Annotated in this window: 50 protein-coding genes and 1 tRNA gene (1 of these 51 running past the window's edge); 20 read left to right on the top strand and 31 right to left on the bottom strand. The window is 66.4% G+C overall.

All coding sequences use genetic code 11. The features are described 5' to 3' along the window. Window positions 1-2, top strand: a 2-nt sliver of a protein-coding gene (locus tag ABIB54_RS11450) for a hypothetical protein (protein ID WP_354575648.1). It extends 232 nt beyond the left edge of the window; only 2 of the gene's 234 nt are visible here; the start codon falls outside the window, past its left edge; the stop codon is cut by the window's left edge — 2 of its three bases fall inside, at window positions 1-2. Between the two features lie 267 nt (window positions 3-269). Here ABIB54_RS11450 and ABIB54_RS11445 read toward each other — a convergent pair whose 3' ends face one another. Further along, window positions 270-1,664, bottom strand: coding sequence for an HNH endonuclease signature motif containing protein (locus ABIB54_RS11445; protein ID WP_354575647.1), 1,395 nt, complete (start codon window positions 1,662-1,664; stop codon window positions 270-272). Between the two features lie 302 nt (window positions 1,665-1,966). Here ABIB54_RS11445 and ABIB54_RS11440 point away from each other — a divergent pair, with 302 nt between their 5' ends. From ABIB54_RS11440 to ABIB54_RS11430, 3 genes are all read left to right on the top strand, one after another. Beyond that, a complete protein-coding gene (locus tag ABIB54_RS11440) occupies window positions 1,967-4,090 on the top strand; it encodes a nuclease-related domain-containing DEAD/DEAH box helicase (protein ID WP_354575646.1) in 2,124 nt (707 codons plus the stop codon). Window positions 4,091-4,147: 57 nt separating this feature from the next. Then, window positions 4,148-5,032, top strand: coding sequence for an HNH endonuclease (locus ABIB54_RS11435; protein ID WP_354575645.1), 885 nt, complete (start codon window positions 4,148-4,150; stop codon window positions 5,030-5,032). A 71-nt stretch (window positions 5,033-5,103) separates the two neighbouring features. Further along, window positions 5,104-5,538, top strand: coding sequence for a VanZ family protein (locus ABIB54_RS11430; protein WP_354575644.1), 435 nt, complete (start codon window positions 5,104-5,106; stop codon window positions 5,536-5,538). 280 nt (window positions 5,539-5,818) lie between these two features. Here the strand turns inward: ABIB54_RS11430 and ABIB54_RS11425 are convergent, their stop codons facing one another. Together ABIB54_RS11425 and mfd are read right to left on the bottom strand one after the other, a co-directional pair. Beyond that, the gene (locus ABIB54_RS11425; RefSeq protein WP_354575643.1) at window positions 5,819-6,958 is read right to left on the bottom strand and encodes a DUF4192 domain-containing protein; all 1,140 of its coding nucleotides are present in this window, start codon (window positions 6,956-6,958) and stop codon (window positions 5,819-5,821) included. 580 nt (window positions 6,959-7,538) lie between these two features. Beyond that, window positions 7,539-11,150, bottom strand: coding sequence for a transcription-repair coupling factor (mfd, locus tag ABIB54_RS11420; RefSeq protein ID WP_354575642.1), 3,612 nt, complete (start codon window positions 11,148-11,150; stop codon window positions 7,539-7,541). A 691-nt stretch (window positions 11,151-11,841) separates the two neighbouring features. On the opposite strand from mfd, the gene ABIB54_RS11415 reads away from it, so the two are divergent. Continuing rightward, a complete protein-coding gene (locus ABIB54_RS11415) occupies window positions 11,842-12,666 on the top strand; it encodes a hypothetical protein (RefSeq protein WP_354575641.1) in 825 nt (274 codons plus the stop codon). Window positions 12,667-12,717: 51 nt separating this feature from the next. Here ABIB54_RS11415 and pth read toward each other — a convergent pair whose 3' ends face one another. The 8 genes from pth to ABIB54_RS11375 all read right to left on the bottom strand — a co-directional run bounded on the left by pth (window position 12,718) and on the right by ABIB54_RS11375 (window position 20,416). Beyond that, complete coding sequence (pth, locus tag ABIB54_RS11410) at window positions 12,718-13,311, bottom strand: aminoacyl-tRNA hydrolase (protein WP_185201418.1); 594 nt, start codon at window positions 13,309-13,311, stop codon at window positions 12,718-12,720. A 32-nt stretch (window positions 13,312-13,343) separates the two neighbouring features. Next, window positions 13,344-13,979, bottom strand: coding sequence for a 50S ribosomal protein L25/general stress protein Ctc (locus ABIB54_RS11405; protein WP_185201419.1), 636 nt, complete (start codon window positions 13,977-13,979; stop codon window positions 13,344-13,346). Between the two features lie 212 nt (window positions 13,980-14,191). Next, a complete protein-coding gene (locus ABIB54_RS11400) occupies window positions 14,192-14,704 on the bottom strand; it encodes a gluconokinase (protein WP_354575640.1) in 513 nt (170 codons plus the stop codon). 120 nt (window positions 14,705-14,824) lie between these two features. Continuing rightward, window positions 14,825-15,919: a substrate-binding domain-containing protein gene (locus tag ABIB54_RS11395; protein WP_185201421.1), complete on the bottom strand. Its 1,095-nt coding sequence runs from the start codon at window positions 15,917-15,919 to the stop codon at window positions 14,825-14,827. Between the two features lie 173 nt (window positions 15,920-16,092). Next, window positions 16,093-17,199 carry an ABC transporter permease gene (locus ABIB54_RS11390; RefSeq protein ID WP_354575639.1) on the bottom strand — a complete coding sequence of 369 codons (1,107 nt, stop codon included), beginning with the start codon at window positions 17,197-17,199 and terminating at the stop codon, window positions 16,093-16,095. Continuing rightward, window positions 17,196-18,698 carry a sugar ABC transporter ATP-binding protein gene (locus ABIB54_RS11385; RefSeq protein ID WP_354575638.1) on the bottom strand — a complete coding sequence of 501 codons (1,503 nt, stop codon included), beginning with the start codon at window positions 18,696-18,698 and terminating at the stop codon, window positions 17,196-17,198. The genes ABIB54_RS11390 and ABIB54_RS11385 overlap by 4 nt, the downstream gene beginning before the upstream one ends. Continuing rightward, window positions 18,695-19,486 carry an IclR family transcriptional regulator gene (locus ABIB54_RS11380; RefSeq protein ID WP_354575637.1) on the bottom strand — a complete coding sequence of 264 codons (792 nt, stop codon included), beginning with the start codon at window positions 19,484-19,486 and terminating at the stop codon, window positions 18,695-18,697. The genes ABIB54_RS11385 and ABIB54_RS11380 overlap by 4 nt, the downstream gene beginning before the upstream one ends. 6 nt (window positions 19,487-19,492) lie before the next feature. Continuing rightward, entirely contained in the window at window positions 19,493-20,416 is a 924-nt protein-coding gene (locus ABIB54_RS11375; RefSeq protein ID WP_354575636.1) for an SMP-30/gluconolactonase/LRE family protein, read from the bottom strand. 249 nt (window positions 20,417-20,665) lie between these two features. Between ABIB54_RS11375 and ABIB54_RS11370 the strand changes: the two genes are divergently transcribed. Both ABIB54_RS11370 and ABIB54_RS11365 read left to right on the top strand, forming a co-directional pair. Beyond that, window positions 20,666-21,604, top strand: a complete 939-nt coding sequence (locus tag ABIB54_RS11370; RefSeq protein ID WP_354575635.1) for a sugar phosphate isomerase/epimerase family protein — start codon at window positions 20,666-20,668, stop codon at window positions 21,602-21,604. Then, entirely contained in the window at window positions 21,604-22,521 is a 918-nt protein-coding gene (locus ABIB54_RS11365; protein ID WP_354575634.1) for a D-isomer specific 2-hydroxyacid dehydrogenase family protein, read from the top strand. The genes ABIB54_RS11370 and ABIB54_RS11365 overlap by 1 nt, the downstream gene beginning before the upstream one ends. A 34-nt stretch (window positions 22,522-22,555) precedes the next feature. Here ABIB54_RS11365 and ABIB54_RS11360 read toward each other — a convergent pair whose 3' ends face one another. From ABIB54_RS11360 to ABIB54_RS11350, 3 genes are read right to left on the bottom strand one after another with little or no spacing between them, the layout of a single operon-like run. Continuing rightward, window positions 22,556-23,602, bottom strand: a complete 1,047-nt coding sequence (locus ABIB54_RS11360; protein ID WP_354575633.1) for an L-idonate 5-dehydrogenase — start codon at window positions 23,600-23,602, stop codon at window positions 22,556-22,558. Between the two features lie 46 nt (window positions 23,603-23,648). Continuing rightward, window positions 23,649-24,416, bottom strand: coding sequence for an SDR family oxidoreductase (locus tag ABIB54_RS11355; protein ID WP_354575632.1), 768 nt, complete (start codon window positions 24,414-24,416; stop codon window positions 23,649-23,651). Then, a complete protein-coding gene (locus ABIB54_RS11350) occupies window positions 24,413-25,249 on the bottom strand; it encodes an IclR family transcriptional regulator (protein WP_354575631.1) in 837 nt (278 codons plus the stop codon). Before ABIB54_RS11350 ends, ABIB54_RS11355 begins: the two co-directional genes overlap by 4 nt. Window positions 25,250-25,351: 102 nt before the next feature. Here ABIB54_RS11350 and ABIB54_RS11345 point away from each other — a divergent pair, with 102 nt between their 5' ends. Both ABIB54_RS11345 and gnd read left to right on the top strand, forming a co-directional pair. Next, window positions 25,352-26,266, top strand: a complete 915-nt coding sequence (locus tag ABIB54_RS11345) for an NAD(P)-dependent oxidoreductase (RefSeq protein ID WP_354575630.1) — start codon at window positions 25,352-25,354, stop codon at window positions 26,264-26,266. A 46-nt stretch (window positions 26,267-26,312) separates the two neighbouring features. Next, a complete protein-coding gene (gnd, locus tag ABIB54_RS11340; RefSeq protein ID WP_354575629.1) occupies window positions 26,313-27,764 on the top strand; it encodes an NADP-dependent phosphogluconate dehydrogenase in 1,452 nt (483 codons plus the stop codon). Window positions 27,765-27,814: 50 nt separating this feature from the next. Here the strand turns inward: gnd and ABIB54_RS11335 are convergent, their stop codons facing one another. Beyond that, window positions 27,815-28,900 carry an alpha/beta hydrolase fold domain-containing protein gene (locus tag ABIB54_RS11335; protein ID WP_354575628.1) on the bottom strand — a complete coding sequence of 362 codons (1,086 nt, stop codon included), beginning with the start codon at window positions 28,898-28,900 and terminating at the stop codon, window positions 27,815-27,817. An 89-nt stretch (window positions 28,901-28,989) separates the two neighbouring features. Here ABIB54_RS11335 and ABIB54_RS11330 point away from each other — a divergent pair, with 89 nt between their 5' ends. Further along, window positions 28,990-29,361 carry a hypothetical protein gene (locus ABIB54_RS11330; protein ID WP_185201433.1) on the top strand — a complete coding sequence of 124 codons (372 nt, stop codon included), beginning with the start codon at window positions 28,990-28,992 and terminating at the stop codon, window positions 29,359-29,361. Here ABIB54_RS11330 and ABIB54_RS11325 read toward each other — a convergent pair. From ABIB54_RS11325 to ABIB54_RS11300, 6 genes are all read right to left on the bottom strand, one after another. Further along, window positions 29,358-29,780: an ACT domain-containing protein gene (locus ABIB54_RS11325; protein WP_354575627.1), complete on the bottom strand. Its 423-nt coding sequence runs from the start codon at window positions 29,778-29,780 to the stop codon at window positions 29,358-29,360. The genes ABIB54_RS11330 and ABIB54_RS11325 overlap by 4 nt on opposite strands. Before the next feature lie 60 nt (window positions 29,781-29,840). Further along, entirely contained in the window at window positions 29,841-31,547 is a 1,707-nt protein-coding gene (locus ABIB54_RS11320) for a long-chain-fatty-acid--CoA ligase (protein WP_354575626.1), read from the bottom strand. 58 nt (window positions 31,548-31,605) lie between these two features. Further along, window positions 31,606-32,583 (bottom strand): ribose-phosphate diphosphokinase, encoded by a 978-nt coding sequence (locus tag ABIB54_RS11315; protein WP_354575625.1) that lies wholly within the window; start codon window positions 32,581-32,583, stop codon window positions 31,606-31,608. Window positions 32,584-32,639: 56 nt separating this feature from the next. Continuing rightward, entirely contained in the window at window positions 32,640-34,064 is a 1,425-nt protein-coding gene (gene glmU / locus ABIB54_RS11310) for a bifunctional UDP-N-acetylglucosamine diphosphorylase/glucosamine-1-phosphate N-acetyltransferase GlmU (protein WP_354575624.1), read from the bottom strand. A 61-nt stretch (window positions 34,065-34,125) separates the two neighbouring features. After that, window positions 34,126-34,197, bottom strand: a tRNA-Gln gene (locus tag ABIB54_RS11305). Between the two features lie 261 nt (window positions 34,198-34,458). Continuing rightward, window positions 34,459-34,956 (bottom strand): ArsR/SmtB family transcription factor, encoded by a 498-nt coding sequence (locus tag ABIB54_RS11300; RefSeq protein ID WP_354575623.1) that lies wholly within the window; start codon window positions 34,954-34,956, stop codon window positions 34,459-34,461. Between the two features lie 63 nt (window positions 34,957-35,019). Between ABIB54_RS11300 and ABIB54_RS11295 the strand changes: the two genes are divergently transcribed. Both ABIB54_RS11295 and ABIB54_RS11290 read left to right on the top strand, forming a co-directional pair. After that, entirely contained in the window at window positions 35,020-36,282 is a 1,263-nt protein-coding gene (locus tag ABIB54_RS11295) for an MFS transporter (RefSeq protein ID WP_354575622.1), read from the top strand. A 54-nt stretch (window positions 36,283-36,336) separates the two neighbouring features. After that, window positions 36,337-36,828, top strand: a complete 492-nt coding sequence (locus ABIB54_RS11290) for a MarR family winged helix-turn-helix transcriptional regulator (protein ID WP_354575621.1) — start codon at window positions 36,337-36,339, stop codon at window positions 36,826-36,828. Here the strand turns inward: ABIB54_RS11290 and ABIB54_RS11285 are convergent. The 5 genes from ABIB54_RS11285 to ABIB54_RS11265 form a co-directional block, all read right to left on the bottom strand. Further along, a complete protein-coding gene (locus ABIB54_RS11285) occupies window positions 36,825-37,298 on the bottom strand; it encodes a hypothetical protein (RefSeq protein ID WP_354575620.1) in 474 nt (157 codons plus the stop codon). The two genes, ABIB54_RS11290 and ABIB54_RS11285, sit on opposite strands and share 4 nt — an antisense overlap. A 149-nt stretch (window positions 37,299-37,447) precedes the next feature. Further along, window positions 37,448-38,131, bottom strand: coding sequence for a TMEM175 family protein (locus tag ABIB54_RS11280; RefSeq protein ID WP_354575619.1), 684 nt, complete (start codon window positions 38,129-38,131; stop codon window positions 37,448-37,450). Window positions 38,132-38,224: 93 nt separating this feature from the next. Then, entirely contained in the window at window positions 38,225-39,166 is a 942-nt protein-coding gene (locus ABIB54_RS11275; protein ID WP_354575618.1) for an NAD-dependent epimerase/dehydratase family protein, read from the bottom strand. Between the two features lie 176 nt (window positions 39,167-39,342). Continuing rightward, window positions 39,343-41,199: an ABC-F family ATP-binding cassette domain-containing protein gene (locus ABIB54_RS11270; RefSeq protein WP_354575617.1), complete on the bottom strand. Its 1,857-nt coding sequence runs from the start codon at window positions 41,197-41,199 to the stop codon at window positions 39,343-39,345. A 424-nt stretch (window positions 41,200-41,623) separates the two neighbouring features. Then, window positions 41,624-42,544 carry a putative endonuclease domain-containing protein gene (locus tag ABIB54_RS11265; RefSeq protein ID WP_354575616.1) on the bottom strand — a complete coding sequence of 307 codons (921 nt, stop codon included), beginning with the start codon at window positions 42,542-42,544 and terminating at the stop codon, window positions 41,624-41,626. Between the two features lie 495 nt (window positions 42,545-43,039). On the opposite strand from ABIB54_RS11265, the gene ABIB54_RS11260 reads away from it, so the two are divergent. Next, window positions 43,040-43,894, top strand: a complete 855-nt coding sequence (locus ABIB54_RS11260; RefSeq protein ID WP_354575615.1) for an MTAP family purine nucleoside phosphorylase — start codon at window positions 43,040-43,042, stop codon at window positions 43,892-43,894. Then, a complete protein-coding gene (locus tag ABIB54_RS11255) occupies window positions 43,891-44,946 on the top strand; it encodes an NAD-dependent epimerase/dehydratase family protein (protein WP_354575614.1) in 1,056 nt (351 codons plus the stop codon). The genes ABIB54_RS11260 and ABIB54_RS11255 overlap by 4 nt, the downstream gene beginning before the upstream one ends. Here the strand turns inward: ABIB54_RS11255 and ABIB54_RS11250 are convergent. Genes ABIB54_RS11250 through ABIB54_RS11240 form a run of 3 tightly spaced genes read right to left on the bottom strand, consistent with a single transcriptional unit; the run spans window position 44,939 to window position 48,491 of the window. Further along, window positions 44,939-46,543: a molybdopterin-dependent oxidoreductase gene (locus tag ABIB54_RS11250; RefSeq protein ID WP_354575613.1), complete on the bottom strand. Its 1,605-nt coding sequence runs from the start codon at window positions 46,541-46,543 to the stop codon at window positions 44,939-44,941. The two genes, ABIB54_RS11255 and ABIB54_RS11250, sit on opposite strands and share 8 nt — an antisense overlap. Then, window positions 46,540-47,727, bottom strand: coding sequence for a sensor histidine kinase (locus ABIB54_RS11245; protein ID WP_354575612.1), 1,188 nt, complete (start codon window positions 47,725-47,727; stop codon window positions 46,540-46,542). The genes ABIB54_RS11250 and ABIB54_RS11245 overlap by 4 nt, the downstream gene beginning before the upstream one ends. Then, complete coding sequence (locus ABIB54_RS11240) at window positions 47,724-48,491, bottom strand: response regulator (RefSeq protein ID WP_502917120.1); 768 nt, start codon at window positions 48,489-48,491, stop codon at window positions 47,724-47,726. The genes ABIB54_RS11245 and ABIB54_RS11240 overlap by 4 nt, the downstream gene beginning before the upstream one ends. 122 nt (window positions 48,492-48,613) lie before the next feature. Between ABIB54_RS11240 and ABIB54_RS11235 the strand changes: the two genes are divergently transcribed. From ABIB54_RS11235 to ABIB54_RS11225, 3 genes are read left to right on the top strand one after another with little or no spacing between them, the layout of a single operon-like run. Beyond that, window positions 48,614-49,282: a glycosyltransferase family 2 protein gene (locus ABIB54_RS11235; protein WP_354575611.1), complete on the top strand. Its 669-nt coding sequence runs from the start codon at window positions 48,614-48,616 to the stop codon at window positions 49,280-49,282. Further along, a complete protein-coding gene (locus ABIB54_RS11230; RefSeq protein WP_354575610.1) occupies window positions 49,279-49,923 on the top strand; it encodes a TIGR04282 family arsenosugar biosynthesis glycosyltransferase in 645 nt (214 codons plus the stop codon). Before ABIB54_RS11235 ends, ABIB54_RS11230 begins: the two co-directional genes overlap by 4 nt. Beyond that, window positions 49,920-50,597 carry a class I SAM-dependent methyltransferase gene (locus tag ABIB54_RS11225; protein WP_354575609.1) on the top strand — a complete coding sequence of 226 codons (678 nt, stop codon included), beginning with the start codon at window positions 49,920-49,922 and terminating at the stop codon, window positions 50,595-50,597. The genes ABIB54_RS11230 and ABIB54_RS11225 overlap by 4 nt, the downstream gene beginning before the upstream one ends. Here ABIB54_RS11225 and ABIB54_RS11220 read toward each other — a convergent pair. Both ABIB54_RS11220 and ABIB54_RS11215 read right to left on the bottom strand, forming a co-directional pair. Beyond that, window positions 50,543-51,022: a hypothetical protein gene (locus ABIB54_RS11220; RefSeq protein WP_354575608.1), complete on the bottom strand. Its 480-nt coding sequence runs from the start codon at window positions 51,020-51,022 to the stop codon at window positions 50,543-50,545. The genes ABIB54_RS11225 and ABIB54_RS11220 overlap by 55 nt on opposite strands. Next, window positions 51,022-52,326: a molybdopterin-dependent oxidoreductase gene (locus tag ABIB54_RS11215; protein WP_354575607.1), complete on the bottom strand. Its 1,305-nt coding sequence runs from the start codon at window positions 52,324-52,326 to the stop codon at window positions 51,022-51,024. Before ABIB54_RS11215 ends, ABIB54_RS11220 begins: the two co-directional genes overlap by 1 nt. Window positions 52,327-52,441: 115 nt before the next feature. On the opposite strand from ABIB54_RS11215, the gene ABIB54_RS11210 reads away from it, so the two are divergent. From ABIB54_RS11210 to ABIB54_RS11200, 3 genes are all read left to right on the top strand, one after another. Next, the gene (locus tag ABIB54_RS11210; protein ID WP_354575606.1) at window positions 52,442-53,869 is read left to right on the top strand and encodes a glycosyltransferase family 87 protein; all 1,428 of its coding nucleotides are present in this window, start codon (window positions 52,442-52,444) and stop codon (window positions 53,867-53,869) included. Window positions 53,870-54,127: 258 nt separating this feature from the next. Then, complete coding sequence (locus ABIB54_RS11205) at window positions 54,128-54,802, top strand: hypothetical protein (protein ID WP_354575605.1); 675 nt, start codon at window positions 54,128-54,130, stop codon at window positions 54,800-54,802. A gap of 109 nt (window positions 54,803-54,911) precedes the next feature. Continuing rightward, entirely contained in the window at window positions 54,912-56,468 is a 1,557-nt protein-coding gene (locus tag ABIB54_RS11200) for a glycosyltransferase family 39 protein (RefSeq protein WP_354575604.1), read from the top strand. The last annotated feature ends 96 nt before the right edge of the window (window positions 56,469-56,564 follow it).

Below are 56,564 nucleotides of genomic sequence, written 5' to 3'. Positions count from 1 at the left end.
GAGCGGGAGGATTCGGCTCGTGCTGGGTCCCCACGACCTCACCCCTGTGCCTGGCGAGGTTCCGGAGTTCGATACCCGCGTTCCGTACTGGTTCGGCAGTGCCGACCAGGGTCGTGTCGAATACCTGACCCTCGTCAGCAAGCAGGGCGAGAGGATGCACGTGGCGGTGCGCACCCGCGGTGAGCACCGGCGCTGCGCAGAAATAGAGCGGCGGGGCGACTCGTGTAGCAAGGGTGGTGAGTTCGAGAGTGCGGGCGGGTCTCGCACCATCACTCCCGCCGCACGGTCGGCACCGGTGGGCGTCCACCGCGGCGTGGCCGGTGGCGGACATCCACCGATGATGGCGGTGTGAACCACGGCACGTTGTCGATCACCTCGATGCCCCAGCCGTCACGATGAACCGTGTGGTGGTGCTTGATGCAGAGCAGGATCCCGTTGGCCAGATCGGTCGCCCCGTCGTGCGACCACCAGCGCAGGTGATGAGCCTCGGTATGGCTCGGCGGACGTGCGCAGCCGGCCACGGCGCATCCGCCGTCGCGTTCGGCGAGCGCCAGTCGCTGGGCCTTGCTGAACAGTCGGCGCGATACCCCGAAGTCGAGCACCTCGCCCATCCCGTTGAGCACTGCCGGGATGAGGTGCGCGTCGGCCGCGAGGTGACGGGCCGTGCGGGCGGAGATCGGTTGCTCGATTCCGTCGATCTGCGCCTCGCCGAGCCCGCTCAGCAGGGAATCGAGAGTCATGCGCACCACCACCGTGGCCGACGGCAGCGGCACGGACGCGCCGTCACAGGAGATGGCGTGCCGTGCCAGCTCCACGACGGCATCCGCCGCGATCTGGGCAAGAGTGCGGGAATCGGGCACCGGATCGGGGTCGGTTGCGTCGGCATCCGGAGCACCGTGGTCAGACTCGTGAAAGTGCGGGGCACGGATTGCCTGGCCGACCTGTGCGTCGATGGCGGCGTCGAGGTAGGCGGATCCCACGGGATCGAGGTCGAGCCGGTAGCGCTTCATCCCGTTGGCCAGGATGCTGCGCCGCAGGGAGCGACGCTCGACAAGGAGGCCCTCCCGCTGTTCGATGCCGTCCACGTCGAGCGCGTCGCGCCAGCGAGCGGCGAGCGCGCGCACCATGTCCGCCGGCGACTCCAGCGCGAACGTCACGAGTGCGAGCTCGGCGGCGTCGAGATCGTCTCGCTGGGCGCGCGGCGACGCTTGCGTGAGCGCCATGACGATGTGATTTGCGGAGTCGATGGGGATGATTGCGGCGCTGACGGCATCGGCGACGACGGGGAACGCGGGTGGCATCCGCTCACCGAGCAGGGTGACGCGATCCGCGGTGGCCTCGGCGACCCGGCACAGCCGCTGCCCCTCGGCCGCCGTGATGCGACCGACGTCGGCGAGCAGCACGGCCGCGCTGGTGCTGCCGAAACGCGAGGCGAGGCCGTCGGGCCCGAGGCTGGACCGGGACCGCTGCACCACTTCGGCCGCCAGTCGCACCAGCCGGGAGTCGGCGGCGTGCCGAAGTTCGAACCCGCGCTCGAGCGCGCCGAGCAGCGCGGCATCGGTGAGCAGCGCGGCATCGGGGAGCGATGCGGCATCGGGGAGCGATGCGGCATCGGGGGCGCTCTCGACGTCGGTGTCGGGATGCATCGCGGTCGGGGTGTTCATGATCACAGTGTCGTAATGACCACCGACATTCGTGGGGTCAATACTGCCTTTGACCGGCTGTTTCTGTGGATAACCGTGAAGAAGTCGAGATGTGGAGGAGTAGCCATATCTAGGTTGCCAGAGGCCGGGTGCGGGTCGTTCCGAGAGTGATCACGACGAAAGACGAGACGATCGGGATCGCGGCGTCGCGGAATCCGGCCATCGATACCGGTACCCCCGAACGGGCGATAGACGAGTTCCTCTCATAAGACAAGGATGGAGGAGGATCGCCAGCCGGGGCGACCACGTTCGGGGGAACAACGATGTCTGCAGGTCATTCGGCGGCCGGCGAAGCTGCCCGGTATCTGGCCCAGGCCGAAGCGGCCGAATACGCCTCCGTGAAGGCGCGCCAGATGTACCGCAACTACCTGGCCGGAGCCGACGGTGAACGCCGGCTTGCGGACCTGATGGAGCCCCTCGTCGAGCAGGATTACTATGTTCTCGCCGACCGCGCGTGGCCAGGTTCGAGGACGGCGAATGTCGACTTCATCGTCGTCGGGCCATCGGGTATCTTCCTCGTCGATGCAAAGGCGTGGGGGCAGGTGCGCATCCAGAACGGCCGAGTGTTTCAGGATCAGGATGACGTCACCGAACGTTTCGAGAACTTCGCTTCACTGCGCGACGTCACGGAAGCCGCCCTCGCCGAGGTGGGGATCGCTCCCGGCGAGATCCGGGTCGCCGCGATCTTCTTGGGCCAACGGGACATTGACCAACAGATTTTGGGAGCCACCACGACGGGCGCTGGCATCCCGGAGAACGGCGCCGGCGCGTCGGGATCCAGCATCGATCTCGTGAGCGAGGATCGAGCTATCCGGTACCTGCTCGAGCGCGGCACCCGGCTTCGCCCGCTCGAGATTCATGCAGCGCTGACCGCTTTGGAGGTGCTCTTTCCGCCGATCGTTGCGCGCCAGCGGCCGTTTGAACTGACCCTCGTCGAGCCGGTGATAGACGCGCCATGGGACGATGCGCTGATCACGCTCCAAGAGATCGAAGAAGCCCTGCTCAGCAGCATCATGGTGAAGCCGATCGAAGAGTGGATGGCGTTTCTGCATCCCGATCAGGCAAAGCTCGCCCGTCGATCATTCAACGGCCCATCCCGCATCCGCGGCGCCGCCGGCACGGGAAAGACTGTCGTCGGGCTGCATCGCGCCGCCTACATTGCCCGCACCCGACCCGGCACGGTGCTGGTCACCACTTTCGTGCGTACCCTTCCGGCGGTGCTCTCGTCTCTAATGCGGCGGATGGCACCAGAAGTGGCCGATCGTGTCGAATTCTCCGGCATTCACGCCTTTGCCCTCCGACTCCTGCGCGACCGAGGCGTCGGCACCCATCTCGATCCCGCCAAGGCGAGTCTTGCATTCGATCGGGCTTGGCGATCCGCCGGACTGAACTCCGAACTCGTGCGCATCGACAGCGACAAGGACTACTGGCGCGATGAGATCCTGAGCGTGATCAAGGGGCGTGGCCTCACCAAGTTCGAACAGTACGCCGCTCTTTCGCGTATCGGACGAAAGCGCGGGCTCAACGGCACCCAGAGGCATGCGGTCTGGCAACTTCACGGGGCCTATCACTACGCGCTGCGGGAGGCGCAGGTGCACGACTTCGCCGATATCATCCTGCTTGCGGAGCAGTCGCTGAAGAAGACTCCGCTCGAGGGCTACAGCGCGGTGGTCGTGGACGAGGCCCAGGATCTCACGTGCGCCATGATCCGGATGCTGCACAGCATCGCCGGCGACCGGCCCGACGGCCTCAATCTCATCGGGGACGGCCAACAGACCATCTATCCCGGCGGTTACACGCTCTCCGAAGCGAACATCTCGATTGCGGGGCGGGGTGTGATTATGACCAAGAACTACCGGAACACGATCGAGATCGCTGACTTCGCGCTCACCCTGGTCGCCGGTGACGAGTTCGTCGACATCGAGGGATCGCCCTCGAAGGCGGATGTCACCTCAGAGGTCGTGCGGCACGGCGCGCGGCCGGAGGTCACGCGCTTCACCTCACGGGCCGACCACGATCTCTCGCTGATCGACCACGTGCGGAGCCTCCAACGCGCCGGAGTGCCCCTGGGCGACATCGGGATCCTCACCTCCACAACCTTCGCCGCGACCGATCTGCGAAAGGCATTGGATGCCGGCGGTCTCAGGTCGATCGAGTTGCTCGACTACGACGGCACCACCGTCGAGGCGATCAAGGTCGGCACCATCAAGCGGGCAAAGGGGCTCGAGTTCAAACAGGTGCTGGTGGCGCGCACTCCCCCGCGACTGCTCGAGCCGGCGCCCGCCTCGGAGGAGTCGGCCGCGACCGAACGTCGCGAGCTCGATCGGCGGGAGTTGTACGTGGCGATGACCCGGGCGCGGGATGGGCTGTGGGTGGGGGTTGCTTAGGGAGGCGGCCCGCTCGGCTTCGCATGGTCCGTTGCCGATTGCTGATAGGACTGAGCCATGAGAACCGCCGACGAGCAATCCGCCATCCGCTCGGATGTCTTTCGTTGGTTGGACGGAAAGCTCGGGTCTGGGAAATCTGAACTTTCTCGAGAGGAACTCGAGAACTATCACTATGGTCTCGAGCGTCTCCCTCTTCTCGATACCGCCAGAGGCATCCGAAATCCCCAAGATTTTGAATCGACGCTCACGATAATGACGAGCACGAAGAGCCCCTATGGCGACGAGACGATCAGCCATGATGGGTTCGTGCGTTACGCCTATCAGGCGCGAGATGGAGGAGACAATTCCAAGCTCCGAAGGGCGTTCGAGAACGCTGATCCCCTCGTCTACTTTCGCGGCATTCGCCCGAAGGCATTTGTTCCCTACTACCCGGTCTACGTGGTCGCCGACGACACCGCGGCCAGAGAGTTCCTGATCGCTGTCGACGAGACGATGCGGTTCTTCGGCGACCCGCTACATATGACTTTCAACGAGCGGCGATATGCCGAGCGGACCGTGCGAGCGAGGCTGCATCAACCGGTTTTCCGTGCCCAGATCATGTACGCCTACCAGACCACCTGCGCCATCTGCAATCTCAAACACGGTGACCTTCTCGACGCCGCGCACATCATCGCCGACGCTGAAGTCGATGGGTTTGCTCGTGTTTCGAATGGTCTCGCCTTGTGCAAGATTCACCATGCCGCCTATGACAGGAATCTTCTGGGGATCACCCCGGAATACGAGGTGCGGATCGATCGAGACCTCCTGGACGAGATCGACGGACCGATGCTCCGACACGGGCTACAAGACATGCACGGACGTCGTCTGAATACACCGACGAGATTGGCCGATAAACCATCGAGGGAATCGCTTGCTGTGCGGTTCGCAGAGTTCAGTCGGTGATGGTCGCTTGCTCAGGGCGGCCGTGCTCGGCGGCGCGACACTCTGTAATCCTCATTCACTAGGCTCCCCCCATGCTGCGAGGCCGGACCCGACGACTGCTCGCCCTCATCGGAGTGGCGTATGTCGCGGCGTGCCTCGTGATCGGATTCTGGCCGTCTCCGGTCGATCGACCCGTCGATGATTCGCTCGCACGGGTGCTCGCGTATCTCCACTCCGTCGGGGTTCCGGATGTCGTGGACTACAGCTTCGTCGAACGTGCAGCGAACGTGCTGCTGTTCGTGCCGTTGGGGGCGCTGGTTGCGGCGCAGCTGAGTAGGCGGCACTGGTGGATCGCGCTGGGCACCTGCATTGCACTGTCGGGAGTCATCGAGCTCGGCCAGGCGCTGCTGCTCCCGGCCCGTTATGCGAGTTGGATCGACCTGCTCGCCAATTCCGTGGGTGGGGCGATCGGCGTGGGCATCACGATGCTGTTGCGTCGGCGCACTCAGGGCACCACCAGCCGGTGAAGCGCTCGAGCATGACGAGTTCGCGCGGAGAGCCGCAGGCGTCGCAAGGCGGGCTCGGCGGGAGGTCGTCGGTGTGCTCGACGGCTCGGGGTTCGGGGGCGGTCATGAAGGGATTGTACGGCGGGTCTCGACACGGTCGCTGAGCGACCTACTCGACCAGCAAATAGTCGGCCGGCGGGTCTCGACACGGTCGCTGAGCGACCTACTCGACCAGCAGAGCCAGTCAGCCAGCGGGAGCGACCTACTCGAACAGCAGAGCCAGTCGGCCGGCGGGAGCGACCTACTCGACCGGCGGGTCCAACGTCGCCGCGAAGGCCCACTCGGGCAGGATGCCGGTGCGGGTCATCGCCTCGAGGAGTTGCGCCATCGAATAGTCCGGCGCGATGGCCAGTGCTTCGTCCAGGTGCAGGCCGGCCTGCGTTCCGTGGCCGAGGGCCCAGTTGAGCCAGGCGAGCATGCAGAGCAGAGGCGGCCGCTTCGCATCCTCGGTGCGCGACGTGAGTTCGAGCAGGAGCGCGATGGCACCCTCGATGCGGTGCGGATCGGGGCGCGGACCGATCCCCATGAGAAGTTCGGCCGCGGCAGAGTCCGCCTCGGAGGCGACCTGGGGTTCGTCGGGAGAGTCGGCCTGGAGATCCTGCTCCCACAACCGGTCGCCCAGCTCGAGACCGAACGCCCACTGCAGCATTACGAGGTCCCGTACCGGCGGCGCCTGGAGCGCGAAAACGAGAAGGGCTCCCTCGGCGTCGAGCGCGTCGGCATCCCAGGCGAGCGCATCCTCGGAGAAGCCGGGCACGTCTTCGAGCGCGTCGAAGATCTCGGGCACGTCGACCCGGGGATCCCGAAGCGCGACGGAGAGGGACTCGAATGCGGCGAGCCTCTTCGACATGCGGGACCGCTGCGGCTTCTCCGCCCGCGGGACGCGATCGACCATCGTCGCCGGCGGGGGAAACAGCCCCCGCTGGCCCTCGATGGCGCGGGCGACGGTCGACTCGGCGATCTGGGCGAGCGGATGTCCGCCGATCGGCACGTCGCGATCGACATAGGATGCCCAACCATCCGCCGCCTGACAGATCGACTCGCGCAGCTCGAATCCCGAGAGCTGCAGCCGCCGCCCGATCACCTCCGCGAAGGCCGCCTGCGGAACGGCATCGCCCCCGCCGAACTCCTCGTCGGTGTAGACGATCACCAGCGCGGCATCCACCGCCGGCAGTTTGCAGAACATACCGACGATGGTGGTCGCGACACGTTTGTGGATGACTCGATCTGCGGATGCCGGGAGATCGAACCTCATCGCGCCACAGGTGCGCTTGCCGCGGAAGGCGACGAGCACGACGCTGTTGCGCGGAAGGAAGCCCACCATCGGCGGCGCCATCGCAAGCAGGTCGGCCGGGCCGCTTGCCTTGAGTATCACTGTCATGCCGCCAGTGTGACGAGGCGGTGGAGGACGTCTGCGGGCGATTGCGCGATCTGTGGATAAGTGCGGTGGGCGGGCGTGAGGGCGGAGAGCAGAGGTGTCCATCGAGGCGAGCTGGACGGCTCGCATCAGTCGATGTCCTGAGCAAGCCGGCTTGACCACTCCGCCAACGAGTCCAGGTCGTGGTCTGGCCCACGCCGCTTGAGGATGTCGACGTCCTCGAGCGTTCCGAGCGGCCGCTTCTCGCGCGTGAGGGCACGGATGACGTTGGACGCTCGGCTCTATTCGTCGCCGCTCGCGACGAGATCATCGAGGAAGTCCACCCGGTCGTCGGGCAGGCGCAGTGGGCCAGCTCATCCATCACCTCGATCTCTGCGCGCTCGCTGGCGCGCTGCATCATCGCGCGAGTCTGCCGGTCGCGATGGTGTGAAGCTGGAGCGCGCCGCTTCGGCGGAGACCGATCGCGGCCGCGAGTGCCTAGAGCGGAGATTCTCAGCTGAGCCGGCGTGTCGAAGGCTCTGGGCGGCGTGTCGTTCGGGATGTCCGCTGTGGGCACTCGACACGCGGCCTCCCTCGTCGGGCGCTACTCGACCAGCGGGGCATCCACCTTCAGCTCTGCGCCGAAGATGGCCACCAGCAGCTGGCCGGTCCACTCGATGAGGTCGGCATCGGCCAGCGGGATGCCCTGGCGCACCGGCAGCGGAACCGACACCGAGTGCGTCTGGGTGAAGTAGCGGGCGCCCGGGAACATCCGCTGCAGCCGGATCTGGATCGAGTCCAGCAGCTCCATGGATGCCACGCGCAGGTTGCCGCCGGCGGTGACGACCTCGGAGAGGCCTGCCTTCTGCGCCATCCGCCGCAGCCGGGAGACGGCGATGAGGTTCTGCACCTGCACGGGCGGTTCGCCGTAGCGGTCGGTGAGCTCCTCGAGCACGCGGTCGATCGAGTCGGCGGATGCCGCGGGCGAGGACGCCGTCGACAGCTTCTGGTAGGCCTCGAGGCGGAGGCGCTCGCTCTCCACATATTCCTCGGGGATGTGCGCATCCACCGGCAGTTCGAGGCGGAGTTCGGTCTGCCCTTCCGCGACCTCGCCGCGGAAGGTGGACACGGCCTCGCCGATCATGCGCAGGTACAGGTCGAAGCCGACCCCGGCGATGTGGCCGGACTGCTCGCCGCCGAGCAGGTTGCCCGCGCCACGGATCTCGAGGTCCTTGAGCGCGACCTGCATCCCCGCACCGAGCTCGTTGTTCGCGGCGATCGTGGCGAGCCGATCGTGAGCGACCTCGCCGAGCGGCTTGTCGGCGTCGTAGAGGAAGTAGGCGTAGGCGCGCTCGCGCCCCCGGCCGACCCGCCCGCGCAACTGGTGAAGCTGGCTGAGGCCGTACTTGTCGGCTCGGTCGATGATGAGGGTGTTCGCGTTGGCGATGTCGAGGCCGGTCTCGATGATGGTGGTGGAGACCAGCACGTCGAACTTGCGCTCCCAGAAGTCGACCATCACCTGCTCGAGCACGTGTTCCGGCAGCTGCCCGTGGGCCACGGCGATGCGTGCTTCGGGCACCAGCTCGGCGAGCTGGGAGGCGACCCGGCTGATCGACGAGACCCGGTTGTGCACGAAGAAGACCTGACCCTCGCGCAGCAGTTCACGACGGATGGCGGCACCGACCTGCTTGTCGTTGTAGGGGCCGACGAAGGTGAGGATCGGATGCCGGTCCTCCGGCGGTGTCGCGAGCGTCGACATCTCTCGGATGCCGGTCACCGCCATCTCGAGCGTGCGCGGGATCGGCGTCGCACTCATCGCGAGGATATCGACGTTGGTCTTGAGCTTCTTCAGCGCGTCCTTGTGCTCGACGCCGAAACGCTGCTCCTCGTCGATGATCACGAGACCCAGGTCCTTGAGCACGATGCTGGGGCTGAGCAGGCGGTGTGTGCCGATGACGACATCCACCGTGCCATCCGCCATGCCCTCGATGGTCTCCTTCGACTCCTTGTCGGTCTGGAACCGGCTGAGTGCGCGCAGGTGCACGGGGAAGCCGGCGAAGCGCTCGGCGAAGGTCTCCATGTGCTGCTTCACCAGCAGGGTGGTGGGCACGAGCATGACGACCTGCTTGCCGTCCTGCACGGCCTTGAACGCGGCGCGGATGGCGACCTCGGTCTTGCCGTAACCCACGTCGCCGGAGATGAGACGGTCCATCGGGATCGGCCGCTCCATGTCGGCCTTGACCTCGTCGATGGTGGTGAGCTGATCGGGGGTCTCCGCGAAGGGGAACGCCTCCTCGAGCTCCCGCTGCCACGGGGTGTCGGGCGGGAACGCGTGGCCCCGGCTCGCCATTCGGGCCGAGTAGAGCTTCACGAGCTCGACGGCGATGTCGCGCACCGCCTTGCGGGCGCGTCCCTTTTGGGCCGCCCACTCGGATCCGCCCATCTTGCTGAGCGCGGGCGCCTCTCCCCCGACATAACGGGTGAGCAGGTCGAGCTGGTCGGTGGGAACGTAGAGCTTGTCGTTGGGGTAGCCGCGCTTCGATGGCGCGTACTCGACCAGCAGGTACTCGCGGTTGTTCTTGACGGCGTTGCGTCCGCCGGTGGAGACGGTGCGCTGCACCAGCTCCGCGAATCGGCCGATGCCGTGCGTCTCGTGCACGACGAAGTCGCCGGCCTTGAGCTGCAGCGGGTCGACCACGTTCTTGCGACGGCTGGCGAGTTTCTTCACCTGGCGGGTGTCGTAGCCGGCGGCCCGACCGTAGAACTCGCTCTCGCTGAGCAGGGCGAACTTGGTTTCCGGCAACTCGAAGCCGTGCTCGACGGATGCGCAGAGCAGGTACGCGACGCCCGTCTCGGTCTCGGCCGGGAACTCTTCCACGATGCGGGCGGCGAAACCGTGCTCGCCGAGGGCCTCGGCGGCGCGCTCGACCAGGCCGTGTCCGGCCGCGACGACCGCGACGGTCCAGCCGTCCTTCAGTTTGTCGCCGACGTAGTCGATCGCCCCGTCGGCCTGGCCCTGGAAGGTGGGAACCGTGGTGGCATTGACGCGGATGTAGTGGTCGCCGTCGCGGAGTTCGGAGGTGGCGGTGGTGACGGTCTCGGGTTCTGCTTCGCCGCTGTCGAAGGAACTCAGCGTCCACCAGTTGCGCGCCCCTGCGGCATCCCTCAGCGCGCTGACGCTGAGGAAGTCGCCGGAATCGAGGTCGATCGGCGCCTCGGCTCCCGCGGTCGCCGCATTCCACGCGGCGCTGAGGAACTCGCGGTTCGTCTCGACGAGGCTGACGGCGCGACTCGCGACCCTTTCCGGCGCGAGAACCGCGATCGCGGCATCCGTCGGCAGGTAATGAGTGAGCGGCACGAGTCGGTCGGCGAGGGCGGGTGCCAGCGACTCCATACCGTCGACCGGGATGCCCTCGCTGATCTTGGCGAGCATCTGGCTGAGGCTCGGGAACTCGTGCTGCATCTCCCGCGCGCGCTGCTTCACCGCCTCGCTGAGCAGCAACTCCCGGCTCGGCGGGAGCTCGACCGTGGGGATCGGCTCGTCCATCGAACGCTGGTCGGCGACCGAGAACTGGCGGATCTGCTCCACCTCGTCGCCGAAGAACTCGACGCGCCACGGATGCTCCGCCACCGGTGCGAACACGTCGAGGATGCCGCCGCGCACCGCGAATTCGCCCCGACGGGTGACCATGTCGACTCGGGAATATGCCAGGTCGACGAGCTGACGGCTGATGCCCGCCAGGTTGTAACCGCGTCCACCGGCGGAGAGGGCGAGCGGCTCGATGCTGGTGAGGTTGTCGGCGAGGGGTTGGAGTGCGGCACGCACGCTCGCGACGATGACCAGGTCGTGCTGCGGGGCATCCTGCCAGCGCTGCATGGTGCGCAGCGCATGGATGCGCTTGCCGACGGTCTCGGCGCTCGGGCTCAAGCGTTCGTGCGGCAGGGTCTCCCAGGCGGGGAACTCGACGACCTGGGCATCCGGCATCACGCTGGCGAGCGCCGAGCGGAGCGACTCGGAATCACGACCGGTTGCCACGATGGCGAGCAGGGCCTGAGGCGCCTTCGCCTTGTCGCCTCGGGCCGTGAGCAGGGAGGCGAGCAGCGGGGCGCGGAGGCCATCGACCAGGGAGAAATCTGCGCTGCGGGAGCCCCAGGAGACGGCGTTTTCGAACGTGTGGGCGCGTAAGAGCGCAGAATTCAAGCCCGAAAGTATCACTTGATGGAGTCTACGCTCGGGGGGTGACAGGGGGCTGTTCCCGCTCGCTTCACGCGGCAGGCATCCGTCGAAAAGGGTCGTCGGGGAGGGCGTTGGGCGCAGTTTGTGACGGGCTGTGGTGGGTTCGCCGGTGGGGCGGAGTCGGACGCGGGGTCGACGGTGGGAGGGGGGGAGTCGGGCGCGGGGAGGCCCGGGCCCATCCGTCGCAAAGCGTCGCCACCGGGAGCACCGGGGACATTTTGTGACGGGTCGACACGGGTTCGCCGACGAGGCCCTCCCGGGCGCGGGCCCATCCGTCGCAAAGTGTCGCCACCGGGGGTATCGGGGACATTTTGTGACGGGTCGACACTAGTTCGCCGGTGAGGCCTTCCCGGGTCCGGGCCCATCCGTCGCAAAGTGTCGCCACTGGGAGCGCCGGGGACCGATCGTGACGGGTCGACACGGGTTCGCCAGTGGGGCGGACACGGGGTCGACGACGACGCCCTCCCGAGCCCGGGCCCACCCGTCGCAAAGTGTCGCCACCGGGGGTACCGGGGACAGTTTGTGACGGGCGGCTCCCGGTTCACGTGACGCGTGACGGGCGGCTCCCGTGACACGTGACACGTGACCGAATAACCCATAGCCCTCGGCCCTTACATCGCCCGAACACATCCCGTACTCGGCGCCAATGAAGCGGTGGTGGGGTGACGCCATGGTCACATCGAAGAAGCCGTCCCGCAACGAGTTCAGCCCCGACGAGAATGACGCCGCAGCTCAGCCCGCCGCCGATACAGCACCGTTTCCCGAGAGCACGGCCCTCGCTGACACCCAGCCATTCCCCGCAATACCGGCCCTCGCTGACACCCAGCCATTCCCCGGAATACCGGCCCTAGCCGACACCCAGCCATTCCCCGCACCACCGGCCCTTGCCGACACCCGGCCGTACACCGCAACACCGGCCCTAGCTGACACCCAGCCGTTTTCCTTCGCGCAGCCGTACCCGGAGGCGACCCAGCCGCTCGGCGTAGCCGAGCCGCGCACTCCCGGTGACAACCCGGGTGTTTCTGGGATGACCGTCCCGCCATTCCTGCGGCGTCATCCGCTCGCCCTGGGCATCACCGCTGCGGCACTCGCTGTCGTGGTCGTCGCCGGGCTCACCGCGTGGGGAGTCGGTACCGCGGTCGCCGACTCCTATCAGACCGTGGGATCGGCGGCAGTGGCGCCGACGGTATCCCATCGCCCCGTGGCCGGAGCACGAAAAGTAGCCGTGCATACGGTCGTTCGCGGAGAGATCGCGGGGATCGCCGGCGCGAGTTGGACGATCACGACCCGAGCCGGCGCGACTCAGCACGTCACCGTCGGATCAGCAACCCAGTACGGCACACCCAAGGCGCCGGCTGCGGCGTCAGACTTCGTCGTCAGCACAGCCGTAGTCATCGTGGAGAAGACGAGCGACGGCGGCAAGAGCGCGGTGCGGGTTGTTGCGGCTCATGCTGGCGGGAAAACGCCGGGGGCCACCGCGACAGCAGGAGCCTGAGGGCGGGATCTCCATACGGTCGCTGAGCGACCTACTCGGTCACCGGCGGCGCTACTCGACCGGCGGGGCGGTGTGGAATCGCAGCTGGGCCGCGATGAGGCCGTCGCGCGCGATCGACTCGACGGCATCAGCCGCATCCGTCAGCAGGTTGGGCAGCACGGCGCGCTCCGTCGACCCGAAGTCGCGCAGCACGAAGTCCGCGGCGGACTGCCGTCCGGGCGGACGACCGATGCCGACGCGCACGCGAGTGAAGTCTCCCGTGCCGATCGCCGAGATGATGTCGCGAATGCCGTTGTGGCCGCCGTGACCGCCACCGAACTTGATCTTGAGCTTGTCGAAGGGGATGTCGAGCTCATCGTGAACGACGATGAGCTGCGCTGGCTCGATCTTGTAGAAATTGAGCAGAGACGCGACCGGTCCGCCGGAGAGGTTCATGAAGCTATTGGGCTTGGCGAGCACGAGCCGCGGGCCCTCGAGCCCGGTGCGCCCCTCGGCGACCGTCGAGTTGGTCTTGTGCGAGCGGAAGGATGCCGAGGCGCGGTCCGCGAGCTCGGCCAGAACCATCTGACCGACATTGTGTCGATTGCTGGCGTAGTCGGGCCCGGGGTTGCCGAGCCCGACTACGAGCCACTGAGTGGAGTCCATGGACCGCTACTGCAGGGTGGTGGTGAGTGTTACTACTCTGCGGCAGCTTCCTCGGCGGGAGCTTCCTCGGTCTCTTCGACCTCGGGGGTCTCGCCCAGGTCCTGCTCGACCGGGATGCTGATCGCGACGACGAGCACCTCGGGATCGGTGACGAGCACCGAGCCCTCGGGCAGCGCGACATCCTTCGCGAAGATCTGGGTTCCGGCTTCGAGTCCCTCGACGTCGACGACGACATTCTGGGGGATGTTCGTGGCCAGAGCCTCGATCGTGATCGACTTGGCATCCAGGTCGACGGAGGTTCCGGAGGCCGGCTCTCCCGAGACGTGAACGGCGACGTCGACCTCGACGCGCTCGCCCTTGCGCAGCACGATCAGGTCGATGTGCTCGATGATCTGGCGAAGCGGATCCTTCTGCACGTCCTTGACGAGGGCGAGCTGGTTGGCTCCACCGTCGAGCTGGAGATCCAGGATGGCGTTCGCCTTGCGCAGCAGGAGCGCGACCTCGTGGGCCGGAAGGCTCACGTGCTGCGGCTCGGTGCCGTGACCGTAGACAACCGCTGGCACCTTGCCGGCAGCGCGAAGCTTGCGAGCGACACCCTTGCCGAAGGTGGTGCGGGACTCCGCCGAAATCTTGTTGGTGAGCTCTTTATGAGCCTTCTTCTCAGACATTTTTCTCCTTGGCGGACCTTCTGTGGTTCAGCACAGGGCCCGCGTCTATTGGTTTCCACTCGAACGCATCAGCGTGAGGAAAGACTTGGGGCTGAAAGCAGCCACGTGCCCGATCCACCGCGTCGATAACGGATGCATGGCATCCCTCGCCGAAGTACAGGTTGAGAGTTTACACGGATGCGGGAGGATCCCGACACGGTCGCCAGAGCGACCTACTCGACCAGCGGGGTCAGCGGAGCAACCAGCATTCGCACCACCGACTCCACCGTGGGGTGATCATCGAGCGAGACCCGTACGCCCGGCTCGTCCCGCGCGAGAGGCTCGAGCGTTGCGAGCTGCGAGTCGAGAAGGGATGCGGGCATGAAGTGACCCTCACGATGCTGCACGCGCGAGTCGAGCAGCGTCCTCGACCCATCGAGGAAGACGAACCGGGTGGAGGGCGCCGCGGCGAGGATCGCCTCGCGGTACACCCGCTTGAGCGCGGAACACGCGATGACGAGACCATCGGGCGCCGCGGACAGTTCCGCGCCGACGAGCGCGAGCCACGGCATCCGGTCGTCGTCGGTAAGTGCAATCCCCGACGCCATCTTCGCCACATTCGCGGCCGGATGCAGCGCATCCGCGTCTTCGAAGCGAACGCCGAGACTGGCGGCGAGGGCTTCCCCGACTGTCGATTTTCCGGATCCGCTTACCCCCATGACGACGATAAGCGGTGACGAGTTCATGGGTCGACCCTATTCGCTCGGTTGGACGGAGTTGCGGCACGTCCATCGTCGGTCGGCCTTCCCGTGCGACCGCGCAGAATGGCCCGCCTTCGCAGAGCGAGACGGGCCATTCGCACAGGGCTACTTGCCCCAGACCTTCAGGTACACGTCACGGAACCCACTGGCGGGATCGAACACGTCGCCCGAGGGTACGTTCTGTTTCGTGATCAGACCGGGTGCAGCCACGAACGTCGAGGGCTTCTCACCGGCAAAAGCGCGGTTCACCTCGTCGATGAGCTGCCACCCCTGCAGCGGGATGGGCTCGGCAACTGTTGCGGCCTGGTAGCTGTCGCTGCGGATTCGCTGCATGTCTGCGGCGTCACCGTCACCAGCGCCGATGGACTGCGGGGGTCCAGCGGCAGCGATTCCCGCGTCTTTCAGAGCGCGGGACGCTCCACTGAAGTAGTTGCCGTTGACAGCGAGCAGGTACGTGAGCTTCTTGCCATTTTGCTGCAAGAGGTTCGAGACGATGCCGGGCATACGCTGGTCAGCGGTCGCGATCGGGGAGTCCTGGAAGGAGAGGACGCTGCATCCCTTACACGCCTTGATGTATGCCTCCATCGCGCGGGCTTTGGTGACGGCGAGCTCGTACTGGCCGTCCGTGAATACCGCGACCCCCGCCTTGCCGTTCGAGTTCGCGACCGCATAGGCAGCAGCGAGTTGTGCGACGACGAGCGGATCCGTTCCCACGTTCGTGACGAGCCCATTGCCCGGTCCGGTGAGAACGCCGGCGTGCCATCCGATCACGGGGATTTTTTCCGAAGTGGCAGTGGTGATGGCGGGAGCCTGCTCCGTTGGGTCGAGACCACCGAGGATGATCGCGTCCGGCTTGGACGTGATCGCCTGGTTCATCGCATCGGTGTTGCCCTGCGGAGTCCCGTGGCCGTCGTAGACGCTGACGGTCCAGCCGATCTTCGCGGCGGCTTCCTGCACTGACTTACCCATCGCGTTGTGACCGCCGTTAGCAAGGTCACCCGCGACATACGCGATTTTCGCGCCCGGCTTTTGGGCCTTCGGGCCGGTGGAGGGAGGCGTGAAACCCTCCGATGCAGTCAGGCTCTTTTCTACGAGCGCCTTCGAGAATGCGACCGGGTCACCCTTGGGGAGGATGGAGTCGAATTTGCCGGCGCTGGATCCACCGCTCGCCGACGGCGATGCCGAATTCTGACTCGACACACTCGCACTCGAGCAACCTGCGAGTGCGAGCATCGGCACAAGGGTTACTACGGCGACGGCGATAGAGAACCGCCTATTTTTCAGCTTCATTGCTTTCCTGTCTCTTGATGGTGCCCCGACCCGCTGCTGCGGCCGGAGGGAGTGAAGTTCTGCGCTGTGTTACCGGAACGGGCTCACAGGGGTGGCGGCGAGGCTGTGGTACCGACAGAGGGTGCCGGCGACGGATCGCCATCCACCGGTTTTTTGTTGGGCGGTGTGGCCTCAGCTCGCGCCACCCTCCTTCGGCTCGTCACCGACGCGATCGTGATCGCGGCCACGAGCGTCAGGCCGTTGAAGAGCGGTTCGAGGTAGAACTGTCCGGGGATGAGTTGCTGAAGCCCCGAGATACCGATGGTCGCGATCGTGACGCCGATGATCGTGCCGAGCGCGTTCATCCGCCCCGGGCGAATCGTGGTCGACCCGAGGAAGGCTGCCGTGAGGGCGGGCAGGAGGAACTCGGGCCCGATGTTGGACTGCACCACGCCGTTGGAGCGGGAGGCGATGAGCACTCCCGCGATCGCAACCATCACGCCAGAGGAGACCATCGCTCCGACGACGTACTTACGGCGCGGAACGCCGGTCAGCTCCGCAGCGCGGGGGTTCGCGCCGATCGCATACAGGTAGCGTCCGATCGGGAAGTACTCGAGCAGCACGAAGATCACGAGACCCAGTACCAGTGCGATAACGAAGGTCCCCGGCAGCGGTCCCGCCGACCAGGCGGCGAGCTTGTCGAACGCGGCGGCCCGCTGGCCGGCCGAATCGGTGATCTGACGGCCCCCGGTGATCCAGAACGTGATCGCGAAGATGACCTGCCCGGTCGCCAGGGTGGCGATGAACGCATCTACCTGCGCAAGTTCGACGAGCAGCGCGTTCAGTAGTCCGATCAGCGCTCCGCCGACGAGACAGAGGAGTATCGACAGGCGGTAATCGACGCCAAGGAGTTGCAAATTCAACGCCATGACCTGCCAGAGGCCCGCTCCATAGCCGATAGAAAGGTCGATCTTTCCCGCGATCATCGGAATCGTCACGGCAAGGGCCAGGATCAGGAGAATCGACTGAGATGACGCCAGCAGCTGGAAATTGAGCAGCGTGGCAAAGGTGTTGGGCCGCAGAATCGCGAAGATCACGAAGAGGATGGCAGTGAGCACGACGAGCCCGTAGGTGGTGGTCAACTGCCGGTACCACGGTGTGCCGCGCGGCGGTTCGAGCGCCGTCGAACGGACGGACGTATTCATCGTCATGATGTGTGCTCCTCAGTGAGTGTGTGGAATTCAAGGCCCGATGCTGCGGCTACGAGATTTGCTATGGTCAGGTCTGCCCCACTGAGGCTCGCTGTGGGCTGGCCCCTCTCCATCACGATCGCCCGGTGGCTGATCTTGGCGACCTCCTCCATGTCGGTGGAGACGACGACAACCGTTGTTCCGGCTCTCGCGGCATCACGCAAGAGGCCGTAGATGTCCGACTTCGCTCCGATGTCCACGCCCATGGTGGGTTCTTCGAGAACCAGGATCTTGCGTCCGGCACTCAGCCAGCGCGCGAGGATCACTTTTTGTTGGTTGCCACCGGAGAAGGTGTCCAACGACAGTTCGGTATCGGCAGGGCGGACCCCGAATGCCCGGATCTGCTCGAGAGCCTCCTTACGTTCGGTCCCCGGCCAGAAGAACGAGAGTGCTTTTCGCCCCCAGATGGAAGGGTTGAGGAAGAGGTTCTCGCGCACGGTCAGGCCGGACGCCACAGATTCGGTCTCCCGGTTGGACGTGGCAAAACCGATACCCGCCTTGACCGCGCCGTAGGGGCTGCCGAACCGCACGGGTGTTCCGTCGATCGACAGCGTGCCCGAGTCGATCTTTATTGCCCCCGCAATGGCACGGCCGATCTCGTCCTGGCCCGCGCCACGCAGTCCGCAGATCGAGATGACTTCTCCGCGAGGCGCGACAAGGTTCATGGGACCGACATCGTTCACCCGCACATCGGCGAGTTCGAGCCGGGGCTCAACGCCGGGCTCGTCGAAAGTGATTGTCGATACCTCATGGCCGACGATCAGCTCCACGAGGTCGGTGTGAGACAGTCCATGAACTGATCGCTCGGCGACGACAGCGCCACTTCTCATCACCACGGTTCGTGTTGAAATCTCGTACACCTCGTCGAGTCGGTGCGAGACATAGATCATGCCGACGCCGGTGTCTCGCAGCCTTCGAAGAACTGTGAAGAGGCGCTCGACATCGGCCGCGGGAAGGGATGCGGTCGGCTCGTCGAGCACCAGCAGCTTCGGGTTCGAGACGAGACCTCGCGCGATGGTGAGCAGGCTGCGCTCGGTGCGCGGCAGATCGAAAACACGAGCGTCGGGGTCGATCCCTCCCCCCACGAGGTCGAGGATTTCGCGCGAGCGGCGACGGAGCTCTTTCATGTCGACGAGACCGAATCGGCGCGGGTACCCCAGAGTGATGGCCATGTTCTCGGCCACAGTCATCCAGTCGATGAGACCGAGATTCTGGTGGATGAAAGACATCTTCGACCTCGTGCCGGGAGTCGACAGATCACTGCCCGAAAGGAGCATCCGCCCGCTGTCGGGTTTGTACACCCCCGCCAACATCTTGATCACCGTCGACTTGCCGGCCCCATTCTCACCGAGCAAGGAGACGATCTCACCCTGTTCTACTGTGAACGAAACGTCTCGAGCGGCGCGCGTCGCGAAGAAGGTCTTGTTGAGGTTTTCCACGCTGAGAAGTGAGGTACTCATAATTGCTCCTGGTCGCTCAGCCCGCGGGCGAGGATGGAAAGTTCGGATGCCAGTCGTGAGCGCATGTCTGCTGTGGCCCGGGGAGCGAGCAGTGTTGCGCTCACCGCAGCGGGCATGCCTTCTGAGACGAATGCGACCGCCACACAGGTGACGCCCACCACCCCTTGCTCGTCGTCTATCGCGTACCCTCGCTCCCTGATCTGCATCAGGTCGGCGTGCAACGACTCCACACTCCGATGCGAGCGGACAGTAGGTCGTGGGAGCTCGCCGATGGTGGCGAGTCGGGTATCGAGTTCGAGATCCGAAAGGCTCGCCAGCATCGCCTTACCGAGACCCGTGACGCCTGCGGGAGCCCGACTTCCGACGGCCGCCAAGAATCGCACCGGCTGAGTGCCGCCGTTGCGTGCGAGGTAGATCACATCCGTGCCGTCGAGTACGGCGAGGAGAGTGGTTTCGCTGTGGAGCGTTGTCAGTGCACGCGGGATGTGACCGAACTCGGCCACCATCGTGCTCGAGGCGAGCATCGAGCGGCTCAGCTCGAGCATCCGGTAGCTCAGCACCCAGCCGTGCTCCCCTCTTCTGACCATGTGGGAGGCTTCGAGGCTGACAAGCAGGTTGAAGACGGAGGATTTCGCGAGATCCAGGTGAAGCGCGATGTCGCTGATCGTCAACGGCACTCGCCGGTCGCCCATGTGGGAGAGGATCAGGCCAGCTCGAAATGCGGCGGGTGACGGGGTGCTGGAGGCGGTATCGGTGGCGACTACGGGTCGCGCGGGGGTCAAGGTCATCGGGCCCTACTTTCGTCGCCAGAGTGCGGATGCGTCTGTGGTGCGAGTACGAATCCGGTACAGGCTCGTGGTGGCGGTGATGTAGAGATCCGAGCCGTCGGCGCCGCCGAAACACAGATTGCTGACGACCTCGGGCACGTCGATGCTTGCGAGGTGATCGCCCGCCGGGGAGAAGATCTGCACTCCCGAGTCGGAGGAAGTCCAGACTCGCCCGTGCTCGTCGACGCGAAATCCGTCGGGAAGACCCGATTGCAGACTCGCGACGGTCCGGCCGTTTTTGCAGGTCCGACCGTCGATGATGTCGTAGGCGCGAATGTGACGATTTCCACCTCCGCCGCTCGCTCGAGCGGCAGACGTGTCTGACACGTAGAGGATCGACTCATCCGGCGAGAAGGCAAGGCCGTTGGGTTCTTCGACATCCGCAATCAGGACAGTCACTGAGTTGTCGCTGGGATCGATCCGGAAGACGAAGTTGTCGCCGTATTCGCGCTCCCCTGGATGACCCTCTCCGCTCACCTGTATTCCATAGGGCGGATCGGTGAACCAGATCGAGCCGTCGGAATGAACGACCACGTCATTGGGGCTGTTGAACCGGCGCCCCGCCCAGGCTGCGGCGACAGTGGTGACGGTATGACCGTCGTCGCGTTCGATCGCCCGCGCTCCATGCGAGCACTGCACGACTGCACCGGTTGCATCGGTCGTTCGCCCGTTGGTGAAACCGACACCCGCGCGATAGACGCTGGTGGTGTTGGTGCCCGGGTGGAATTGCATGATTCGGTCGTTGGGGATGTCGCTCCACCGCACGCTCTGATCACCGGCGATCCAGGCAGGACCTTCCGCCCAGACGCATCCGCTCGCCAATTTCTCGAGCGTCGCTCCGGGCGCGAGAAGCGACGCGATCATCACCTCGCCACCTACGCTGGCGCTCATCTGAAACTCTCCATCGGGTTCCTCATGTCTTTACCGTCGGCAGTCACTCAAACACTCGCGGCAACGGCAAACAAGACTTACGTTCAACTGGCTGAACGAAGGACCGAGAGATTGGGGAATTTTCCGCTCAGAATTCAGTCTGTTGAACAAATGCCAATGATGGCACCGGGATGTTCCATAGAGTTCTGGCGGTCGCGTTGGTAAAACGGGCGCGAGAAAGCACCACTCGGGTAAGGGAGCCAGGGATTTATGACAGCGGTGGATGAGTCGATCGTGGGCAGCGTACTCGCGCTGTGCACCCAGACCCCCGGTGCCCGGCGCGGCGCCGGCCCGATGAGTTGGCGCAGCGAGCTCCGACGACTGAAACGCAGCGGTTTCAGCCGGGTGGATCTGCTCGACAACTGGCTTCCCTTTGCGCACTTGACGGCCAGCGAGGTCGACGATCTCGGAAGCATCCTGGTGGATATTGGCCTCACGGCACCCTGCTTGGGCACCTCTCGCCGAAGTCTCATCGATCCGGAGCTCGGAGAAGAGAACCTCGAGTACACCCTGAAGATCTTGGAGGTCGCACACCGGCTCGGGCTCCGAAGAGTGGGGGTGGGATTTCATCCCGCCCTCGTCGACGCGCAACGACAGTCCGCGCAATTCTGGGAACACGCGGGTCGGGCGGATGACCGCACCGATGAGAACTGGGATCTTGCGGCCCGGCGTGTGGCCGTGGTCTGTGATGCGGCCGCGGAGCTCGAGATCGACCTGAACATCGAACTCTACGAAGACTCCCTGATGTGCACTTCCGAGGATGTGGCTCGGCTGATGGCCGCCGTGGATCGACCGAATTTCGGGGTGAACCCCGACCTCGGAAATCTCGTGCGATCCGTCACCCCGCTCCGCGAATCCTGGCTCGATACCCTTCGGGGATGCCTGCCGCACATGACGTACTGGCACCTCAAGAATTACACTCGGTCCACGCTGGCGCCGGGTGGTCCCTTCGCGGTCGCACCGACGGCGCTGGGGGACGGCACCATCGACTATCGACTCGCGGTCACAGAAGCACTGGCGGCGGGCTACAGCGGCCCGATGGTGGTGGAGCACTATGGCGGAGACGCCCTGTGGATGCAGGAGCGGAGCGCCGAATATCTTCGTCGCCTGGTGGACGAGTTGCGGAACGACGAACGGGAAGAGCAGTGATGAAAGCAATCGACGACGTCAGGGTCTATGTCGGACCGAATCAGCTGCCCGATCTCGAGGTGGCTGTGGTTCGAGGCGGCGGCCGGGTCGTGCCACTCGCGGAAGCGAATGCGATCGTCTATCACGGATCAGACGATGCCCGCGAAGTCGTCGACATGATCAGCGAACGGATCCTCTGGATCCAGCTGCCGCACGCCGGAGTCGAGCGTTGGACCCAACCGGGATACATCACAGCAGAGCCGGTGTGGACGAGTGCCGCCGGCGCTTACTCGCCACAGGTGGCCGAACATGTGCTCGCCCTCATGCTTCTCGGGGCCAAGGGCCTGCACACCCTTGCTCGTGCGACCGAATGGACGCCGAAGAACACCCGGTCTCTGGCGGGGAGCACTGTCGCCATCATCGGCGCGGGGGGCATCGGTCAGGCGCTCGTCACCTTGCTGAAACCATTCGACTGCGTGATCACCGCGGTATCGAATTCGGGCCCGTTCCCTGGCGCGGAACGCACGGTTCCGCGCGACCGGTACCGGGAAGTGCTTCCCGATGCCGACTACGTCGTACTGACCGCTCCATCGACATCGGAGACGCGAGGAATGATTGGCGCCGCGGAGCTGGCGGCGATGAAGCCCGGAGCCTGGCTCATCAACGTCGCGCGAGGAGATCTCGTGGTCACCGACGAACTCGTTGCGGCGTTGGGCGCTGGCGAGATCGCGGGAGCGGCTCTCGACGTCACCGATCCGGAGCCGTTGCCCTCCGATCATCCGTTGTGGCGACTGCCTAACGCGTTGATCACGCCGCACTCGGCCAACCCGGAGGACGCCTACTGGCGCACGCTCGCGAAGCGTGTGGAAGATAACGTGCGCCGGGCGAACCTGGGACAGCCCCTCCTCGGGGTGATCGATCCGGCTGTCGCGGGCTGACGGCCTGGTCGCGGGCCGAGCGCGAGGCCGCGACTCAGAATCTCAACAGCACCTTGCCCGAGACCGCAGGCTGGTTCGCGATCGTGAAGGCCTTGAGGGACTCCTCGACCGGGAACTCGTGTGTGACGACGGGTGCGACGTCGAGTGATCCATCGGCGATCGCCGCGATCACCTCGTCGATCTCGTCGTTGAAACGGAAGGATCCGACCAGCTCGAGCTCCCGGGTGATCGCGAGTGAGATGAGTGCGGGCTGCTCCCCCGAGGGCAACAGCCCCACCATGACGACCCGGCCGCCGCGGGTCGTGCCACGCGTGGCGCTCGCGAGTCCACGAAAACTGCCGGACGATTCGATGGCGATGTCGGCGTCCACGGCGGCAATCGCGTCGGCATCCGTCGCGAGAAGCGTGCGTGTCGCTCCGACAGCCGTCGCGATCGCGAGCGGGGTTTCGAACATGTCGGTGGCGATGATCTCCGCGGCCTCTGCTCTGCGCAGCACCGCGATGATCAGCAATCCAATCGGACCGCTTCCGGTCACGAGCACGCGCTTTCCCTTCACGTGACCCGCGCGCGACACAGCGTGCCAGGCCACGCTCGCCGGCTCCACGAGTGCGGCGTCTCGCAGGGACAGGCCCGTTGGCAGCTCTCGCAGCATCCGACTGTCGAGCACGACGGTCCGCGCGAACGCGCCGTCGGTGTGCGGAAATCGGGCGGCACTGCCCAGATAGGTGCACCCCGGGGAGAGATTGGGTCTGTTCTCGGGATAACGGCTGCCGTCGCCGGGTCCGGGGGTGGCGGGGTGGACCGCGACGGAGGCTCCGATCCGTGGCCCGGATCCGTCGGCCGCGGCGACTCGCACGGTGCCGACGACCTCGTGGCCGAGAACCATCGGGGCCTTCAGAATGGACTCCCCCGCTGCCCCGTGCGTCCAGTAGTGCAGATCCGACCCACAGATGCCGCCGTAGGTGATGTCTACCACCGCCTGATGCGCTTCGGGCCGTTTCAACGCAACAGGCTCGATCCGAAGCTCGTCTTTCGCGTGTGCGACCACGCCGAGGGCGGTTTCTGGGAGGTCCATCGTCATGTTCTCTCTCTCGATATGGGTCTGGCGCGAATAAGGGGGGGGCAACTCAGACCACTGCGGTCATGCCGCCGTCGACATAGAGGACCTGGCCGTTGACGAAATCTGATGCTCCGGACGCGAGAAACACGAGCGCGCCGACCAGATCTTCGGTATCGCCCCACCGTCCGGCTGGAGTGCGCGTGCGCACCCACTGGCTGAAGGTCTCGTCGTCGACGAGGGACTTGGTCAATTCGGTGGCGAAATACCCTGGCGCGATCGCATTAACCTGGATGCCGCGTGGCCCGAGGTCGGCGCACATCCCCTTGGTGAGCATCGCGATGCCCCCCTTGGTCGCGGCATAGGCGGCGATTCCCGGGCGGCCGAGTTGCGATTGCACCGAGCCGATATTGATGATCTTGCCCGACCCGGCGTCGACCATACCTCGAGCGATCCTTTGGCCGACGAGGAAGGCGCTGGTCAGGTTGGATGCGACAAGTTCGTTCCAGTCGCTCAGCGCGAACTCGGTGAACGGCGCGCGGCGCTGGATTCCGGCATTGTTCACCAGGATCTGCACGGGCCCGACCGAGGATTCGATCTCGCTGATTCCACTATCTACGGCGGCGGCATCGGTCACATCGAAACGGGCAGTCGCGACCTCTCCCCCCGATTCCGCCAGCACCGTCTCCCTGGCGGCGTTCAGAGTCTGTTGGTCGCGCCCGTGCAGCACGACGCGGGCTCCCGATCTCGCGAGTCCACGAGCGAGAGTCAGACCGATGCCGCGGCTGGAGCCCGTGACAAGGGCGATACGGCCGGTCAGGTCGAATAATGCGGTCATTGGAACTCCTCGGTGGTAGTTCGATCTTCGCTGGTCAGGTCATCCTCGTCCCGGGGGTGGACGAGCACGGGACGCGAAAGTTCGGCGGATGCCTGCTGCAGCGCCAGAAGCACCCTCTCCCGCTCCCCGGGCGTGTCACTCGGATGCACGAGGGAGACCCCGATCGCGAATGACGGCTCATCGGCACGGGTCGAGGGCACGAGAGTGGCCAGGGCGAAGACGCTGGGGTGCACCTCGCCATCGTCGACCGCGTAGCCGTTTCGGCGGGTGATTTCCAGCTTCGCCTGCAGGGAAGCCAGGTCAGAGGTCGAACGGTTCGTCAGACTGACGAGATGGCTCGGCTCGCGAAACAGCGCCTCGATCCGCTCGGGTGTGAGCTCGGCAAGCAACGCCGTTCCCACGGCAGTCGCCGATGCCGGGTAACGGTCGCCGACGCTGGCGGAGAGCGGAAACCGCTCTCTGCCCTCATACACGGCGAGATAGAGCGAGCGCACCCCATCGAGCATGGCTATCTGCACGAGCTGGCGACGCAACACCTCGGACTCCTCGCAGATGCGATAGAACTCGCGGATCTGGTCGAAGCCGGCGAGATAGGCACTGCCGAGTTCGACAGAGCGACGACCGAGCAGGAATCCGCCCGCCGTGCGACGGATGAGGCCGCCCTCCTCGAGGGAGGCGCAGAGATTGGAGGTGGACGACTTCGCGATCCCGAGTTCGCGGGCGATGTCGCTCAGAGGCTTCGGGCGCCCCGGGGAGGCTGCGAGCAGATCCAGGATTCGGATGGCTTTCTGCACGGCCGGTGCTAGTGCGCCCTTCTCCTCCGCCTCTCGCATCGCCGCTCTTCCCCCTCAATGAATCGCGCCCTCTTCGTGAGGATTTGGGTTAATCTTAGCGATGTATCCATTCTGGTGAACAGTGTTCTGTATGCTGTTTTCATGACTCAGGTGCCTGGAAAGTCCGTGCGAGCCGAGCAGTCCGTGGGATTTATCGGCCTCGGCAAGATGGGGCTGCCGATGGCGCTGAACTACCTGAAGGCCGACATCGGATCCCTCCGCGTCACCGGGCGGTCTCGAGATCGCGCCGCCGATGCCCTCGAGGCGGGAGCAGTCTGGGTAGCGACCCCCCGGCAACTCGCCGACGCCTGCTCGATCATCATCATCATGGTGCCCGACATGCCCCAGGTGGAGGAACTCCTGTTCGGCCGGGACGCGGTATCGAGCTCCGGTTCGAGCGCCACCGTCGTGGTGTGTTCGTCGGTGTCGCCCATCGGAATCCGCGAGGTGGCAGAGCGCTTGTCCGTTGCCACGAGCGGACGGATGACGATCGTCGACGCACCGGTATCCGGCGGCACGGAGGGCGCCATTGCCGCAACCCTCTCCATCATGGTCGGGGGCGATATCGATTCTGTGCAATCGGTGTTTCCCGTGCTTGCCACTTTCGGTACGCCCGTCCATCTCGGACCTCTGGGCTCAGGCGAAATCGCCAAAGCCTGCAACCAGCTCATAGTGGCCGCGACGATTTCGGCGATCAGCGAAGCCAGCGTGATCGCCGAGAGGTCCGGTCTCGACCTCGAGGCCCTGCTGTCTCTTCTGCAGGGTGGATACGCGGGAAGCCGTGTGCTCGAAACCAAGAAGCAACGCATCATCGACGGCGACTACACGCCGACGGGCATTGCCCGATACATGGTGAAAGATCTCGGATTCGCCGCCGCGGCGGCATCGGCGACGGACACGGCGACTCCGGTGCTCGATGTGTTGCGCGCTTCGTTCGAAGGGCTCGTCTCCGCTGGCCTCGGCGACCTCGATCTCGCCGTCGTGCATCGCTACATCCAGTCGCTACCCCGCGACTGAAAGCTACTGTTGAGCCAACTGTTCATAGTTCGCAAGGAGAGAACCCGTGCCAGATAATTCAGCCGCAAACATCGGAGTCGTCGGGCTCGCCGTCATGGGAAGCAATCTCGCCCGCAACCTCGCGAGCCGCGAGGGCAACACCGTCGCCGTGTTCAATCGCAGCCACGAGAAGACCGACACTCTGCTCTCCGAGCACCCCGAAGCGAATTTCATCGGCACCACGAGCTACGCCGAGTTCGCCGCGGCCCTCTCCACACCCCGCGCCGCCATCGTCATGGTGCAGGCCGGCAAGGGCACGGATGCGGTCATCGACGAACTCATCAAGGTCTTCGAACCCGGCGACATCATCGTCGACGGAGGCAACTCGCTCTTCACCGACACGATCCGCCGCGAGAAGGTCGTGCGCGAGACCGGCATCAACTTCGTGGGCGCCGGCATCTCCGGCGGCGAAGAGGGCGCCCTCCTCGGCCCGTCGATCATGCCCGGCGGATCCGACGAATCCTGGGTGACCCTCGGCCCGATCCTCGAGTCGATCGCCGCGGTCGTCGACGGTGAGCCCTGCGTCACGCACGTGGGTCACGACGGAGCCGGACACTTCGTGAAGATGATCCACAACGGCATCGAGTACGCCGACATGCAGCTCATCGGCGAGGCCTACGACCTCATCCGCCGCGGCACCGGCAAGACCCCGGCGGAGATCGCCGACATCTTCGCCGAGTGGAACACCGGCGAGCTCGAGAGCTACCTCATCGAGATCACCGCCGAGGTGCTGCGCCAGGTGGATGCCGAGACCGGCAAGCCCCTCGTCGACGTGATCCTCGACCAGGCTGGGTCGAAGGGCACCGGCGTCTGGACGGTTCAGACCGCGCTCGACCTCGGCATCCCCGTCTCCGGCATCGCCGAAGCCGTCTTCGCCCGATCCGTGTCGTCGAAGCCGGCCCAGCGTGCCGCGGCCGCGGCACTGCCCGGACCGACGGCATCCCCGGTCGAGGACGTCGACGGCTTCATCGAGGGCGTGCGCCAAGCGCTGTACGCCTCGAAGGTCATCGCCTACAGCCAGGGTTTCGACGCGATCGTCGCCGGCGCGGAACAGTACGACTGGGAGATCAAGAAGGGTGAGATCGCCAAGATCTGGCGCGGCGGCTGCATCATCCGCGCCCGCTTCCTCAACCGCATCACCGAGGCCTACGCGGCAGACCCGGGACTCGTGTCGCTCGTGACCGCGCCCTTCTTCACCGATGTGGTGGCGAAGGCCCAGGACTCCTGGCGCAATGTGGTGGCGGATGCCGCGCACGCGGGCATCCCGGCACCGGTGTTCGCCTCTTCCCTCGCGTACTACGACAGCCTGCGCGCCGACCGGCTCCCCGCCGCGCTCACCCAGGGCCAGCGGGACTTCTTCGGCGCACACACCTACAAGCGCATCGACAGTGAGGGGACCTTCCACACGCTGTGGAGCGGTGACCGCTCCGAGATCGAGTCGGAGGGCAGCTCGCACTAGCTCGGGCGGTGCCGGCCGGCGCGGTATACCCTGCGCGGTGAGGGTCGGCGCTACAGGCTGAGCGCGAAGTCGCGAACGTGCGCGACCGATTGTGCGTAGACATCCGGAAGCGCCGACCGGAAGAGCTCGTCGCCGAAATGGCACACACCGGCAACGGTGCGCTCCACCACGTCGACACCCGCCTCGCGGAGGGTGCGCGCGTAGGCGAGCCCCTCGTCGCGGCAGGGGTCGAGTTCGTTGACCGAGATCGCATGAGGGGGCAGTCCCCGCACGTCGGAAACCGTCGCGAAATACGGCCAGGCGAGCGGATTGTGACGGTTCGACCGACCGGGGTCGTAGAGATCCCTCAGGATGCTGTTGAGCGCATTGCTCATGAAGTAGCCGTCGTTCTCGGTGAGCGACGGCAGCTCGGCGGGATTGTCTTGCGCGAGCCATTCGTAGAGCCCGGAGATGTACGGCACAGAGGCATAGACGCCATCGATGCCCGTGACCCCCTCCCGACCGGCGCGGATGCAGGCGGCGAGAGCGAGATTCGCCCCACCGGAATCGCCCTGGAGCACCAGGGAGGAGATGCCGAGTTCTGCACGATGGGCCGACACCCAGTTCACCGCGGCGGTGACGTCGTCGAGCCCCGCGGGGAATGGATGGTGCCCGGTCTCATCCACAGCGTTCCGAAACCCGACCCCCACCACGACGAGGCCGGCAGCCGCGAGCTCGTCGCGCCAGCGCGTGTAGACGGAGTTGCCCCCACTGAGCATCACCATGCCACCGCCGTGGACATGCAGGATGCCGGGCAGCGGCCCGGAGGCCTCCTCTGGCCGATGCTCCGAGAGGACCAGCTCCCCTCCGTGAGGTCCCGGGATGACCCGGGTCGAGTGAACGACGCCTGTGACCGGCGGGAGCTCGGCGAGAAGCGCATCGAAGAGGGACTCGAGGCGAGACTCCGCCCGTCGGCTGAAGGCGAGGCGGGCCTCGAGCGGGTCATTCGGGGAGATGCGGGGCGGGGAGGTGCGCTCACCGAGCCGGAACGGCGCCATCGCGGCGAGCATCCGCGGGTCTGAGCGAGGGTCCGTGGCGAGGGTGCTGTCGGGATCGCCGAGCCGCCCGGGTCGCGGCGCTGGGGATGGTGTCGGCATCGACGGGTCTCCAATTCGATCTGCGGGGTCGATGCACGATACCGCGCGGGCTCCGCAATCGACCGTGACCGTGACAAGATCGAACCGCCATGAACTACGACGACGAGCCCGAACTGGCCGGCTACGTGCCGACCGAGGGCACCCCGCGCCTGCGGAGGATGAGGTTCGTGCTGCGCATCGTGGTCGTGGTGGGCATCGCCTGCCTCGTGCTCCCCGGAATGCTGACGACCATGTCCGTTGCCGCCGCCACCGCGCAGGAGGCCTGCAACGCGTGGGTCGCGTACGAGGCACCCGAGGCGACCGGGGCATCCGCCCGCTTCGAATTCTTCGGCACCGGCGGCCCCGGATGGCAGTGTTACACGGTCGGGGCATTCGGCGGAGAAAAGAATGTCGCCTCACTGGGGCTCATCCCGATCTCGCCGAAGATGTCGCCGGTGCCCCTTCCCGGCAAGAACGCCTAGCCCTCCTCGCGGGAGAGCTCGCGCAGCACCGCCATCGCCTGTTCCGCCTGGTGACCGGGCACGAGCAGGTGGTCGTGGTGGAACCCCGCGAGCACGTTGCTGCTGATGCCCGCCTCCGCGAGCGCCGCCGAGATGGTGGCCGTGAGCCCGACGGTCTCGAGCGAGGAGTGGGCGGTCAGGGTGATCCAGCGCGCCACGAAGTCGTAGGTCAGAAACTCCGCGTCGGCATCGCGACGCCGCAGCACCACAGTGGTGCCCTCCAGTTCGACGATCGTCGCCATCGCGTCCAACTGCGAGGCACGGTCCGGCTGCACCGAGACGAATACGAACTCACCCGGATGCAGTCGGGGCTCGAGCGAACGGAGGATGGTGGGCACATGGGTTGTGCCCCATGACGATGCCCTGTGTGATCCGGCCATCCCAGCACCATATCCCGTCGGGACGAGGGGCCGAACCACGACCGGTCTACCGAAGTATCCCTATCCTGCCTGCAATTGCTCCCGCACCTCGCGCCGAATTACTTTGCCGATCAGGGACTTCGGCAGCCGCTCCACCGCAATGACGCGTTTGGGCACCTTGTACCCGGCGAGGTTCGGTCGCACGAAGTCGCGAAGGCCCTGCTCATCGAGCTCGGCGCCCGGCGCCAGCACGACCGCGGCCACCACCTCCTCGCCACTGTGGTCGCTCGGCAGGCCGACGACCGCGACATCCGCGACCGAGGGATGCGACCGCAGGGCGTCTTCGACCTCGCTCGGCGCCACGTTGAAACCGCCGGTGATGATGAGCTCCTTGATACGATCGACGATGCTCACGAAGCCATCGGCGTCGATCGTGACGATGTCGCCGGTGCGGAACCACGGGCCGGCCTCGTCGCCGTGCGCCGCGGGCACGAAGACCTCCGCCGTCTCCTCGGCCCTCTTCCAATAGCCGGAGAACACCTGCGGTCCACGCACGATCAACTCGCCCTCGTCACCGGCACCACGATCGACCGTCGGATTCTCCGGGTCGACGACCCTCACCTCCGTGTTCGGCAGCGGCAATCCGACCGTGCCCGCCCGGCGGGTCGGGCCGACCGGGTTGGCCATGAGCACCGGGCTCGTCTCGGAGAGCCCGTAGCCCTCGACGAGGTATCCCCCGGTGCGCTTCTCCCACGGTTCGACGACGGATGCCGACAGCGGCATAGCTCCGGAGATCGCGATCTCGATCCCCTTCAGTGACACTCCCGCCTCGTCCGCCGCGGCGGTGAGCCGCTCGTAGATCGGGGGAACGGCCGGGAGGAACGTGGCCGGGCGCTTCTTCACCACAGCGAGCACCAGCTCCGGATCGAACTTGGGAAAGAGCACCAGCCGTGACCCCATGCTCATCGCGAACGTGAGGCAGAGGGTGAGTCCGTAGGCGTGGAACATAGGGAGCACGGCGTAGACGACCGCCGTGCCCCGGTGCACCGTCGGCACCCAGGCGCGGGACTGGGCGGCGTTGGTCGCGAGGTTGAGGTGGGTGAGGGTCGCACCCTTTGGCGAACCGGTCGTGCCGCTCGTGTACTGGATGAGCGCGACATCCTCGGCCTTCGGCCGGAAGATGTGGCCGTCGACCGTGGGGTGATCGAGGAGCTTGTGCCACGGCACGGTGCCCCGAACCGTGGTGGTCAGCGCCGCGCGCGATTCGCGGGCCCGCGCGATCGGCAGCCTCAGGAGCGCGCGAGTGCCGAAGGGCATCGCCCTGGTGACGTCGATCGACACGATGGACTCGACCGCGACATCCGTCGGAAACTGCTGCACGGTCTCGACGACGTTGTTCCAGACGATGGCGACCTTGGCGCCGTGGTCTTCGAACTGGTGCCGCAGCTCGCGCGGCGTGTACAGCGGATTGTGTTCGACGACGATCGCGCCGAGGCGCAACACGGCGTAGAAGGCCACGACGTGCTGCGGGCAATTGGGCAGAATCACGGCGACGGTGTCACCCTTCTGCACCCCGAGAAGGCGAAGCCCCTCGGCCGCACGCAGGATCTGTTCACCGAGCTCCGCGTAGGTCGTGGTGGCGCCGAAGAACTCCAGTGCGATGTTGTCGCCGAACTCGCTCACCGAGGCTTCGACCAGATCGAACAACGACCCGGTCGGCAGCTCGATCTCGTGCGGAACGCCTTCGGCGTAGCTGGAGAGCCACGGTCGCGGGGTGGTGATCGTCATGGCGTAAGCCTACGAGAGCAGCAGCTACGAGAGCGGCGCCCGTGCGCCCCCGGTGGGGTCAGGCTGCGCCGTCGAACATCGAGGTGACCGATCCGTCGCTGAAGACCTCGTGGATTGCGCTCGCGATGAGCGGTGCGATCGGCAGCACAGTGAGGGTCGGGAAGTGCTTCTCCGCGGGGATCGGCAGGGTGTCGGTGACGACGACGGAGTCGATGAAGTCGCTCTGCAGGATCTCGGATGCCGGGGAGGAGAAGACCGCGTGGGTCGCGGCGACGACGACGTTGGTCGCGCCGGCGAGTTTGAGCGCCTCCGCGGCCTTCACGATCGTGCCACCGGTGTCGATCATGTCGTCGACGATCAGGCAGGTGCGGCCGTTGACCTCTCCGACGATCTCGTGCACTGTCACCTTGTTGGGCACCAGCGGATCGCGACGCTTGTGGATGATGGCCAGCGGCGCCCCGAGCTTGTCGCTCCAGATATCGGCGACCCGCACCCGGCCCATGTCGGGTGAGACGACGGTGAGGGTCGCGGGGTCAAGGCGTTCCTTGAAGTACTTGAGCAGCACCGGCATCGCGAAGAGGTGGTCGACCGGCCCGTCGAAGAATCCCTGGATCTGCGCGGCATGCAGGTCGACGCTCATGATCCGGTCGGCGCCTGCGGCCTTGAACAGGTCCGCGACAAGGCGGGCGGAGATCGGCTCGCGTCCTCGGCCCTTCTTGTCCTGCCGGGCGTAGGGATAGAACGGCGCGACGACGGTGATGCGCTTGGCCGATGCCCGCTTCAGGGCATCCACCATGATGAGCTGCTCCATGAGCCACTCGTTGATCGGATAGGTGTGGGACTGGATGACGAAGGCGTCGCATCCGCGCACGCTCTCGTCGTACCGCGCGTAGATCTCGCCGTTGGCGAAGGTGCGGGCATCGGTGTGCACGAGTTCTGTTTCGAGCTCCGCGGCGACGTCGATCGCGAGCTGCGGATGAGCGCGCCCCGTCACGAGGACCAATCGCTTCTTGCCACTGGCGGTGATCTCGGCCACGGGTCCTGCTCTCTCGTTGAATTGACTTCGGTGACGCGGTGCCGATTTCGACCGGATCAGACCTCGGAGTCGGCCTCCGCAGCCGCTTTCGCGGCCGCCGTGCCTGCCCGATTCTGCTCGACCCAGCCTTCTACATTGCGCTGAGGAGCCACGGTCATCGCGAGAGCTCCGGCCGGCACATCCTTGCGCACGATCGTTCCCGCTCCGGTCTTGGCCCCGTCACCGATTCTAACGGGGGCGACGAAGACGTTGTGCGAGCCGGAATGCACGTGCGACCCGATCTCGGTGCGGTGCTTGACCAGATCGTCGTAGTTGGCGGTGATGGCACCCGCCCCGAGATTGGTGCCCTCGCCGATCGTCGTGTCGCCAATGTAGCTCAGGTGGGGCACCTTCGAACCGCGGCCGATGGTCGAGTTCTTCGTCTCGACGAAGGTTCCGATCTTGCCGCGCTCACCGAGGTAGGTGCCCGGCCGCAGATAGGCGAAGGGGCCGACCGTCGCGTTCGCGCCGATCACCGCGAGGGTGGCATCCGTCCGCTTCACTACCGCGTTCTCCCCGACCTCACAATCGACGAGGGTCGTGTCCGGGCCGATGATCGCGCCACGCTCGATCGCCGTCGCGCCCTTGAGCTGCGTGCCGGGCAGGATCTCCACGTCTTCGGCGATGCTCGTGGCCAGGTCGATCCAGGTGGTCGCGGGATCCTGGACGGTCACCCCGCTCAACTGCCAGCCCCGCACGATGCGGGCGTTCAGCTCCGCCGCGGCGGCACCGAGCTGGGCGCGATCGTTGATGCCGGCGACCAGCCAGTGGTCGGTGACCGGAACCGCTTCGATGCGGCCACCGGTGGCGCGGATGCCGGCTGCGGCATCCGTGAGGTACTTCTCGTTCTGGGCGTTGTCCGTGCCGATTCGCGCCAGGGCGTCCCGCAGCGCGGAGGCATCGAAGACGTACACGCCGGCGTTGACCTCGGTGATCTCCCGCTGCTGCTCGGTGGCATCCTTCTGCTCGACGATGGACTCGAATGCCCCCTCGCCGTCGCGGACGATGCGCCCGGCGCCGGTCGGGTCGGCGAAGTAGGCGCTGAGCAGCGTCAGCGCGTTGCCGGCGAGGGCATGGGTCTCGATGAGCGCGTGCACGGTCGCCGCATCGAGCAAGGGCACATCGGCGCTCAGCACGACGACCGAGCCGACGAAGTCCGCGGGGAGTCCGGCCAGCCCGAGCTCCACTGCGCGGCCGGTGCCTGGCGCTTCGTCCTGATCGACGATGATCGCCTGCGGAACGTGCTCGGTGATCACTGCGGCGACGGCATCCCGCTCGTGTCGCACGACGGCCACGATGTGGGTTGCGCCGAGCTCCTCGGCCGTGGCGAGCACGTGGGAGACCATCGGAATGCCGGCGAGAGGATGCAGCACCTTCGGCAGAGAGGACTTCATGCGGGTGCCCTGCCCCGCGGCGAGGATGATGATCGCGATGTCGGACATGGTGGGGCTCCCTCGCTTGGTGGCGGTCGAGTAGCGCGCTCTCGCGCGCGTATCGAGACCGCTCCGCCTCCAGGATTCGAACCTGGACCGAACAGCTCCAAAGGCTGTCGTGCTGCCGTTACACTAAGGCGGAATTCCGATCGCACCGCTGAACGGTCGACCGCGACAATTCTGCCAGATGCTCCCCCGCTTCCGTGTCGCGGGCCCTCGGGGCCGTTTCCGCTGGCGGCCGCTCCGCGTGCGGGCATTCCCCGGGCTCGGGTCGCACCTGCCGGAACTCCCCTGATGGGAGCTCACCTCCCGGCAGCATCCGCCCCTCCGTGACGCCCGTTCCCGCATGTCCAACGCGATGCCGCCAGGTCGGGCTGGCGCTACCTCCTTCGCGCGACCCGGGTCACCGCGATTTCCTCTGCTCCGGATGCACGGCCACCATGATCGACAGGGGCCGGCCATCCGCGTCCGGGCCGCGATCTTTGAACTCCACGAGCAGTTGAGAGATGCGGTCGTTGAGTTCGCGTTCCGTCGCGTGGTTGAACTTGAAGCCCAGCCGCCAGACTCCCAGGTCATCCGCATCGATCCCCTGGATGTCATCCAGGAATGTCTGCACCAGGATCGGCCCCTGGTTCGGCATGGATGAACGCCAGGACAACCCCGTCGCGCGGTAGGGGATCTCGGTGGTGCCGCGTCGGCCAGGGCGGCTCGGTTGCGCGGCGAGGAAGCCGTTGTCGATCAGGGTTCGAACATGATGGAGACTCGTGCCGGGATTGAGGTCGAACTCGTCGGCGATCTCGCGATTCGAATGCGCCTCGTGAAGGCAGAACCGCAAGATCCTCATGCGAAGGGGCGAAGCAAGGGCGCGCCCCCTGGCCTGGTCGGCGGGATCATCGGTCACTCCCTCACCCTAAACGCGACCTGAGTGATTGGCATTTGCCAATCACTCAGGCATACTGAACCGATGACGACGGATGCCGCGACTCCCGGCCTGTGGCGAAACGGTCCATTTCTGCGCCTGTGGACCGGACAGACCGCGAGTTCCGTCGGCACACAACTGGGCGGCCTCGCGATTCCCGTGCTCGCCGTATCCGTGCTGCAGGCCACTCCTTTCCAGGTTGGCCTGCTCGGCGCCGTGCAGACGGCGGCATTTCTGGTCATCGGATTGCCCGCCGGAGCCTGGGTCGATCGCTGGCTCAAGCGAAGGGTCATGCTGTTCGCCGACCTCGCGCGCGCGGTGGTGCTCGCCAGCGTTCCCATTCTGTTCTTCGCTGGAGTGCTGAGTATCTGGCAGCTCATCATCATCGGGGCCATCGTCGGGGTCGCCAGCGTCTTCTTCGACGTTGCGTACCAGAGCTACCTCCCGGTGCTCGTCGCCCCCACGAGACTCGCCGAAGGCAATTCCAAGCTCGAGACAACCGGTCAACTGGCTCGGGTTGCGGGGCCCGCGATCTCCGGGGCCCTCCTTGCGATCGTGCGGCCCGCCATCCTGGTCGGGATCGATGCGCTGACCTTCCTGTTCTCTTTTCTCGCCCTGACGGCGATTCGCGATCGGGAGGTGGCACAGCCGAAAGCCGATCGCCAGAAGCTTGTCACCGAGATCAGGGAGGGATTGTCTTTCGTCTTTCACGAGCCGCTGCTTCGGCGCATCGTACTCACCACGTCGACGACCAACCTGTTCGGCTCCCTGGCGTTGACGATGATTCCGATCCTGGTGCTGCGTCAACTCGATATCAGCCCGGTGGTCTATGGAATCGGCATCTCGATCGGAGCCGTCGGTGGGCTGCTCGGCGCGATGTTCTCAGCGCGCATCGCCAGGGCCATCGGAGAGGGCACGGCGATCCCGGTCTCGGGTGTCGTCGCCGCCATCGCCATCATCGGCCTGGCTCTCATGTCCGTTTTCCCTGGCGCAGCTGTTCCCATTTTCGTCGTCTCGGAATTCTTGTATTCCTTCGCGGTGCTGGTCTACAACATCGCCCAGGTCACTTTTCGCCAGCGCATCTGCCCGCCGCGGTTGCTCGGCCGCATGAACGCGTCGATCCGTTTCGTCGTCTGGGGCGTTCTGCCCATCGGAGGGCTCGCGTCGGGACTGCTTTCAACGGCGATCGGCCTCGAGCCGACGATCATCATCGGTGCTGTCGGCTCGGTTCTCGCTTGCGCCTTCGTCGTGTTCTCTCCCCTTCTCGGCATGGGACGCATGCCGCAGCACGCCACGACAAGCCCGTAGGGGGATGAGTCGTTGTGTCCCACCCTCGAGGCCACGGCCCGCGATAATGGACGGATGCCCACACACGACGAAGTCGACCGTATCGTCGGCGCGTGGGAGCGTGAACGTCCCGACCTCGACTTTGCGCCGCTGCAAGTGCTCTCGCGGGTCGGCAGGCTCGCCCGGCACCTCGACCGGGCGCGTCGCACGGCCTTCACGGCATCCGGTCTGGAGTCGTGGGAATTCGACGTGCTCTCGGCCCTGCGTCGGGCGGGCTCCCCGTACCAGCTGAGCCCGAAAGCCCTGTTGCAGCAGACCCTGGTCTCGAGCGGCACGATGACGAACCGCATCGACCGGCTCGTCAAGCGAGCACTCGTGGAACGCCGCACCGACCCTCACGACGGCCGAGGCATTCTGGTGACCATGACCGCCGATGGACGTCAGCGAGTTGACACAGCGATCAGCACGCTCCTGGTGTCAGAGAACGAGTTGCTCGACGGACTCTCCGCCGGCGATCAGGAGCGACTCGCCGCCCTGCTGCGCAAGCTCAGCCTGGACTTCGATTAAAGGGACTTGGCCACCTCTGTCTGAACGAGTCGCGCACCCGGCCTCGAGACAGCGACGGCGAGTGAGCTCCTGGCGAGGTTGATCGACGACCGACTATCGCGTTCCGTGACGTACCAGCGAGCACAGGTGAGCATCACGTTGCCCGCCACCGAGGCATACCAGCCATAACGCCCTCGAAACCGATCGACGACGAGCGTGAAGTGCATCCACCTCGCCTCCGACTGAACGCGAGAGTTATCGCTCATCGCGTCTTCGAGGGCGAAGTGGATGCGGGAGCCGCGAGCCAACATGCGGTTGTTCGCCGAGATGAGGTGCCAGACGAACGCGCTCTCGTCGGCCTTCGCCGTCGGTGGTGACAGCCGTTCAGCGTCGTGACCCACCACACCATCGAAGTGATCGATCCACAGCTGGAGTTTCGGGCTCCTGACCGTCACGAAGCGCATGAAGACAATACGAGAACCGACCGTCATGGTTCGGATTCCTTCGCGCTAGGAAAAGCACCGGCGATGGGCACGAGAGGAGTCAAGGGTTCGCGCGTGAACTTCTGCCCCCAGAACGATTGCCCACAGCATGCGCGCAGATGAACAGCAGGGGTTCGGCCCTCAGCGAGCGTGACTTCTTAGCGTGCAAGCGGTTTCTTCGGGATCACGCGCGGCTCATAACGGCCGACGATGATGTTGAGTGGCAGCAGCGCGATCCAGAAATAGAGAGCCAAGGCCGCTCCGAAGACGAAGCCGATGGGGATCGAGAGCAGGAAGATCGCCGGGGTCGTCAAGAGGTTGCGGCGGACATAGCGATACAGGCCGAGATCCACCCTCTCGTCGAGATAGCCGCGCCGATAGGAGTATGCCAAGAGCCCGAACTGCAACAGGCTGATCACGGCGACATTGCCCGCGTAGAGCACCACCGCCGGCATCGTGCTTCCGTACTGGCTGAGCAGGCTGGTCGGGAAGGGCACGAATGCGATGAAGAAGAGCAGCAGCAGATTCATCGACACGAGAGTGCCGTCGAATCGGCGCATCAGGGCGAACATGCGATGGTGTCCCGCCCAACTCGCGCCGATCACCGCGAAGCTGAGCCCGTAGGCCAGGAACTGCGGGAACTCGTCGCCGAGCGCCTTCCAGAGCTTCGGATCCATCGTGGCCTGGGTCACCGATGGGCCATTGCCGAGCACGGGTACGGTGATATCGATCACCAGAAGCGTCATGGCGATGGCGAACACCGCATCGCTGAAGAACTGCACTCGATCGGAATTCGAGCCATAGCGGAGCACGCGGTCATAGGCCCGATTCGTTTCTCCCATGGCCCTCACACTAGCGACCGGCTTTCCCGGCGCGTTCCGGATGCAACGGATGAGACCTATCGTTCGATCTTCGAAACCGGTGCGGCTCGTCTGCTACCAGCGCTCGGCGCCGACGAGGCTCGTGGACCGGGGCCTGTAGCCGAGTTGCTGCCGTGCTGCGGTCAGGTCGAGCGTGCGCTCGAGGCCCAGCTGGCTCACCGCATAGCGGGTCACCCGGGGCCGACCGCGCCCGCTCACGCGGTGCCCGAGCTCGACCGCTGACGCGAACGCGAAGGCTGTGCCGTACGGGATGCGGTGGAGTGTGACATCCGAGCGCCCCTTCTTGGCGAGCAATTCGGTGAGCACCTCGCTCAGCAGCACGGGGGCGTCATCACCCACGTTGAAGACGCCCGCGGGCGCCTCGGGCGCGAGCGCCAGGATCACCGCGGCGACGAGATTGTCGATGTGGGTGAGCGTGTGCTCGACGGCAGCGCCCTCCGGCAGCGAGAGACGACCACGGCGGATGCCCGCGAGCAGACGGGGCAGGAGGGTCGTGTCCCCCGCGCCATAGACCGCGTGCGGACGCAGGATCACGGCGTCGGCGCCGACCAGCTGGGCCTCCGCGGCCACCTTCGACTGCGAGTATGAGCTGAGGAAGCGCGTCGCCGTGGCCTCCGATTCGACCGCGTTGACGGTCGGCACGAAGGCGTCGTACACGCTCGAGGTCGACAGATGCACGATGCGTGCCCCGGGGAAACTGCGCACGACATTGCGAGTTCCCTCGCTGTTCGCGAGCATCGCTGCCTCCAGCGGCGCCCAGTCGTCGGCGAGGGCTGCGCAGTGCACGACGGCATCCACGTGCACGTCCGTCGTCAGCCGCCCTCTCGCGACATCCCAAATGCGGTAGTGGCTGGCGTTGGCCACATGGCTGCGATACGACCAACCCCCGGGCGTGCGACCGTACCCGATCACCTCGTGACCGAACTCGGGCATCGCGAGGGCGGACGCGATGACGCCGCCGATGAACCCGCTTGCCCCCGTGACCGCAATTCGCATGTCAGCTCCCTGACTTCAGATGACGGGGAGCGGAATTGCGGCTCCTAGCCGGTTCGATCGGATCCTGGCTCCCGCTGGCGAAGAGGCCCGGCAACGCGAGAACGGGAGGTGTATACGCTACGACACTAGTTGGGCTGCTCCCCCGGGACCGACCCGCGCGACGAGCGCGTTACGGTTCAGGCCTCGAGCACCTCGCTGAGTTCGAGCCAGCGCAGCTCGAGCTCCGCCATCGAATCCTCCAGGGGCTTGAGCTCCCCCTGCAGCGCCGCGAGCCCGGTGAAGTCCCCCTGGTCGTGGCTGGCGAAGCGATCGTGGATGGACGAGATCTGGGTGGTGACCTTCTCGAGCTTGCGGCTGACCGATCCGAGTTCCTTCTGCGCGTTGCGCAGCTCGGCACCGGTGAGCTTGGTGCGTCCCTTCGAGTTGACGGTCGCCTTCTTCTCCGGCGACGCCCCTTCGGCCTTATGGGTCTCGGTGACCGTGAGCCCCTTCGTGGTCTGCTGCGACCGCAGCTGCAGGTACTGGTCGACGCCGCCCGGCAGGTGCCGCATCCGCTTGTCGAGGATGGCGTACTGGTTGTCGGTGACGCGTTCGAGCAGGTACCGGTCGTGACTGACCACGAGCAGCGTGCCCGGCCAGGAGTCGAGCAGGTCTTCGATGGCGGCGAGGATGTCGGTGTCGAGATCGTTGGTCGGCTCGTCGAGGATCAGCACGTTCGGCTCTCCGAGCAGGATGAGCAACAGCTGCAGGCGACGGCGCTGACCACCGGACAGGTCCTTCACCTTGGTGCTCAGCTGGGCGGACATGAACCCCATGCGCTCGAGCAGCTGGCCGGGGGTGAGTTCCTTGCCGCCGGTGACGTAGGAGCTCTTCTGGCGGGCGATGACATCCATCACCCGGTCCTCGAGGATGTCGGCGAGCTCTCCGAGCTGCTGGCTCAGGATGGCGACCCGGATCGTCTTGCCGCGCTTCACCCGGCCGCTCGTCGGCAGCAGCGTGCCGGCGATGAGGCTGAGCAACGTGGACTTTCCCGCGCCGTTCACCCCGAGGATTCCGGTGCGCTCACCCGGAGCGACGCGCCACTCGATGTCCTTCAGAATCTCGACGCCGCCGGTGACGTGGCCGTCCGCATCCTTCGTGCCACCGTAGGTGACTCCGACGTCGAGCAGGTCGACGACGTCCTTGCCCAGCCGCGCGGTGGCGAGCTGGCTGAGCGCGACGGTATCGCGGGGAGGCGGTTCGTTCGAGATCAGCTCGTAGGCGGCATCCATCCGGAACTTGGGCTTGGTGCTGCGGGCCGGGGCGCCGCGGCGCAGCCAGGCGAGCTCCTTGCGGGCGAGGTTCTGGCGCTTCGACTCCATGGTCGCGGCGAGCTCGTCACGCTCGACGCGCTGCAGGATGTACGCCGCGTATCCGCCCTCGAACGGCTCGATGATCTGGTCGTGGACCTCCCACGTGTCGGTGGACACCTCGTCGAGGAACCACCGATCGTGGGTCACGACGATGAGCCCGCCCTGGTTGGGCGACCAGCGCTTGTTGAGGTGCCCGGCGAGCCAGGCGATGCCCTCGACGTCGAGGTGGTTGGTCGGCTCGTCGAGGAAGATGACGTCCCAGTCGCCGACGAGCAGTTTGGCGAGGGCGACGCGTCTTCTCTGACCGCCACTGAGCTCCCCGATCGTCGCTTCCCACGGCACGTCGAGCAGCAGGCCGTCGATCACGTCGCGGATGCGGGCGTCACCGGCCCATTCGTACTCGTCCTTGTCGCCGACGATCGCGTCCTTGACCACCAGGTCTTCTGGCAGCAGGTCGGCCTGGTCGAGCATCCCGAGCGTGACGCCGTTGCGGCGCGTGACGCGGCCGGCATCCGGTTCGATGCGCCCGCTCAGCAGGCGGAGGAGGGTCGACTTGCCGTCTCCGTTGCGCCCGACGACGCCGATTCGATTGCCCTCATCGAGGCCGATCGTGACCTTGTCGAAGATGACACGGGTGGGATATTCGAGGTGAAGGGACTCGGCGCCCAGGAGATGTGCCACTGAATGACTGTAGCCGGTAGAGCGTCGCCCGGTGTTCGGTCTCGCTCTCGGCGCAACGTGGGGGTGGCTCGGCTCGCGGGTGCTACGTCGGTTCTCGCGGCGGTCGGTCTCACCGAACACTGTCGCTTCTCGCGGCGGTCGGTCTCACCGAACACCGTCGCTTCTCGCGGCGGTCGGTCCCACCGCGCACGAATCGAGTCGGGAGTAATTGCGACTCCGCGACGGGTGAAGTCGCAACTACTCCCGAGTCGAATTGACGGCCGATCGCCCTACGAATCGAGTCGGGAGAAGTTGCGAGTCCGCGACGGGTGAAGTCGCAACTACTCCCGAGTCGAATCGTTGAGGCCGGCGCGGCCGGCGCGGCTCTCGAGGTGTGCAAAGCCCGCACGGCCCCATGACACCCATGACGCCCCCGACGCCCCCCTCAGGCGGACGGAGGCAGGTCCGCCCGGTCACGGAGCGCCTCCCGGATGCGCTGCAGGATCCAGTGCGGATTGCGGAAGACGTGATCCTTAATCACCAGAATTACCTGCCAGCCCGCCCCCTCGAAGAGGATGCGGCGCTCGATATCATCCGCGAAGACCCTTTCATCGGTACGGTGCACACTGCCCTGGTACTCGATGGCGATCCGCTCGGCCACATAGGCGAGATCGGGAGTGCCCACGGGATCCCCGTTGCGATCGGTGACGGTGAACCCAATGACGGGCTCGGGAAGGCCCGCGCGCACGATCAGCAACCGTGTCACCGTCTCCATCGGCGAATCAGTGCCACACCGCACGTCTCGTAGAGCCGCCCTCGCCGCGAGGGCTCCGCGTGCCGGCCCCATCGACGACACCGCCGCCGCAAGCACTTCCAGCGTGCAGAGGGGTGCTTTCCGCTTAACGAGGTAGTCCCCCGCGATCACAAGGTCATCATGACCCAGCACAGCCGCCAGCTGGGTCCAGGTGCGCGCCGGTGAGACCATCCGGAGCCCTTTCCTCGTCCGCGGTGCGATCGGCACGGAGAGCCGATGCCCGACGATCCCCCGAACCTGCGGCGGATGCGCCGGAAACTGCACACTCACGTGGATGACGCCAGCACCCTCTGCCGCCTTCGGAAGCGGGATTCCGTACAGCAACGCGGCTGTCGTGTGACTGAAATACTCATCGCTAGCCATATGGACCGAGTAGGCCGCGATTCGAGCGGCAGGGTCGTCGCCGGCGCTCGCGGCGACTCTGACACCACGGTGGGGAACCCGCAGATCGGATGCCCGGAGCCTCGACCTCGAGATCCCGCGGGCCAGGGCTGCGGCAGCCTCGAAGGGTTCGTGGCGCAGTTCGGGAGGCAGCGGTTCCGCACGGGTCATGAAGGAAGGATGCTCGATCTCGCGACACAGCAGTGCGAGTCATCCACAGGGCGGGTGCCGGAGGGGCGAGGACTGGCCGGATCGGCCGAAGGCTGCTCGCAATACGGCCCTGCCCCTCGATTCCCGAATTCGAGTCGGGAGAAAACGCGAGTCAGGCACCCCACAAGTCGCCACTACCCCCGAGTCGAATCCGACGCACCCGATTCCCGAATTCGAGTCGGGAGAAAACGCGAGTCAGGCACCCCACAAGTCACCACTACCCCCGAGTCGAATCCGACGCACCCGGCACCCGAATTCGAGTCGGGAGAAAACGCGAGTCAGGCACTCCACAAGTCGCCACTACCCCCGAGTCGAATCCGACGCACAGCGACATCGGCGGGGAGCGGATGCGGCACCACCGGCCGCAACCCAGCGCAACCCACCGCAAGACAGCCGCAACCCACCGCAAGACAGCACAAGACAGCTCAAAACCCGGAACGCGGGGAGAATGGGGGGATGACTCCCCCATTCCCGCCCGAGGTCACCGTCGCCGTCATCGGAGGTTCCGGCCTCTACTCTCTGTTCGACCCGGCCGAGAGCGAGAAGCGCCGCATCGAGACACCCTACGGCCCCACCGAGGTCACCCTCGGCGAGCTCGGCGGGCGCCGCGCGGCCTTCCTCACCCGGCACGGAGTGCACCATTCGGTGGCCCCACACCTCATCAATTACCGGGCGAACATCTGGGCGCTCGCTAGCCTCGGGGCTCGCGTCATCCTCTCGTCCTCTGCCGTCGGGGGCGTGACGGCCGACTATCCACCGGGAACGCTCGTGCTCACCGACCAGTTCATCGACCGCACCAGCGGGCGACCAGACACCTTCTACGATCAGGGCTCCGTGCAGCATCTGGCAGCGGCGGACCCCTTCGCCCCCGAACTTCACGAGATCGCTGTGCAAGCGCTGGCCGGTGAGACGATCGCCACCTCCGGAACGGTCGTCGTGATCCAGGGCCCACGCTTCTCGACCCGCGCAGAGTCTCTCTGGTTCGCCGCGGCCGGAGCGCACACGGTCAACATGACGATGTACCCGGAGGTGCCGCTCGCCGCCGAGCTCAACATCGACACGGTCAACCTGTCGTATGTCACGGACAGCGACGCGGGACTTTCGCCTCGACCCGGCGAGGTGGATCCGGATGCCGTGAGCCACGAACTCGTTCTGAAGCGCCTCGCCGCGGCCCAGCCCCGCATCGTCGCGGCGATCGAGACGATCATCCGCGCGCTTCCCGAGGGCTACAGTCCCCGGCAGAGCATCGATCCGGCCGAGGTCGAGGCGGTACTGGCCCGGCCGGTACGCGAGGCGGGAGAGGCACGATGACCACGGTATTGATCACGGGCGGCGCCGGATTCATCGGCTCCGCGATCGTCGACGCGGCTCTCGATAAGGGGTGGCGCGTTCGAGTTCTGGATTCCCTCCGGCCCGACGTTCACGGAGGCGACTACCACCCGGACCCCCGGGTCGAATTCGTGCGAGCCGATGTGCGCGACACCGATGCCCTGGCCGTTGCTCTCTTCGGAGTGGATGTCGTCTGCCACCAGGCCGCGAAGGTGGGCCTCGGAGTGTCCTTCGACGACGCGCCAGACTACATCGGCAGCAACGACCTCGGCACGGCGGTGCTGCTCGCCGCGATGGCGCAGTCCGGCGTTGACCGCCTGGTGGTTGCATCCTCCATGGTGGTCTACGGCGAGGGGAATTACCGCGACAGTTCCGGGCGATCGACCCGGCCCGCCGCCCGACGGGTCGAGGATCTCGATGCCGGGCACTTCGATCCGCTGGATGAGCGCGGCGGCCCACTGCTGCCCGAGCTCATCTCCGAGGATGCCCCTCTCGATCCGCGCAACGTCTACGCGGCCTCGAAGCTCGCGCAGGAACACCTGGCCGCGGCCTGGGCCCGGTCCACCGGCGGCCGCGCCGTCGCCCTGAGGTACCACAACGTCTACGGCCCGGGGATGCCCCAGAACACGCCCTACGCCGGGGTCGCCTCGCTCTTCCGCTCGGCACTCGAGCGCGGAGAAGCACCCCGTGTGTTCGAGGACGGCGCGCAGCGGCGGGACTTCGTGCACGTGCGCGATGTGGCATCCGCCAACCTCGCCGCCATCGAATCGCTCGCCGCAGAGGGTGAGCAGTTTCGCGCGTTCAATGTCGGAAGCGGAATCGTGCACACGATCGGGGACCTCGCCTCGGCCCTCAGCCGCTATTCCGGCGGACCGGAGCCGGTGACGACCGGTGAGTACCGCCTCGGTGACGTGCGGCACATCACCGCGTCATCCGAGCGCCTGAAGTCGGAACTGGGCTGGAGGCCCGGCGTGAGCTTCGACGAGGGAATGGCCGAATTCGCGAGCGCGCCCCTGCGGGCCGCAGTCAGCTGACGCTGACCGTGATCGAGTGCCAGCCCTCTGAACCATTCGGGGCCGGCGACTGGTAGGTCTGGCCCTGGGTCTTGCCGGTGGCGTCCGTCGCGCGCACCTGGATGCGGTGCGAGCCCGCTGAGGCCGGCCAGCGGTAGACCCACTGGCGCCAGGTGTCCGCGGAGAGCGAGTCGGCGAGCGTTGCCTCGACCCACGGTCCATCGTCGACCTGCACCTCGACGGATTTCACGCCGACGTGCTGCTCCCAGGCCACCCCCGCGATGGCGACGGTTCCCGCCGATATCGCGGCTCCGGCGAGCGGTGTGTCGATGCGGGAGGCCAGCTTGATGGGGCCTTTCGCGTCCCAGCCGCGCGGGGTCCAGTAGCCCTGGTCCTCCGAGAACTTCGTCACCTTGAGCTCGACGACCCACTTGGTGGCCGAGACGTAGCCGTAGAGGCCGGGCACGACCATCCGCACCGGGAAGCCGTGTTCGAGCGGCAGGGGCGTGCCGTTCATGCCCACCGCGAGAATGGCATTCGTGCCGTCGTCCTGGAGCACCGACAGGGGCGTTCCGGCGGTGAACCCGTCGATGCTGGTGGACAGAACCATGTCCGCTCCCGCCTTCGGCTTCGCCTGGGCGAGCAGGGCACGGATCGGGTACCCCAGCCAGAGCGCGTTGCCGATGAGGTCGCCGCCCACATCGTTCGACACGCACGTGAGGGTGGCGAGATGCTCCTCGAGGGGCAGCCGAAGCAGTTCGGCGAAGCTCAGGGAGACCTCGTTCTCGACCATGCCGGTGACCCTGAGCATCCACTTGTCCGGGTCGATCGACGGCACCTGCAGTGCCGTGTCGATGCGGTAGAAGTCGGCGGTGGGCGTGACGAACGGCGAGATGCCCTCGACCTTGAGCATGGCTCCGGCCGGCACCGGCTCCGCTGGCACGGCGGCCTTCGGCAGGGTGAGCTTGGTGCGCAGGGCCGCGACCTTCGTCGACGTCGCATTCATGAGCCGGGCGCCGGTGCCCGCGACGACGGATGCCGCACCCGCGACCACCGCGAGCGTGAGGAACCTCCGCCGCTCGAACTGCGGGCCGGCCGGAGTGCGTCCCGGCACTCGGACCGCGGTGGCGCTTCGCTCGGTCGCCCGCTGCCAGAGACCGAGTCTTTCGATGGCGATGCGCAACACCACCACGCCGGTGACACCGCCCACGACCGCGGCGATGCCGTTGAACCCGGTGGCTCCCGCGCGGGTCACCACGGCGACGACCGCGACGACTCCGCCGATGCCGAGCAGGATCACCCCGAATGGCGGGCGGCGGAGTTCGAGCACTCCGGCCGCCGCCGAGATCACGACGATGAGGATGCCCATCAAGGCCAGGAGCGCAGCCTTGTCGCCGGTGCCGAAGACCGCGATCATGAACTCCTTGACGCCGGGCGGCGCCAGGTCGATCACGAGAGATCCGACCGCGAAGAGCGGGCTTCCCGCGGCGCCGACGAACAGCGAGACCACCTCGGCGACGCCCAGCACGACGGCGGCCGACACGACGCCGGCGAATGCCGCCAGGGCCGTCACGGCCCTGCGACCGAGTCCGCTCGCCGGCCGAGCGTCGACGCTCACGCGGTCGCCCCGGCGAGCGAGGGCGAGCCGTCTGAGGGGCTCGGCGGAAGGAACACGTCGAAGCGGCATCCACCCGGCACATTCTGCACGACCACGCGGCCGCGGTGGGCCTGCACGATGCCCTGCACGATCGCGAGCCCCAGCCCAGCGCCCCCGGACCGCGTCGTCGCGGTCTCCGGGGTGCGGGAGTTGCTTGCGCGCCATCCGGCTTCGAAGACTCGCCCGAGGTCCTTCTCCGGGATGCCGCCGGCGGCATCGATGACCGAGATCACCGCGAGCCCGTCATCGCTCTGGCGCGCACTCACGGTGATGGGGCTACCGGCCGGCGAATGCTGGATCGAGTTCATGACCAGGTTGCCGACCACCCGGGAGATCTCCCGGGGGTCGGCGAGGATCGTGAGCTCGCGAGCGCCATCGCCGATGAGGGAGATCGAGCGGGATTCGGCGAAGGGGCCGAGTTCGGCCACCACATCGCTGATCAGGTCGTAGAGCGACACCTTCTGCATCGACAGCCGCAGCGACCCGGAGTGGATGCGGGACAACTCGTTGAGATCGTCGACCATACCGCTCATCCGGTCGACCTGGCTGCGCACCTTCACGTAATACCGCTCCGGCTCGTCGACCATCCCGTCTTCGAGAGCTTCGGCCATCGCGCGGATGCCGGCGAGCGGAGTGCGGAGGTCGTGAGAGATCCACGCCACGAGTTCCCGGCGCGAGTTCTCGGCGAGCGCCTCGCGGGCGCGGGACTCGGCAAGCCGGCTGTTGGTGGCTGTCAGTTCGAGGGCGAGGGCCGCGAACTCGTTGCTCGAGTGCCGCACCTGCTCGCCCATCGTCCCCTGACCCATCCCCTCCTCGGTGCCGATGCGCCGGGTCGCGGCGATCAGCTGGCGGCTGTTGCGCACCAGGGAGCGGCCGAGAAGCGCGGCGAGCGCGAGGGAGACGACACCGGCGATCGCGGCAACGGACAGCAACACCGTGAGGTCGTGCGGCGTCACCAGCATCACGGATGCGGCGAGCCACACCCCTCCGGCGATCGACAGCACCGCGGCGAGCGCCACGACACAGAGCTGCAAGACCAGCGAGAAGCGGGTCATGAAGCGCAGCACCACGAGGGACACCACCCCCACCACCACGGCGCAGCCGAGGGCGAGAAGAGAAACGACCATCAGGTCGTTCATGCTCATTCGGTCACCGCCGGTTCGTTGTCGAAGCGGTAGCCCACGCCCCACACCGTGGTGAGAACGGTGGGATGCGCGGCATCCCGCTCGATCTTCTCCCGCAGCCGGCGCACGTGCACCGTGACCGTGGAGAGGTCTCCGAACTCCCAGCCCCAGACCGCACGCAGCAACTCCTCCCGACCGAATACCTGGCGGGGATGCCGCAGCAGGAAGGCGATCAGGTCGAACTCTCGGATGGTGAGCGCGATCGCTTCTCCGCGCAGGGTCAACTGGCGGGAGGACACATCCAGGTGGAAGTCCCCCGCGTCGATGGGCGCCTCCGGTGAGAACTCGGTGAGGCTGCGGCGCAGCACGGACTTCACCCGCAGCACGAGCTCGCGGGGCGAAAACGGCTTGGCGAGGTAGTCATCGGCACCGGCTTCGAGGCCGTCGATGCGATCCTCCTCCTCGCGAAGTGCGGTGAGCATGATCACCGGCACCGCCCGTTCTGCACGGATGCGGCGACACACCTCGACCCCGTCGATTCCGGGCAGCATGCGGTCGAGCACGACGAGGTCCGGTCGGATGCGGGCGGCCGTCTCGACGGCGCTCCCCCCATCGGCGACGCTCTCCACCTGGAAACCGGCAGAGCGCAGGTAGCTGCAGACGACCTCGGAGACTGTGGCATCGTCATCCACCACCAGGATGAGGCGATCGCGCAGTTGATCCGGGAGAGTGAGCAGGCCGGAGGTGCCCACCGTGGCGGAATCTGCTGTGGATGACGTGCTCACCCGTTCAGAATAAGTCGGCAACCCGGGAATCCCGCGCCCGGCGGGGGCAGGAGGCACATCGGTCAGCAATTCGTAAGGCTTTGCGACCGGTGAGCCCCGTCGAGCCTCTTACGCTTGCCAGTGTGACCTCTGCGCTCGTCGACATCGTTCTGCCCTGCCTGAACGAAGAGGGCGCCCTGCCGTGGGTGCTCTCCCACCTGCCGGAGGGATACCGCGCGATCGTGGTCGACAACGGGTCGACCGACCGTTCGGCCGAGATCGCCGCAGCCGCCGGAGCCCTCGTCGTTCACGAGCCGCGCCGCGGATTCGGATCGGCGGCGCACGCCGGACTGCTCGCCGCTACGGCTCCGATCGTCACCTTCTGCGATTCGGATGCCTCGATGGATCCGCGCGATCTCGAACCCCTTGTCGCGCTGGTCACCAGCGGCGCCGCCGATCTCGCCCTCGGTCGCCGCCGACCGACCACCCGCGGAGCCTGGCCGATTCACGCGCGTTTCGCCAATCTCGCACTCGCCTGGCTGATGCGTCGGGCCACCGGGGTGCCGCTGCACGACCTCGGCCCGATGCGGGCGGCCGACCGGGAGGCGTTGCTCGCCCTCGATCTCGTCGACCGTCGGAGCGGCTATCCGCTCGAGATGGTGCTGAAGGCCTCACGCGCGGGGTGGACGATCGTCGAGAAAGCAACCCCCTATTCCCCGCGCATCGGGCGCTCTAAAGTCACCGGTACCATCCGCGGCACCGTCGTGGCCATTACCGACATGTCCCGACTGCTGAGGACGAACAACCGTTGACAACACTGATCATCATCGCGAAAGAGTGCATTCCGGGCCGGGTGAAGACACGGCTACACCCCCCTCTCAGCCTCGAACAGGCCGCAACCCTCGCCTCCGCCAGCCTGGCCGACACCTTTCGGGCGGTGAGCGATCTTGAGGCCTCCCGACGAATTCTGCTCTTCGATGGCAACCTATTTCCCCTCGGCTCCGAACCATACGACGTGATACACCAAGTGAGCGGGGATCTGGATATGCGTCTCGGAGCGATTTTCGACCAGTGCGAGGGGCCAACGGTGCTCATCGGCATGGACACCCCCCAGCTGGATGCCTCGATGCTCGAGCCGCTCTTCGGCGAATGGCCCGCCGACACCGACGCCTACCTCGGGTTCGCCAACGACGGCGGCTACTGGACCATCGCCATGGCCGAACCGGACGGCTCTCTCATCCGTGGCGTCCCGATGTCGCGCGACGACACCGGCACGCTGCAGTACGACCGTCTCACGCAGGCGGGACTGCGGGTGCGGATGCTTCCGGAACTCGTCGACGTCGACACGATCGACGATGCCCGCCTCGTGGCCGGCCTCGCCCCACACACCCAATTCGCCCGCACGCTGGCCTCCTTCGAGAACAGCACTGCAGAGACGGGAGCGGTGCGATGAGCGACGCGGCCTTCGCGACCTTCGGATCCGGTGGCGCCGAGCCCTACGCTCGAGCCCTCCGCCTGGATGACCAGGTGCTCTACCTCCGCGACGTCGACTCCAACTCACTGACCCCCTCGCGGGCCATGGACGTCTCGCGCTGGAACGACGCGGCGGATGCCGCTGACCTCGGCCTCCTCGACGGCATCCGCGGGGCCGTGCTCGATATCGGCTGCGGACCGGGCCGCATGGTGCGCGCCGCCATGCACCAGGGACTCACCGCCCTCGGCATCGACGTCTCGGAGACCGCGGTGGAGATCGCCCGCGAATCCGGTCTGATGGTGCTCAACCGCTCGGTTTTCGAGCGACTCCCCCGGGAGGGGATGTGGGGTGCCGCTCTGCTCGTGGACGGCAATATCGGCATCGGCGGTGACCCCTCCGCCCTGCTGGAACGCTGTGCTGAGCTGATCTCCGCGGACGGCGTGATCGTTGTCGAGGTGCACGCCGAGCCGACGCGCGACCACATGTACGACGGCACCGTCGTCGACATCAGCGGCCACCAGAGTGATGCATTCCCGTGGGCAGAGATCGGCGTGACCGCGCTGGTGCAGCGTGCCCTGCGGATCGGGCTGCGCCTCGATCAGGCCTGGGAGACCGACGGCCGGTTCTTCTGCCGCCTCGTCAACGCGGTGTAGCCGATCACGGCGAGAGCCGTGAGCACCACGATGACCGCCCAGAGGATCACGAGCGATGGTCCGTAGTCGAGCGGCAGCACCGTGGGGTTCTTCGAACCGATCGACTTCTTGTAGGCCGCAGGCAGCACGATGATCGCGAAGACCGAGCAGACCACGAGACCGGCCTGAACGATCGCGAGCGCGGCGATCGGCAGTGCCCGCCCGGCCTTGCGCAGCAGGAACGCGACCCCGAAGGTCACGAACGCGATGATGCCGTCGTGCACGATCAGGGCGAGAACGAACCACAGGGCCACGCCGGCTATCTTCACCGGCTTCACGGTGCCGATCAACACGGAGGCGCCGAGCAACAGCAGCAGCACGCCGAGCACCACAAGCACCGCGCGCCAGGCCTTCATCGAACCGGTTGTCGCCACATCGTCCCGCATCAGATCACCTCGAGTTTCGACAGCCACTTGGTCTGCAGCACCCCGGGGCGACCGGGGGCGATCATGCGGGCGGGAAAACCGTGGTCCATGTCCAAGGGGTCCCCGTTGAGCTCGAGCGCAACGAGGGTGAGCTCGTCCTGCGCAAATTCGTGCCCCATCTCGGTGACCCGGTACCCGCCCGACTTCTCGAGGCTGGTGAGCCGCAGGTCTTCATCGGGATGCGCGCCGACGGCGTCGAGCAGATCGCGGAGGCGCACTCCGCGCCAGGATGCCATCTGGCTCCAGCCCTCGACGCACGCGATCGGAAGGTCGACGCTGTGCAGCGTCATGGACTCCAGATCCGCGCGGGTGTAGGTCTTGACCACCGAGCCGCGACTCACCGAGAGCGCCCAGTCGGCGCCGGTGTCGGCATCCGTCACCCGGGCCGCTGCGGCGGTGCGGTTGATGGGCAGGTCGTTCGGGCCGACGAAGTTCTTTCGCGGACCGAAGACGTTGATCGCATCGAGAACCCGGAACGACTGGCCGGCCGTCAGCGCGACGACCGCAGCGGTGGCCACACCGACGGTCGCGACGAATCCGCGGCGGGAGACGTGTGCCTGCTTCGGGGTCTCGATCCGGGGAGGAGCGCTGTCGATCCAGTCGAAGAGCCGGCCCGTGAGACCGTCGACGCGGCGCGAGATCGGACCGACGGGTTCCGCGGTCGTCTCGGCGAGTTCGGCAGCGACACCCGCGGTCGTGAGCGGAAGGTCCTCGTCGTCGAGCAGCAGGTTCCCGTCGGCATCGAAGCTGCGGGAGCGCGTCCAGTACCGGGAGATCACCGGCAGTTTCACCGCGATATGGATGGCGAGCGAGCCGATGATCACGAACGAGAGGGCGAAGTGGGTCTGTTTGAAGGGGAAGGGGAACGGGTACCACTGATAGGTGTTGAGCAACCCGGTCACGATCTGCACGAGGGACGACGCCACGAAGATCGCAATGGACGCCCGCTCGAGGAACCCGACGAAACTCTTGATCGGCGGCGTCTGGAACAGCTCAGGGAAGACGACGTAGAGCTTGGCGAGGATGAGCGGGAAGCAGGCGATCCCCGCAGTGATGTGGATGCCCTGGCTCAGTTGGTAGAGCGTCTGGGGCCGCGTGGGAAAGACCATCCACGGCAACGGCTCCTGCAGAAAGTGGCTGTAGAGCCCCGTGCCGAAACAGACGAGGAAGGCGATTCCGAGCAGGCGTCCGAGCACGACGGCCATGCGCGGGTTCCTCGACGGCGTCGAGAGAACCCGCCGGAGCTCGAGCAGAAGACGGCGCATGCCCTCATTTGAGCATCCGGATGCCCTGCGCCGCGCCGATTAAACCTTACGGTTCTGAAACGGCACCGGCCCGGCCGCGTGGATCCGGAGTCCGGTTCGGGCAGGATGAGTGGCGATGAAGATCGCCGCCCCACTCCGCTCTGCCCCCGTCTCCACCGTGCTGGCCTGCGTCGCCGCCGCGGCGCTTGCGGGGCTCACGGCGTATTCGGTAAGCGCTCTCGGCTACTTCGACCGCAGCCACCCCGCCGCGCTTCTGCTCTGCACGGTGGGCCTCTGGGTGCTCTTCGCCCTGGCGATCCTCGCGCTTCGCCGCGTGCCCAACCGCCCGGCGATCGCGATCGTGCTCATCGGCTCGGCGCTCATCGGTGGTGCGGCGATGGCCGGTCCGCCCAACACGAGCACCGACTCGGCCCGGTACGCCTGGGATGGCATCGTGCAGAATGCCGGCATCTCCCCCTACCGCTACGTGCCGGTGGATGATGCGCTCGGCGCCCTGCGCCCGCCCTGGCTGTTTCCGACCCCGGTCGAGAACGCGGACGGCACTCATCGCTGTGTCGAACCGCGCACCTACACGACGTCCTCGACGCCGAGCGGGATCCCCCTCTGCACCGCGCTCAACCGCTCGAAGGTGCCCACCATCTATCCGGCCGCCGCCGAGATGTTCTTCGCCGGTGTGCGCTTCATCACGGGACCCTCGGCCGAATACTGGCCGTTGCAGCTCACCGGCCTGCTCATGAGCATCGCGATCACGGCGATGCTCATCGTGGCGCTGCGTCGGCGCAACCTCGACCCCCGGTGGGCGGCGCTCTGGGGGTGGAGCCCGATCGTCGCGACGGAGGGGATCACGAACTCGCACATCGACATCCTCGGCGCCCTCCTCGCCCTTGTCGCCACCCTGCTGGTCGCGCGCGGCCTGCGCTTCCGCGGGGGAATCGCGCTCGGGGCAGCCATCGCCGTCAAACTCATCCCGGTGATCGCCGCACCCGCGTTGCTCCGCCGACAGCCGTGGAAGGTGATCGTCGCCTCCATCGTCACCTTCGCGGTGCTCTACATCCCCTACGTCGTCTCCACCGGCATCGCGGTGCTCGGCTACCTGCCGGGCTACCTCTCGGAGGAGGGCTACAACAACGGGAGCCGCTTCACCCTGCTCACCCTCTTCGTGCCGAAGACCGCCTCCCTCGCCGTCGCGGCCGTGCTGTTGCTGATCACCGCGGTGCTGGTGTGGTGGAAGACCGATCCGGATGCCCCGTGGCTCGGGCAGCTCATCATGATCGGCACCACACTGCTCATCGTGTCGCCGCGGTATCCCTGGTATGCCCTCTTGCTCGTGCCGTTCATCGCACTGAGCGGCCGCTGGGAATGGTTCGCCGTGCCCCTCGCTCTCACCGTGAGGCTGCTGATCCCGAACCACGAGGTCTCCCAGGTCGCGATCGCCACCGCCATCATCGTGATCGTCGCTATGGCGCTCTACCGCACCGGCCCAGAGGGGCGTGCGCGGCTGCGGCACCCCATCGGCCTGCTGCGCGGGGCATCCCGCTCGTAGCATCCGGCGCGAGCTCGGTCCCTCCAGCCGGCGGATTGCACGCTCGGGACGAGCGTTCCCGCGCCGATGATCGGGACCCGCATCTCGGTGCGAGTTCGCAAAACCCCGGGATTCCGGGGTTTTTTGCTGGACGCTTGCTGGGAAATGTAACGGAAAGATAACAGCCTGGGTCAATTCCAAACCCTTTGGCGAGGGGGGCCGAACCAATACCCAGAACCGCTTGTCACCAAGGGCAAGCGAAAACCTAAGGATCACATCATGCGTAAATTCCAGAAGGCAACAGTCGGAATCATCACCGCCGGACTTCTCGTCGCGGGCCTCGCCGCCTGCTCGAGCACCACGAGCAGCGACACCTCCTCCAGCCCCAAGGCCTCCTCGGCTCCCGCCGTGCAGAAGCCGCTCGCTTCCATCCCTAGCCTCACCGGTGTCGACACCGCGGTGCTCCTCGACGCGGGCTTCGCTTCGGCGCTCACCACCCTCGGCCTCACCCCCGGAACCGTCGGAACCGCGACGCTCACCGACGGCAGCCTGCACTTCCCCATCACCGGTGGAAACGTGGACTACTACGACCCGGCCAAGAAGCTTCGCCCGTACGTCCAGGGCACCATCAAGCACGAGGGATCCGGCTTCTCGCTGACCGCTGGTGCCACCAAGGTCGAGCTGACCAACTTCACCATCGACCCGGGCAAGTCCATCCTGTACGGTGACGTCTCGGTCAACGGCACCTCCGCCGCGACCCAGGTCGACCTGTTCGACCTCTACGGTGGAACCCTCAAGCCGCTCCAGATGGACGGCAACAACGCCATCCTCACCGGCACCACGGTTCACATCTCCGCTGACGCCGCCGGCCTGCTGAACAAGACGTTCAACACGGACGCCGTCAAGTCGCAGCTGCTCGTCGGTATCGCGACCATCACGGTCATCGCCAAGTAATTACGATCTCCTGAAGAATGGCCCGCTGCGCATCGCGCAGCGGGCCATTCGGCGTAGGTTGCACACTCGGTGTTCCGTACACCCCGATCTCTCCGGAGGAGGCCTTCCCATGACGACTCTCGAGCGAGACACCGCGAGCTACCGCACCGGACGCCTCCTGCGCCGGCATCCCGTCGTCGCCCCGGCAGCGATCGGCGGGTTCGCCTTTCTGCTCTCGGTCGCCTTCTCCTGGGTGCCCTCGCTCTGGTTCGACGAGGCGGCCACCATCTCCGCGACCCAGCGCGGCTGGCCGGAGCTGTGGCGGATGCTCACCCACGTCGATGCCGTTCACGGCCTCTACTACGTGGTGATGCACCTCTGGTTCGACCTGGTCGGCTATTCGCCCGCCACTCTTCGACTGCCCAGCGCGCTTGCCGTCGGAGTCGCAGCCGCGCTCGTCGTCGTTCTCGTGCGGCGCTTCGCCTCGACCCGGGTCGCCGTCATCTCGGGAACAGTCTTCGCGCTCCTGCCCCGCATCACCTGGGCGGGGACCGAGGGTCGCTCTTACGCGGTCACGACCGCACTCGCGGTCGCACTCACCCTGCTATTCGTCTCGGCCTGGCGCCGGGGATCCGCTCCGATTGCCGCGCGGATCGCCTGGTGGGCGGCATACGGGCTGCTCGCCGTGCTCGCCAGCACCACCTTCCTCTATCTCGTCTTCGTCGTGGTGGCGCACGGGGTCACGGCCGTCTGGACGCGCCGGGCCGCGGGGCGGTCGGCACAGCGCTCCCTCATCGGCTGGGCGGTCTCAGCGGGGGCGTCCGCCCTCGTGGTCGCGCCGCTCGCGTCCGCGGCATCCCGGCAGTCGGCACAGGTCGACTGGATCGCCCCGATCGATGCCGGCACCTTCCACGCCGTCTTCGTCACGCAATGGTTCCTCGGTAGCCCACTCCTGGCCGTTCTCGGCTGGGCGCTGATCCTGATCTCGTGTTTCTCGCTGTGGCGGAATCGCCACGGTGGCGGGATCGCCGGCGAGTCGTCCCGGCCGTCTCCGACGGCGGCATCCGTGTTCGTGCCCTGGCTGATCGTGCCGACGGTCGGACTGCTGCTGGCCTCGGTGACGGTGTCGCCCCTCTACTCGCCGCGCTACCTCACCTTCTCCGCTCCCGCCGCCGCCGTTCTGATGGCGATTGCGATCTCGACCCTGCGCCGACGCCGACTGGTCGCCGCCGTTCTCGTTCTCAGCGCGGCGCTCGCCGGTCCGCAATACCTTCGCCAGCGGATGCCGGAAGCCAAGCAGAATTCCTCCTGGAGCGAGGTGGCCGGTTTCATCGCCTCCCAGCGATCACCCGATGCCCAGGTTCCCCAGGCCGTGATCTACGGGCCAGTGCGCCAGCACAAGGCCGCGACCACCCGCGTGATCGCCTACTCCTACCCCGAGGCCTTCTCCGGACTGATCGACGTGAAGCTCAAGACCCCCGCGGCCGAGACCGGGCAACTGTGGGAGACCCGGTACCCGCTCGATCAGGTCACCGATCGATTCACCGGGGTGAACACCGTCTGGCTCGTGACCAGCGACAGGCAGGACTGGCGGCCGAGCGTCACCGCGAAGCTCGCTGACCTGGGGTACTCCCTGGCCGACGAACACGCCTTCACCGGCGTGAACGTGCTGCGCTTCGAGCGCTAGCTGTAGTTCCCGAGGACGTTGTGATCAGCGTGGCGTGAGCTGAGATAGCGAAGACCTCCGGTATCGAAGTGGGTTACCACACTCATTCCGATCCAC

The sequence above is a fragment of the Frigoribacterium sp. UYMn621 genome, from assembly GCF_040549525.1.
GTDB lineage: Bacteria > Actinomycetota > Actinomycetes > Actinomycetales > Microbacteriaceae > Lacisediminihabitans.
Note: the sequence above shows the minus strand (reverse complement) of the source record. Positions and strands in the feature narration are given on the sequence as shown.

Coding starts and splice junctions, on each gene's coding strand:
- ABIB54_RS11265 (WP_354575616.1), bottom strand. CDS start 42,544: ATGACCCGTGCGGAACCGCTGCCTCCCGAACTGCGCCACGAACCCTTC.
- ABIB54_RS11255 (WP_354575614.1), top strand. CDS start 43,891: ATGACCACGGTATTGATCACGGGCGGCGCCGGATTCATCGGCTCCGCG.
- ABIB54_RS11290 (WP_354575621.1), top strand. CDS start 36,337: ATGCCCACACACGACGAAGTCGACCGTATCGTCGGCGCGTGGGAGCGT.
- ABIB54_RS11375 (WP_354575636.1), bottom strand. CDS start 20,416: ATGAGCGCCAGCGTAGGTGGCGAGGTGATGATCGCGTCGCTTCTCGCG.
- ABIB54_RS11445 (WP_354575647.1), bottom strand. CDS start 1,664: ATGAACACCCCGACCGCGATGCATCCCGACACCGACGTCGAGAGCGCC.
- ABIB54_RS11275 (WP_354575618.1), bottom strand. CDS start 39,166: ATGCGAATTGCGGTCACGGGGGCAAGCGGGTTCATCGGCGGCGTCATC.
- ABIB54_RS11345 (WP_354575630.1), top strand. CDS start 25,352: ATGACTCAGGTGCCTGGAAAGTCCGTGCGAGCCGAGCAGTCCGTGGGA.
- ABIB54_RS11370 (WP_354575635.1), top strand. CDS start 20,666: ATGACAGCGGTGGATGAGTCGATCGTGGGCAGCGTACTCGCGCTGTGC.
- ABIB54_RS11205 (WP_354575605.1), top strand. CDS start 54,128: ATGCGTAAATTCCAGAAGGCAACAGTCGGAATCATCACCGCCGGACTT.
- ABIB54_RS11260 (WP_354575615.1), top strand. CDS start 43,040: ATGACTCCCCCATTCCCGCCCGAGGTCACCGTCGCCGTCATCGGAGGT.
- ABIB54_RS11215 (WP_354575607.1), bottom strand. CDS start 52,326: ATGCGCCGTCTTCTGCTCGAGCTCCGGCGGGTTCTCTCGACGCCGTCG.
- ABIB54_RS11325 (WP_354575627.1), bottom strand. CDS start 29,780: ATGGCCGGATCACACAGGGCATCGTCATGGGGCACAACCCATGTGCCC.
- ABIB54_RS11335 (WP_354575628.1), bottom strand. CDS start 28,900: ATGCCGACACCATCCCCAGCGCCGCGACCCGGGCGGCTCGGCGATCCC.
- ABIB54_RS11360 (WP_354575633.1), bottom strand. CDS start 23,602: ATGACGATGGACCTCCCAGAAACCGCCCTCGGCGTGGTCGCACACGCG.
- ABIB54_RS11350 (WP_354575631.1), bottom strand. CDS start 25,249: ATGCGAGAGGCGGAGGAGAAGGGCGCACTAGCACCGGCCGTGCAGAAA.
- ABIB54_RS11280 (WP_354575619.1), bottom strand. CDS start 38,131: ATGGGAGAAACGAATCGGGCCTATGACCGCGTGCTCCGCTATGGCTCG.
- ABIB54_RS11390 (WP_354575639.1), bottom strand. CDS start 17,199: ATGACGATGAATACGTCCGTCCGTTCGACGGCGCTCGAACCGCCGCGC.
- ABIB54_RS11210 (WP_354575606.1), top strand. CDS start 52,442: ATGAAGATCGCCGCCCCACTCCGCTCTGCCCCCGTCTCCACCGTGCTG.
- ABIB54_RS11440 (WP_354575646.1), top strand. CDS start 1,967: ATGTCTGCAGGTCATTCGGCGGCCGGCGAAGCTGCCCGGTATCTGGCC.
- ABIB54_RS11380 (WP_354575637.1), bottom strand. CDS start 19,486: ATGACCTTGACCCCCGCGCGACCCGTAGTCGCCACCGATACCGCCTCC.
- ABIB54_RS11320 (WP_354575626.1), bottom strand. CDS start 31,547: ATGACGATCACCACCCCGCGACCGTGGCTCTCCAGCTACGCCGAAGGC.
- ABIB54_RS11385 (WP_354575638.1), bottom strand. CDS start 18,698: ATGAGTACCTCACTTCTCAGCGTGGAAAACCTCAACAAGACCTTCTTC.
- ABIB54_RS11435 (WP_354575645.1), top strand. CDS start 4,148: ATGAGAACCGCCGACGAGCAATCCGCCATCCGCTCGGATGTCTTTCGT.
- ABIB54_RS11220 (WP_354575608.1), bottom strand. CDS start 51,022: ATGCGGGACGATGTGGCGACAACCGGTTCGATGAAGGCCTGGCGCGCG.
- ABIB54_RS11225 (WP_354575609.1), top strand. CDS start 49,920: ATGAGCGACGCGGCCTTCGCGACCTTCGGATCCGGTGGCGCCGAGCCC.
- ABIB54_RS11330 (WP_185201433.1), top strand. CDS start 28,990: ATGAACTACGACGACGAGCCCGAACTGGCCGGCTACGTGCCGACCGAG.
- ABIB54_RS11400 (WP_354575640.1), bottom strand. CDS start 14,704: ATGAACTCGTCACCGCTTATCGTCGTCATGGGGGTAAGCGGATCCGGA.
- ABIB54_RS11425 (WP_354575643.1), bottom strand. CDS start 6,958: ATGACAGTGATACTCAAGGCAAGCGGCCCGGCCGACCTGCTTGCGATG.
- ABIB54_RS11405 (WP_185201419.1), bottom strand. CDS start 13,979: ATGTCTGAGAAGAAGGCTCATAAAGAGCTCACCAACAAGATTTCGGCG.
- ABIB54_RS11285 (WP_354575620.1), bottom strand. CDS start 37,298: ATGACGGTCGGTTCTCGTATTGTCTTCATGCGCTTCGTGACGGTCAGG.
- ABIB54_RS11200 (WP_354575604.1), top strand. CDS start 54,912: ATGACGACTCTCGAGCGAGACACCGCGAGCTACCGCACCGGACGCCTC.
- ABIB54_RS11430 (WP_354575644.1), top strand. CDS start 5,104: ATGCTGCGAGGCCGGACCCGACGACTGCTCGCCCTCATCGGAGTGGCG.
- glmU (WP_354575624.1), bottom strand. CDS start 34,064: ATGTCCGACATCGCGATCATCATCCTCGCCGCGGGGCAGGGCACCCGC.
- ABIB54_RS11365 (WP_354575634.1), top strand. CDS start 21,604: ATGAAAGCAATCGACGACGTCAGGGTCTATGTCGGACCGAATCAGCTG.
- ABIB54_RS11415 (WP_354575641.1), top strand. CDS start 11,842: ATGGTCACATCGAAGAAGCCGTCCCGCAACGAGTTCAGCCCCGACGAG.
- ABIB54_RS11355 (WP_354575632.1), bottom strand. CDS start 24,416: ATGACCGCATTATTCGACCTGACCGGCCGTATCGCCCTTGTCACGGGC.
- ABIB54_RS11295 (WP_354575622.1), top strand. CDS start 35,020: ATGACGACGGATGCCGCGACTCCCGGCCTGTGGCGAAACGGTCCATTT.
- pth (WP_185201418.1), bottom strand. CDS start 13,311: ATGGACTCCACTCAGTGGCTCGTAGTCGGGCTCGGCAACCCCGGGCCC.
- ABIB54_RS11245 (WP_354575612.1), bottom strand. CDS start 47,727: ATGAGCATGAACGACCTGATGGTCGTTTCTCTTCTCGCCCTCGGCTGC.